At 72.0% G+C, this 57,671-nt stretch carries 50 protein-coding genes, 1 pseudogene and 1 riboswitch (2 of these 52 only partly in view); of the genes and pseudogenes, 28 read left to right on the forward strand and 23 right to left on the reverse strand.

From position 1 onward, the window contains the following. From Q5425_RS24555 to Q5425_RS24570, 4 genes are all read right to left on the reverse strand, one after another. Nucleotides 1–1,274 carry the 5' portion of an FdhF/YdeP family oxidoreductase gene (locus Q5425_RS24555; protein WP_308674645.1) on the reverse strand. 1,051 nt of this gene lie to the left of the window's left edge, so 1,274 of the gene's 2,325 nt are visible here — the first part of the coding sequence; the start codon lies at nt 1,272–1,274; its stop codon lies off the left edge, out of view. Between the two features lie 43 nt (nt 1,275–1,317). After that, a complete protein-coding gene (locus tag Q5425_RS24560; RefSeq protein WP_308674646.1) occupies nt 1,318–2,619 on the reverse strand; it encodes an MFS transporter in 1,302 nt (433 codons plus the stop codon). Nucleotides 2,620–2,696: 77 nt separating this feature from the next. Next, the gene (locus Q5425_RS24565; RefSeq protein WP_308674647.1) at nt 2,697–3,134 is read right to left on the reverse strand and encodes a MarR family transcriptional regulator; all 438 of its coding nucleotides are present in this window, start codon (nt 3,132–3,134) and stop codon (nt 2,697–2,699) included. A 77-nt stretch (nt 3,135–3,211) separates the two neighbouring features. Continuing rightward, nucleotides 3,212–3,505, reverse strand: a complete 294-nt coding sequence (locus Q5425_RS24570) for a hypothetical protein (protein ID WP_308674648.1) — start codon at nt 3,503–3,505, stop codon at nt 3,212–3,214. Nucleotides 3,506–3,561: 56 nt separating this feature from the next. On the opposite strand from Q5425_RS24570, the gene Q5425_RS24575 reads away from it, so the two are divergent. Beyond that, on the forward strand, nt 3,562–6,183 hold the full coding sequence (locus tag Q5425_RS24575) for a valine--tRNA ligase (protein ID WP_308674649.1): 2,622 nt from the start codon (nt 3,562–3,564) through the stop codon (nt 6,181–6,183). Nucleotides 6,184–6,388: 205 nt separating this feature from the next. Here Q5425_RS24575 and Q5425_RS24580 read toward each other — a convergent pair whose 3' ends face one another. Then, complete coding sequence (locus Q5425_RS24580) at nt 6,389–7,258, reverse strand: SGNH/GDSL hydrolase family protein (RefSeq protein ID WP_308674650.1); 870 nt, start codon at nt 7,256–7,258, stop codon at nt 6,389–6,391. Between the two features lie 70 nt (nt 7,259–7,328). Further along, nucleotides 7,329–7,964: a class I SAM-dependent methyltransferase gene (locus Q5425_RS24585; protein WP_308674651.1), complete on the reverse strand. Its 636-nt coding sequence runs from the start codon at nt 7,962–7,964 to the stop codon at nt 7,329–7,331. 73 nt (nt 7,965–8,037) lie between these two features. On the opposite strand from Q5425_RS24585, the gene Q5425_RS24590 reads away from it, so the two are divergent. Then, complete coding sequence (locus Q5425_RS24590; protein WP_308674652.1) at nt 8,038–9,693, forward strand: folylpolyglutamate synthase/dihydrofolate synthase family protein; 1,656 nt, start codon at nt 8,038–8,040, stop codon at nt 9,691–9,693. Between the two features lie 29 nt (nt 9,694–9,722). Beyond that, nucleotides 9,723–10,079: a DUF4233 domain-containing protein gene (locus Q5425_RS24595; RefSeq protein ID WP_396135235.1), complete on the forward strand. Its 357-nt coding sequence runs from the start codon at nt 9,723–9,725 to the stop codon at nt 10,077–10,079. A gap of 42 nt (nt 10,080–10,121) precedes the next feature. Here the strand turns inward: Q5425_RS24595 and Q5425_RS24600 are convergent, their stop codons facing one another. Next, nucleotides 10,122–11,015, reverse strand: coding sequence for an SDR family oxidoreductase (locus tag Q5425_RS24600; RefSeq protein WP_308674654.1), 894 nt, complete (start codon nt 11,013–11,015; stop codon nt 10,122–10,124). Between the two features lie 86 nt (nt 11,016–11,101). On the opposite strand from Q5425_RS24600, the gene Q5425_RS24605 reads away from it, so the two are divergent. Beyond that, complete coding sequence (locus Q5425_RS24605) at nt 11,102–11,668, forward strand: TetR family transcriptional regulator (RefSeq protein WP_308674655.1); 567 nt, start codon at nt 11,102–11,104, stop codon at nt 11,666–11,668. Nucleotides 11,669–11,715: 47 nt separating this feature from the next. Here Q5425_RS24605 and Q5425_RS24610 read toward each other — a convergent pair whose 3' ends face one another. The 3 genes from Q5425_RS24610 to Q5425_RS24620 form a co-directional block, all read right to left on the reverse strand. Further along, nucleotides 11,716–12,411, reverse strand: a complete 696-nt coding sequence (locus Q5425_RS24610; protein ID WP_308674656.1) for an alpha/beta hydrolase — start codon at nt 12,409–12,411, stop codon at nt 11,716–11,718. A gap of 232 nt (nt 12,412–12,643) precedes the next feature. After that, nucleotides 12,644–13,645, reverse strand: a complete 1,002-nt coding sequence (locus Q5425_RS24615; protein ID WP_308674657.1) for an AsnC family transcriptional regulator — start codon at nt 13,643–13,645, stop codon at nt 12,644–12,646. A 92-nt stretch (nt 13,646–13,737) separates the two neighbouring features. After that, a complete protein-coding gene (locus Q5425_RS24620; protein ID WP_308674658.1) occupies nt 13,738–16,095 on the reverse strand; it encodes a penicillin acylase family protein in 2,358 nt (785 codons plus the stop codon). A 124-nt stretch (nt 16,096–16,219) separates the two neighbouring features. On the opposite strand from Q5425_RS24620, the gene Q5425_RS24625 reads away from it, so the two are divergent. The 7 genes and pseudogenes from Q5425_RS24625 (at nt 16,220) to Q5425_RS24655 (ending at nt 25,084) form a co-directional block, all read left to right on the forward strand. Beyond that, entirely contained in the window at nt 16,220–17,776 is a 1,557-nt protein-coding gene (locus Q5425_RS24625) for an alkaline phosphatase D family protein (RefSeq protein WP_308674659.1), read from the forward strand. Nucleotides 17,777–17,897: 121 nt separating this feature from the next. Beyond that, on the forward strand, nt 17,898–18,308 hold the full coding sequence (gene ndk, locus Q5425_RS24630; RefSeq protein WP_308674660.1) for a nucleoside-diphosphate kinase: 411 nt from the start codon (nt 17,898–17,900) through the stop codon (nt 18,306–18,308). Between the two features lie 49 nt (nt 18,309–18,357). Next, on the forward strand, nt 18,358–19,071 hold the full coding sequence (locus Q5425_RS24635) for a maleylpyruvate isomerase family mycothiol-dependent enzyme (RefSeq protein ID WP_308674661.1): 714 nt from the start codon (nt 18,358–18,360) through the stop codon (nt 19,069–19,071). A 123-nt stretch (nt 19,072–19,194) separates the two neighbouring features. After that, the gene (locus tag Q5425_RS24640) at nt 19,195–22,476 is read left to right on the forward strand and encodes a phosphodiester glycosidase family protein (protein ID WP_308674739.1); all 3,282 of its coding nucleotides are present in this window, start codon (nt 19,195–19,197) and stop codon (nt 22,474–22,476) included. A gap of 30 nt (nt 22,477–22,506) precedes the next feature. Continuing rightward, nucleotides 22,507–23,459, forward strand: a pseudogene (locus tag Q5425_RS24645) (ABC transporter ATP-binding protein). Beyond that, on the forward strand, nt 23,459–24,262 hold the full coding sequence (locus tag Q5425_RS24650; RefSeq protein WP_308674662.1) for an ABC transporter permease: 804 nt from the start codon (nt 23,459–23,461) through the stop codon (nt 24,260–24,262). The pseudogene Q5425_RS24645 and the gene Q5425_RS24650 overlap by 1 nt, the downstream one beginning before the upstream one ends. Continuing rightward, nucleotides 24,263–25,084, forward strand: coding sequence for an ABC transporter permease (locus Q5425_RS24655; RefSeq protein WP_308674663.1), 822 nt, complete (start codon nt 24,263–24,265; stop codon nt 25,082–25,084). Between the two features lie 173 nt (nt 25,085–25,257). Here the strand turns inward: Q5425_RS24655 and Q5425_RS24660 are convergent, their stop codons facing one another. Continuing rightward, a complete protein-coding gene (locus tag Q5425_RS24660) occupies nt 25,258–26,682 on the reverse strand; it encodes a S8 family serine peptidase (RefSeq protein ID WP_308674664.1) in 1,425 nt (474 codons plus the stop codon). 548 nt (nt 26,683–27,230) lie between these two features. Here Q5425_RS24660 and Q5425_RS24665 point away from each other — a divergent pair. The 5 genes from Q5425_RS24665 (at nt 27,231) to proB (ending at nt 33,686) form a co-directional block, all read left to right on the forward strand. After that, nucleotides 27,231–30,236, forward strand: a complete 3,006-nt coding sequence (locus Q5425_RS24665) for a translation initiation factor IF-2 N-terminal domain-containing protein (RefSeq protein WP_308674665.1) — start codon at nt 27,231–27,233, stop codon at nt 30,234–30,236. Nucleotides 30,237–30,400: 164 nt separating this feature from the next. Then, nucleotides 30,401–30,715 (forward strand): 50S ribosomal protein L21, encoded by a 315-nt coding sequence (gene rplU, locus Q5425_RS24670; protein WP_003067132.1) that lies wholly within the window; start codon nt 30,401–30,403, stop codon nt 30,713–30,715. A 39-nt stretch (nt 30,716–30,754) separates the two neighbouring features. Further along, nucleotides 30,755–31,015 carry a 50S ribosomal protein L27 gene (rpmA, locus tag Q5425_RS24675; protein WP_308674666.1) on the forward strand — a complete coding sequence of 87 codons (261 nt, stop codon included), beginning with the start codon at nt 30,755–30,757 and terminating at the stop codon, nt 31,013–31,015. Between the two features lie 107 nt (nt 31,016–31,122). After that, nucleotides 31,123–32,580 (forward strand): GTPase ObgE, encoded by a 1,458-nt coding sequence (obgE, locus tag Q5425_RS24680; protein ID WP_308674667.1) that lies wholly within the window; start codon nt 31,123–31,125, stop codon nt 32,578–32,580. After that, a complete protein-coding gene (gene proB / locus Q5425_RS24685; RefSeq protein WP_308674668.1) occupies nt 32,577–33,686 on the forward strand; it encodes a glutamate 5-kinase in 1,110 nt (369 codons plus the stop codon). Before obgE ends, proB begins: the two co-directional genes overlap by 4 nt. Nucleotides 33,687–33,790: 104 nt before the next feature. Here the strand turns inward: proB and Q5425_RS24690 are convergent, their stop codons facing one another. The 5 genes from Q5425_RS24690 to Q5425_RS24710 all read right to left on the reverse strand — a co-directional run bounded on the left by Q5425_RS24690 (nt 33,791) and on the right by Q5425_RS24710 (nt 39,761). Then, the gene (locus Q5425_RS24690) at nt 33,791–34,075 is read right to left on the reverse strand and encodes an antibiotic biosynthesis monooxygenase family protein (protein ID WP_308674669.1); all 285 of its coding nucleotides are present in this window, start codon (nt 34,073–34,075) and stop codon (nt 33,791–33,793) included. Beyond that, nucleotides 34,072–34,461, reverse strand: a complete 390-nt coding sequence (locus tag Q5425_RS24695) for a PPOX class F420-dependent oxidoreductase (protein WP_308674670.1) — start codon at nt 34,459–34,461, stop codon at nt 34,072–34,074. The genes Q5425_RS24690 and Q5425_RS24695 overlap by 4 nt, the downstream gene beginning before the upstream one ends. A 12-nt stretch (nt 34,462–34,473) precedes the next feature. Next, complete coding sequence (gene argS / locus Q5425_RS24700) at nt 34,474–36,195, reverse strand: arginine--tRNA ligase (protein WP_308674671.1); 1,722 nt, start codon at nt 36,193–36,195, stop codon at nt 34,474–34,476. Between the two features lie 70 nt (nt 36,196–36,265). Beyond that, entirely contained in the window at nt 36,266–37,552 is a 1,287-nt protein-coding gene (locus Q5425_RS24705) for an MFS transporter (RefSeq protein WP_308674672.1), read from the reverse strand. A gap of 97 nt (nt 37,553–37,649) precedes the next feature. Beyond that, entirely contained in the window at nt 37,650–39,761 is a 2,112-nt protein-coding gene (locus tag Q5425_RS24710; protein WP_308674673.1) for a RecQ family ATP-dependent DNA helicase, read from the reverse strand. A 197-nt stretch (nt 39,762–39,958) separates the two neighbouring features. Between Q5425_RS24710 and nadD the strand changes: the two genes are divergently transcribed. The 7 genes from nadD (at nt 39,959) to Q5425_RS24745 (ending at nt 46,413) form a co-directional block, all read left to right on the forward strand. Further along, the gene (gene nadD / locus Q5425_RS24715) at nt 39,959–40,528 is read left to right on the forward strand and encodes a nicotinate-nucleotide adenylyltransferase (RefSeq protein WP_013228469.1); all 570 of its coding nucleotides are present in this window, start codon (nt 39,959–39,961) and stop codon (nt 40,526–40,528) included. Between the two features lie 59 nt (nt 40,529–40,587). Next, nucleotides 40,588–40,983 (forward strand): ribosome silencing factor, encoded by a 396-nt coding sequence (gene rsfS / locus Q5425_RS24720; RefSeq protein ID WP_308674674.1) that lies wholly within the window; start codon nt 40,588–40,590, stop codon nt 40,981–40,983. Continuing rightward, a complete protein-coding gene (locus Q5425_RS24725; protein ID WP_308674675.1) occupies nt 40,980–41,594 on the forward strand; it encodes a histidine phosphatase family protein in 615 nt (204 codons plus the stop codon). The genes rsfS and Q5425_RS24725 overlap by 4 nt, the downstream gene beginning before the upstream one ends. Before the next feature lie 3 nt (nt 41,595–41,597). Continuing rightward, on the forward strand, nt 41,598–42,326 hold the full coding sequence (gene octT / locus Q5425_RS24730; RefSeq protein ID WP_308674676.1) for a diglucosylglycerate octanoyltransferase: 729 nt from the start codon (nt 41,598–41,600) through the stop codon (nt 42,324–42,326). Between the two features lie 5 nt (nt 42,327–42,331). Beyond that, entirely contained in the window at nt 42,332–43,189 is an 858-nt protein-coding gene (locus tag Q5425_RS24735; protein WP_308674677.1) for a DegV family protein, read from the forward strand. Nucleotides 43,190–43,330: 141 nt separating this feature from the next. Continuing rightward, nucleotides 43,331–44,044: a ComEA family DNA-binding protein gene (locus Q5425_RS24740; protein WP_308674678.1), complete on the forward strand. Its 714-nt coding sequence runs from the start codon at nt 43,331–43,333 to the stop codon at nt 44,042–44,044. Further along, nucleotides 44,041–46,413 (forward strand): ComEC/Rec2 family competence protein, encoded by a 2,373-nt coding sequence (locus Q5425_RS24745; protein ID WP_308674679.1) that lies wholly within the window; start codon nt 44,041–44,043, stop codon nt 46,411–46,413. Before Q5425_RS24740 ends, Q5425_RS24745 begins: the two co-directional genes overlap by 4 nt. 296 nt (nt 46,414–46,709) lie before the next feature. Here the strand turns inward: Q5425_RS24745 and thrC are convergent, their stop codons facing one another. Further along, nucleotides 46,710–47,975: a threonine synthase gene (gene thrC, locus Q5425_RS24750; RefSeq protein WP_308674680.1), complete on the reverse strand. Its 1,266-nt coding sequence runs from the start codon at nt 47,973–47,975 to the stop codon at nt 46,710–46,712. Nucleotides 47,976–47,987: 12 nt separating this feature from the next. Then, nucleotides 47,988–48,121, reverse strand: a riboswitch (SAM riboswitch). Nucleotides 48,122–48,266: 145 nt separating this feature from the next. On the opposite strand from thrC, the gene holA reads away from it, so the two are divergent. After that, a complete protein-coding gene (gene holA, locus Q5425_RS24755) occupies nt 48,267–49,247 on the forward strand; it encodes a DNA polymerase III subunit delta (RefSeq protein WP_308674681.1) in 981 nt (326 codons plus the stop codon). 437 nt (nt 49,248–49,684) lie between these two features. On the opposite strand, the gene rpsT is transcribed toward holA, so the two are convergent. Beyond that, complete coding sequence (rpsT, locus tag Q5425_RS24760; RefSeq protein ID WP_155545692.1) at nt 49,685–49,945, reverse strand: 30S ribosomal protein S20; 261 nt, start codon at nt 49,943–49,945, stop codon at nt 49,685–49,687. 358 nt (nt 49,946–50,303) lie between these two features. Between rpsT and Q5425_RS24765 the strand changes: the two genes are divergently transcribed. Together Q5425_RS24765 and Q5425_RS24770 are read left to right on the forward strand one after the other, a co-directional pair. After that, nucleotides 50,304–51,167 carry a DMT family transporter gene (locus Q5425_RS24765; RefSeq protein ID WP_308674682.1) on the forward strand — a complete coding sequence of 288 codons (864 nt, stop codon included), beginning with the start codon at nt 50,304–50,306 and terminating at the stop codon, nt 51,165–51,167. Between the two features lie 23 nt (nt 51,168–51,190). Beyond that, nucleotides 51,191–51,565, forward strand: a complete 375-nt coding sequence (locus Q5425_RS24770; protein ID WP_308674683.1) for a VOC family protein — start codon at nt 51,191–51,193, stop codon at nt 51,563–51,565. Here the strand turns inward: Q5425_RS24770 and Q5425_RS24775 are convergent. Next, nucleotides 51,562–52,182: a class I SAM-dependent methyltransferase gene (locus Q5425_RS24775; RefSeq protein ID WP_308674684.1), complete on the reverse strand. Its 621-nt coding sequence runs from the start codon at nt 52,180–52,182 to the stop codon at nt 51,562–51,564. The two genes, Q5425_RS24770 and Q5425_RS24775, sit on opposite strands and share 4 nt — an antisense overlap. 115 nt (nt 52,183–52,297) lie before the next feature. Here Q5425_RS24775 and lepA point away from each other — a divergent pair, with 115 nt between their 5' ends. Together lepA and Q5425_RS24785 are read left to right on the forward strand one after the other, a co-directional pair. Next, the gene (gene lepA / locus Q5425_RS24780; protein ID WP_308674685.1) at nt 52,298–54,148 is read left to right on the forward strand and encodes a translation elongation factor 4; all 1,851 of its coding nucleotides are present in this window, start codon (nt 52,298–52,300) and stop codon (nt 54,146–54,148) included. Between the two features lie 150 nt (nt 54,149–54,298). Beyond that, nucleotides 54,299–54,868, forward strand: coding sequence for a Uma2 family endonuclease (locus Q5425_RS24785; protein WP_308674686.1), 570 nt, complete (start codon nt 54,299–54,301; stop codon nt 54,866–54,868). 60 nt (nt 54,869–54,928) lie between these two features. Here the strand turns inward: Q5425_RS24785 and Q5425_RS24790 are convergent, their stop codons facing one another. The 4 genes from Q5425_RS24790 to Q5425_RS24805 form a co-directional block, all read right to left on the reverse strand. Further along, entirely contained in the window at nt 54,929–55,510 is a 582-nt protein-coding gene (locus tag Q5425_RS24790; RefSeq protein WP_308674687.1) for a hypothetical protein, read from the reverse strand. A 26-nt stretch (nt 55,511–55,536) separates the two neighbouring features. After that, nucleotides 55,537–55,983 carry a pyridoxamine 5'-phosphate oxidase family protein gene (locus tag Q5425_RS24795; RefSeq protein ID WP_308674688.1) on the reverse strand — a complete coding sequence of 149 codons (447 nt, stop codon included), beginning with the start codon at nt 55,981–55,983 and terminating at the stop codon, nt 55,537–55,539. A gap of 41 nt (nt 55,984–56,024) precedes the next feature. Next, entirely contained in the window at nt 56,025–56,441 is a 417-nt protein-coding gene (locus Q5425_RS24800; protein ID WP_308674689.1) for a histidine triad (HIT) protein, read from the reverse strand. Nucleotides 56,442–56,511: 70 nt separating this feature from the next. After that, nucleotides 56,512–57,671: the 3' portion of a family 20 glycosylhydrolase gene (locus tag Q5425_RS24805; protein WP_308674690.1), read on the reverse strand. Its footprint extends 604 nt past the window's final position; only the last 1,160 of its 1,764 coding nucleotides appear in the window; its start codon lies off the right edge, out of view; the stop codon is at nt 56,512–56,514.

Below are 57,671 nucleotides of genomic sequence, written 5' to 3' on the forward strand. Positions count from 1 at the left end.
GTCCGGTCGCCCTGGACGTTCGAGTGCCCGCGCACCGGGCACAGGCCGGCGCCCGGCTTGCCGATCATCCCGCGCATCAGCGCCAGGTTCGCGATCTCCGAGATCGTCGGCACCGCGTGCTTGTGCTGGGTGAGGCCCATCGCCCAGCAGTAGACGGTGCGCTCGGAGGAGGCGATCATCCGCGCGACGCGCTCGATCTGCTGCCGCGGGAGGCCGGTCGCGCGCTCGACCTCCGGCCAGTCGATCTCCTGCAGGTGCTTCGCGTAGTCGTCGAAGCCCTCGGTGACCCGCTCCACGAACTCGCGGTCGACGATCGCGCCGGGCGCTTCTTCGTCCCAGGCGAGCAGCAGGTGCCCGACGGCCTGGAACAGGGCCAGGTCGCCGCCGAGGCGGACCTGGGCGAACTCGTCGGCCAGCGGCGTGCCCTTGCCGACGACGCCGCGGACGTTCTGCGGGTTCTTGAACCGCATCAGCCCGGCCTCGGGCAGCGGGTTCACGGCGATGATCTTCGCGCCTCGGCCCTTGGCCTCTTCCAGCGCCGAGAGCATCCGCGGGTGGTTGGTGCCCGGGTTCTGCCCGACGACGACGATCAGGTCGGCCTGGTGGATGTCGGCGAGGCTGACCGAGCCCTTGCCGATGCCGGTGGTGGCCGAGAGCGCCGCGCCCGAAGACTCGTGGCACATGTTGGAGCAGTCCGGCAGGTTGTTGGTGCCGAAGGAGCGCACCAGCAGCTGATAGAGGAACGCGGCCTCGTTGCTGGTGCGGCCGGAGGTGTAGAAGATCGCCTCGTCCGGGTCGGTGAGCGCCCGGAGCTCGCCCGCGACCAGCTCGAACGCGTCGTCCCAGGAGATCGGCTCGTAGTGCGTGGCGCCTTCGCGCAGCACGAACGGCTCGGTGATCCGGCCCTGCTGGCCGAGCCAGTAGTCGGTCTTGGTGTTGAGGTCCTCGATCGGGTGGTTCGCGAAGAACTCGCGGTCCACCCGGCGTTTTGTGGCTTCTTCGGCGACGGCCTTCGCGCCGTTCTCGCAGAACTCGGCCAGCTTGCGCTTCTCGCCGTCGACCTCGCGGGGTTCCGGCCACGCGCAGCCGGGGCAGTCGAAGCCTTCGCGCTGGTTCAGCAGCCGCAGCGCCTTGATCGTCCGGCCGGTGCCCATCTGCTCGACGCTGCGGGCCAGCGACACGGCGACGCCCGGTATCCCGGCCGCCCAGCCCTTCGGCTTGCCCACCTCGAGGCGGGTTTCGTCCACGTCCTGCGCCGGCGCTTCACGGGTCATGTGTTCATCGTGCGCCTCGATGATCGCCGGGCGCCACGAGGGGTCAAGCCTTTTCGGTGCGCAGCCCCCGGTCGGCGGCGGTGACCACGAGCAGCAGCCCGCTGATGACGACCAGCGCGATGGCGAGCCGGTGCAGGCCGGCCGAGTCCGCGTGCGGGCCGTAACAAAGCGCGATGAGCGTCGAGGCGACGATCGCGCCGAGGTACTGGGCGGTGCGGAACAGGCCGCTCGCGGTGCCCATCTGCTCGGCGGGGGCTTCGCGGTAGAGGGTCGTCTGGTTGGCGACGCTGGTCAGGCCCTGGGCGAGGCCGAACAACGCGGCCAGTGCGAGCAGCGCGCCGATCCACGTCCCGTCGTGGACGAGCAGCAGCAGTGCCGAGCCGCCGGCCAGCGCCACCGCGACGGTGACCAGCCGCGCCTTGAGGCCCGACGCGCGCCCGGAGAACGCCGCGGCGCAGACGGCGGTGCCCGACATCGGCAGCAGCATCAGCCCGGCGGCTTCCTCGGACAGCTGCCGGGCGGTCTCCAGCCACTGGACGTACCCGAACATGATCGCGTAGATGGCCATGAAGCTCAGCGCCTGCCGCAGGTAGGTACGCAGGATCGCGCCGTTGGCGGCGAGCATCCGCAGGTCGAGGAAGGGCGTGTCGCGCCGGAGCTCGACCAGCGTGAACGCGGTCCCGAAGGCGGCGACGACGGCGAGCAGCCAGACCTCGGTGCCCGGGTCCATCAGGAAGAACAGGAGCGCGAGGAGGGTCGCGGAGAACAGCGCGATGCCGAGCACGTCGATCCGGGTGGCGGTGCGCTCGCCGCGGTCGTCCTTCGGCACCCACAGCAGCGCCAGCACCAGCGACAGCCCGGCAAGCGGGATGTTGACCGCGAAGATCGCGGGCCAGCCGAAGAGCCCGATCAGCAGCCCGCCCAGCGTCGGGCCGATCACCATCACGGTCTGGGCGGACATCGACAGCACCGACAGCACGCGCGCGGGCACGCCTTGGCCGCTCGCTTCGGCGTGGTGGCGCAGCACGGCCATCGCGGCCGGGAAGCCGGCGCAGGTACCGAGGCCGAGCACGACGCGCACGCCGGTCAGCCAGCCGACGGAGACGGGGATCATGCCCGCGACCCCGGCCACGATCACCAGGCTCGCGCCGCCGAGCAGGACGCGGCGGGCGCCGTGGCGGTCCACCAGCAGCCCGACCACCGGCTGCCCGACCGCGGTGGCCAGGTAGAGCGCGGAGATCAGCCAGGCGGTCTGGCCGGGGCCGGCGCCGAAGCTGTGCCCGATCGGCACGAGCGCGACGGCGATGAGCGTGGAGTTGATCGGGTTGAGCACGGCGCCGGCCACCAGCGGGGTGACCAGTCGGGCGCCGAACCCGGCGGGGGCGGTGACGGTGCTCGTGCGGACTCCTTCAGTGTTCGGCTTCAGTGTTCGGCGATGCGCTGCAGCAGCGGCAGCGCCCGGGTGACGGCGTCGAGCTCGGCGGGGGACAGCTCGTCCAGCAGTGCCTGGGCCAGCCACTCGTCCCGGTGCTGCTGGATCCCGCGCACGGTGTCCCGCCCGGCGCCGGACAGGCTGATCACGACGCGGCGCCGGTCGGCCGGATCGGGCGTGCGGGCGAGGTAGCCGAGCTCGTCGAGCACCCCGAGGGTGGCGGCCATCGACTGCTGCCGCACGTGCTCGGCGGCGGCGAGCTCACCCTGCGTGGCCGGGCCTTCCCGGTGGAGCCGGTGCAGCACGGCGGACTGCGAGGGCGTCAGGATCCCGGCGTTGTCGACCTGGCGCAGCCGCCGGTGCAGCTGCCCGACGACCCCGCGGACCCACCCGGCGCTCTCGGCCACGTGCGGAGGTACTTCGCCCATGTACACAGGTTAACTGTGCAGTCCAGCCTGTGCATCGGGGTGTGACGAAGCCTTCTCGGGCCTTCGGGCGAGCAGCGCTACCCGAAGTACGCGAACTCGTTGACGCCGATGCCCTGGATCTGGTGCACGATGATCGCCGCGGCGACCAGGCCGACCACGATGAGCAGCGCGAGCACGCCCGGCCAGCGGTTCTGCCCCGGTTGCTGGTGGCCGCCCACGCGGCGCTCGCGTTTGCGGCGCTTCTTGAGGTCCTTCTTCGCGCCCAGCCAGGCGTCCCGCTCGGCGAACTTCTGCCAATCCGGGTTCATCAGGTCCGGGTGCGTCTCGAGGCGCCGGTCGTCCGGATCCTGCGGCTGCTGAGGCTGTGCCATCCCGAGTGCCTTCCCCCTGGGTGACCCGCCGTGACGGGTTCGTAGACTTGTCCATTGTGACCGAGAACGCTCCGCAGCAGACCACCGACCTTCCGGGTGCCTGGGACCCGGCCGCCGAGGAAGCACCGATGTACGACCGCTGGGTAGCGGCCGGGTACTTCACGGCCGACGCCTCGTCGGGGAAGCCGCCGTTCTCGATCGTACTGCCGCCGCCGAACGTCACCGGCAGCCTGCACATGGGCCACGCGCTCAACCACACCCTGATGGACGCCATGAGCCGCCGCCGTCGCATGCAGGGCTACGAGGTGCTGTGGCTGCCGGGCATGGACCACGCGGGCATCGCGACGCAGAACGTCGTCGAGCGCCAGCTGGCCGGCGAGGGCCTTTCGCGCCACGACCTGGGCCGCGAGAAGTTCGTCGAGCGCGTCTGGGAGTGGAAGGCCGAGTACGGCGGCAAGATCCTCGGCCAGATGAAGCGCCTCGGCGACGGCGTCGACTGGTCGCGTGAGCGCTTCACCATGGACGAGAACCTGTCGAAGGCCGTCCAGACGGTGTTCAAGAACTTCTTCGACGAGGGCCTGATCTACCGGGCCGAGCGGATCATCAACTGGTGCCCGCGCTGCCAGACGGCCCTGTCGGACATCGAGGTCGACCACAACGACGACGACGGCGAGCTCGTGTCGATCCGCTACGGCGACGGTGACGGCGCGATCGTGGTCGCCACCACCCGCGCGGAGACGATGCTGGGCGACACCGCGGTCGCCGTCCACCCGGACGACGAGCGGTACGCGCACCTGGTCGGCACCGAGGTCGAGCTGCCGCTGACCGGCCGCCGCATCCCGATCGTGGCCGACAAGCACGTCGACCCGGAGTTCGGCACCGGTGCGGTGAAGGTCACCCCGGCGCACGACCCGAACGACTTCGAGATCGGCCGCCGCCACGACCTGCCGATGCTGACGATCATGAACGAGCGCGCCGAGATCACCGCGCCGGGACCGTTCCAGGGTCTCGACCGGTTCGAGGCGCGCCCGGCGGTCGTGGCCGCGCTGCGGGAGGCCGGCCGGATCGTCGCCGAGAAGCGGCCGTACGTGCACGCGGTCGGGCACTGCTCGCGCTGCGACACGGTGGTCGAGCCGCGGCTGTCGCTGCAGTGGTGGGTCAAGGTCGAGGAGCTGGCCAAGCTGGCCGGCGACGCGGTCCGCGACGGCCGCACCAAGATCCACCCGCCGGAGCTGGGCAAGCGCTACTTCGACTGGGTCGACAACATGCACGACTGGACGATCTCGCGCCAGCTGTGGTGGGGGCACCGCATCCCGGTGTACTACGGCCCGGACGGTGAAGTGGTGTGCGTCGGCCCGGACGAGCAGCCCCCGTCCGGTGAGGGCTGGACGCAGGACCCGGACGTGCTGGACACGTGGTTCTCGTCCGGTTTGTGGCCGATGTCGACGCTGGGCTGGCCTTCGTCGTCGGAAGACCTGGCCAAGTTCTATCCCACCAGCGTGTTGTCGACCGGCTACGACATCCTGTTCTTCTGGGTCGTCCGGATGATGATGTTCGGCGTGCACCAGATGGACGGCAAGCAGCCGTTCGACCACGTGTACCTGCACGGCCTGATCCGTGACGCGCAGGGCAAGAAGATGTCCAAGTCGCGCGGCAACGTGATCGACCCGCTGGAGTGGATGGACGCGTACGGCGCGGACGCGACCAGGTTCACCCTGGCCCGCGGCGCGAACCCGGGCGCGGACATGGCACTGGCCGACGAGTGGGCGGCGGGCTCCCGCAACTTCTGCACGAAGCTGTGGAACGCCACGAAGTTCGCGATGATGAACGGGGCTTCGGTCGCCGCGCCGCTGCCTGCTGCGTCGTCGTTGACCGAAGCCGACCGCTGGATCCTGGGCCGCCTCGGCGCCCTGGTGTCCGAAGTGGACGGCCTGTTCGAGGACTTCCAGTTCGCGAAGGTGGCGGGCGCGCTCTACCAGTTCACCTGGAACGAGCTGTGCGACTGGTACCTGGAGCTGGCGAAGGTCCAGCTGTACCAGGGTGATTCCTCGCGGGTCGCGGCGACGCGGTCGGTCCTGGGCCACGTGCTGGACACGGTGCTGAGGTTGCTGCACCCGTTCATCCCGTTCATCACGGAGAAGCTGTGGACGGCGTTGACGGGCGGCGCCTCGCTGGTGGTCGCGCCCTGGCCCGCGGCTCCCGAGGGATACGCGGACGCGGTGGCCGACGCCCGGATCGCGGACGTCCAGAAGCTGGTGACGGAGATCCGCCGCTTCCGCGCGGACCAGGGCCTGAAGCCGGGCCAGAAGGTGGCCTCCCGCTTGGCGGGTTACACGGGAGGGCACGAGGAAGCGGTCCGGTCGCTGGTGCGCCTGACCCCGCCTTCGGAGGACTTCGCGGCGAGCGCATCGCTGGAGGTGGCCCTGTCGGACGGCGTGGTGACGGTGGAGCTGGACCTGTCCGGAACGGTCGACGTGGCAGCAGAGCGCAAGAGGCTCCAGAAGGACCTCGCGGCAGCGGAGAAGGAGCTGTCGCAGACGGAGGCGAAGCTGGGCAACGAGGCATTCATCGCGAAGGCCCCGGAGCACGTGGTGGCGAAGATCAAGACCCGCAAGGAAGCAGCGGTGGCGGACATCGACCGCATCACGGCTCGGCTGGCGGCCCTGCCGGCTTCCTGAGGCTGTGGACAACGGCCCGGCACTCCTGCGCGGAGTGCCGGGCCGTTGTCCTTCCGCCCTGCTCCTGCCGCACGGCGCCGCCGCGTCCCGCGAACAGTGGGCAAAGGCGGCCCGGTTCACCGCCCTGGCCCCTCCTGCTCCGGCCTGACCACCGACGACAGCGGCCCGCTCACCGTCGAGAGAAGCCGTCTTGGACCGGACGTCGTCAGCGCAGCACCTTGAGGACCACCGCCGCCACCCCGGCCATCCCGGCCTGCAGCGGGTGGTAGGCGGCCGCGGCGAAGATGTTCTGGTTCCTGCCGTTGATCCACGCCGAGCCGCCGCGTGCGCAGGCGTCGTGGCCGGTTGACGGGCCGAACGTGTCGACGTACTCCGCTGCGCCGTCCGCGGCCGCGTCCGCGAGGGCCGCGTTGAGGTCGCTTTCGACGCGGTTCAGCCAGGCGTAGTCGGCCTCGGCGAACGGGAGGACGTCCGGGCAGTAGCCGTTCTCCGGCGCGATCCGCGGGTAACCCACGACGATCACCCGCGCTCCCGGCGAGCGCTGGTGGATCGTGGCCAGGACGGCCTCGATCCGCGGCTGGATGGCGGTGATGGCCATCTGCACGGTGTCGACGCCGTTGACCGTGAAGTGCTGTTCGCAGGGGTTGCCGGTCGGGGCGCCCGCGCGCAGCCCCGGGCACGTCTCGATCAGCCGGCCGAGGAGGTCGAAGTCGTTGCCGCCGATACCGAGGGTGACCAGGTCGGTGTCGAGGCGCAGGGCATCCAGCTGCGGCGCGTTCGTGCCGTTGAACGACACCTTCTGCGGCCCGGTCATCGAGCCCGTGTCGGCGCCGGCGCAGCTGACGTCGGTGAACACGGCCGGGTGCAGCGCGGCCGCCACCACCGACGGGTAGTTCGCCGTCGACCGCCCGCAGCCCAGCGGGTCGGACCGCTGGATCGGGATGAACGGCCCGGAGGTGTACGAGTCGCCGAGGGCGACGTAGTGGTGGACGCCTGCCGCCGACGCGGTGGCCGCGGTGCTCGTGAGCAGGATGGCTGCGGAGGCGACGGCGACGAGCAGCCGGGTGGTGCGCATGAAGACCCCGTTCTGTTCCGGAAACGCTGCTCCCACATCTAGCGAGCGCCGGACGGCGAGGGGACGGACTTCACCCGCCAGTCGGGTCACCGTCACCCAGCTCACGGTAAGTGATCAACGTGCGCCAGAAGAGCAACGGCCGGACCGTGCTCCCGGGCAGCAACCGGGCCGATTCGCGGCGCAGCTCGGCCAGCGTCGGGTAGTCGTCGACGACCGGCGCCTTGGGTCCGTCTTCGGGGCCGCCGTTCAGCCGATCGCCGGCGTAGACGACCAGCCGCGCGAGCGCGTCGACCGGGACCGCCGCGAGGGCGAGCGCCCAGTCCGCCGGCGTGCTCGGTTTCGCCAGGCCGAGCACCGCCAGCACCCCGCCCGGCACCAGCGCGCGGCGCAGCTTGACGACCGTCTCGAACGGCATGTGGTGCAGTGACGCCAGGCAGGAGATGTAGTCGTAGTGCGCCTCGGGCAGGGCGTCGGTGGTGACGTCGGCCTGCCGGTAGACGATCTTGCCGGGACCCGGCGACCCGAGCCCCGCGGCCGCCTCGATCATGGCCGCCGAGACGTCGACCGCCTCCACCTCCATCCCGGTCGCGGCCAGCCGCCGGGCGAACCGGCCGGTGCCGCACCCGACGTCCAGCGCGATCCCCGGACCCGGCGGCAGCAGGTCCAGCAGCAGCGGGTGGTAGTGGTCGTTGTGGTTGAACGGCATGCGTCGAGAGTGCCACCAAGCACGCACGTAGACTCGCTTGAGCAAGCCGAAACCCCAGGCCGGAGGAGATTCAGTGCCGCAGGATGAGACAGGTCGCAGGCCGGACCTGTCGGATCTGGACAGCTTCGCGGGCGTCGACGAACTGGGGACGTCGGGGTACGAGGAGTCCGACGACCACGACCCCGAACTGGACGTCCGCGACACCGCGTTCGAAGCCGGCGGCGGCTCGCGCGGCGGGATCGGCGGCGTCGGCCAGCTCGGGGACAACCTCGCCACCGGCCCGGTGCCCGACCTCACCGTGCCCGAGGACGCCGAGCTGCACGAGCTCGACGACCAGGGCGAGCCGGCGGAGTACGGCGACCCGGACGGCCCCCAGGCGCGGCGCGAGCTGATGGCCGTCGAGGCCGAGCTGAACCAGCGCTGGCCGGAGACGAAGATCGAGCCGTCGCTGACCCGGATTTCGGCGCTGACCCAGCTGCTGGGCGAGCCGAACCGCGGCTACCCGGTGCTGCACGTCGCCGGCACCAACGGCAAGGGCTCCACGGCCCGGATGATCGACGCGCTGCTGACCCGGATGGGCCTGCGCGTCGGCCGCTACACCAGCCCGCACCTGCAGCTGGTCACCGAGCGGATCGCGCTCGACGGCCGTCCGATCTCCGCCGCGCGCTACAGCGAGCTGTGGAACGACATCGCGCCGTACGTGTCCATGGTGGACGGCGCGTCCGCGGACGGCGTCGCGATGAGCAAGTTCGAGATCCTCACCGGGATGGCGTTCGCGGCGTTCGCCGACGCCCCGGTGGAGGCCGCGGTGCTCGAAGCGGGCCTGGGCGGCGCCTGGGACGCGACGAACGTCGCCGACGCCGACGTCGCCGTCATCACCCCGATCGGCCTCGACCACGTCGAGTACCTGGGCCCGGACATCCTCGGCGCGGCGCGCGAGAAGGCGGGCATCATCAAGCCCGGCTCGGTCGCGGTGATCGGCGAGCAGGACCCCGAGGTGCTGAAGGTGCTGCTGGAACGCGCCGTCGAGGTCGACGCCGCGGTGGCTCGCGCGGGCAGCGAGTTCGGCGTGCTCGAAAAGGAGATCGCCGTCGGCGGCCAGCTGCTGAAGCTGCAGGGCCTCGGCGGGGTCTACGACGATATCTTCCTGCCGCTGCACGGCGCCCACCAGGCCGCGAACGCGGCACTGGCGCTGGCGGCGGTCGAAGCGTTCTTCGGCGCGGGCAAGGACCGGCAGCTGGTGATCGAGGCGGTGCGCGAGGCGTTCGCCGAGGTCGAGACGCCCGGACGGCTCGAGCGCGTCCGCGCGGCGCCCACGGTGCTGCTCGACGCGGCGCACAACCCGCACGGCGCCCGCGCGCTCGCGACGACGGTGTCGGAGGAGTTCGCCTTCCGCCGCCTGGTCGCGGTGGTCGGCGTGATGGCCGAGAAGGACGCCCACGGCATTCTCGACGCCCTCGAGCCGGTGGTTTCGGACATCGTCGTGACGCGCAACTCCTCGCCCCGGTCGATGCCGCTGGAACAGCTCAACGAGCTGGCCATTTCGGTGTTCGGCGAAGACCGCGTCGTCGCCGAGACGGACCTGGAGACGGCGATCGAGACGGCGATCGCGCTGGTGGAGACCACCGACGACCCGGAGGAGCCCCTCGCCGGCGGCGGCGTGCTGGTCACCGGCTCGGTGGTCACGGCGGGCGAGGCGCGCACGCTGTTCGGGAAGGAGCCGGCGTGACGTCGCCGTCGCAGAAGCCGAAGGACCCGATGAAGGGCTTCCGCGGCGTGATGTCCGGGACGTTGATCATGGAGGCGATCACGGTCGCCTTGGCCCTCCCGGTGGTGAACAAGCTCGGCGGCGGGATCTCCACGGCCACGGGCTGGACGGTCATCGCGGTGGCCGTCCTGCTGGTCGTGACGTGCGGGTTCGTCAAGCGCCCGTGGGCGGTGCCGGTGATCCTGGTGTTGCAGGTGGTGCTCGTCGCGCTGGTGTTCTGGCTGCCCGCGATCGCCGTGCTGGGGGGCATCTTCCTGGCGGTGTGGCTGTGGTTGCTGTGGCTGCGCCGGGACGTCGCGCGCCGGCTGGCGGCCGGGACGCTGGCGAGCCAGCAGCCCCAGCCCTGATCTTTCGGGACGTTGAGGCGCCTGCAGGCGCACAGGTGCTCCTCAGAGGTAGTCGCCGTGCTCGATGTCGTCGAGCAGGGCGGGCTGGGTGGGTGACCAGCCGAGCAGCTCCTGCGTGAGGGCGCTGGAGACAGGCGCGTCGAAGCCGTAGACGGTGGCCATGAACGGGCTCGCGTAGTGCCCGGCGGCCTCGTCCGGAGTCAGGGACACCACGGGCAGGCCCAGGCCGCGCCCGATCGTCTCGGCGATGCCCCGGAACGGGACGTTCTCCGCTGTTCCGTGCAGCACGCTGCCGGCCGGCGCCTTTTCCAGCGCCAGGCGGAACAGCACCGCCGCGTCGAGCCGGTGGACCGCGGGCCACCGGTTGCCGCCGTTGCCGACGTAGGCGGACTTCCCGGTCTTGCGGGCGGTGTCGACGAGCATGCCGATGAAGCCGTGGTCCCCGGGGCCGTGGACGCTGGGCGCGAGCCGGACCACGCTCGCGCGCACGCCGCGATCGGCGAAGCCGAGGCAGGCCCGTTCGCCCGCGATCCGGAACGCGGCGAGCCCGGACCGGTCGGGTTCGTCCCGTTCGGTGCTCTCCTGGCCGGCGGGCATGACCAGCGTGCCGGAGGTGCTCACGAACGGCTTGCCCGTGTGTTCCAGCACGCCGCCGAGGGCTTCGATCGCGGCCCGGTCCCGCCGCATCATGTCGTCGGGATCGGCGAAATCACCGCCGAAGGCCATGTGCAGGACACCGTCGGCGGCTTCGGCGCCGCCGCGCAGGCTGTCGAGATCGTCGAGCGAGCCGCGGTGCGGGACGGCGCCCAGCGACTCCAGGCGGGCGGCCGCCGCGTCGGACCGCGCCAGGCCGGTAACGGTGTGGCCGGCGCGGATCAGCTCCGCGACGACGGCGGGGCCGGTCAGGCCGGAACCGCCGGTGACGAAGACGTGCATGGGACTCTCCCGGGTAGTGACAGTGACTGACGCTACGGACCCTACCTCGTAGTGTCAGTCACTGTCACCACGGGTAAGCTGACGGAGTGCCACGCAGCGGAGAAGAAGCGCGCCGCCGCCTCCAGCAGGCGGCCTTGGAGCTGTACGCGGAGCGTGGTTTCGACCGGACCACCACGGCCGAGATCGCCGCCAGGGCCGGCGTCACCGAGCGCACGTTCTTCCGGCACTTCCCGGACAAGCGCGAAGTGCTGTTCGACGGCGAAGCCGCCCTGCGCGCGGACTTGACCCGGTCGGTGGCCGACGCGCCCGAGGGCCTGCCGCCGCTGGAAGTCCTGATCCGCGCCTTCCGGACGGCGGCGAGGATCCTGGAGGGCAACCGGTCGTTCGCCGAACCGCGGCTGGCGGTCATCGCCGCCACCCCGGCGCTGCGGGAGCGTGATTCGGCCAAGGCCGCGGCGATGGCCGATGCCCTGGCGGCGGCCCTGCGCGAACGGCGAGTCGGCGACCGGGTCGCCGAACTCGCCGCCCAGGTCGGCTGGGTCACCTTCCACCACGCGGCCGGAGCTTGGATCCGGGAGTCCGCGCGAAGCCTGGACGAGCACCTCGACGAAGCCTTCGCGGATTTGCGGGCCCTGTCGGCGGAGGTGCGCTGAGCGGCTACCGGTGTCACCGAGATCAAGCCGGAACCATCGGCGACCCGTCAGATCGGCTCGGACGAGGTTCCGGCGGGCAGCATCCTGCCGATCGCGGCGGCCACGTCACCGGGATGCGAGATCGGGGAGAGATGGCTGGAACGCAGTTCGGTGACTGTTGCGTTCGTCCGTTCGGCGAACCAGTGCTGTAGTCCGGGGTCGAGGATCCGATCGTCCACGGACAGGACATAGGCACACGGCAGATCATGCCACGCACCACGCCCCGAGGGGCTTGAGAAGCACGCGCCGTGGGTCGGCTTCTGCACCGCCGCCAGAACTCGGGTCGTCGGCTCGGGGACATCCGCTGCGAGTGCCTCCCTGAACAGGTCCGGGTCCAGGTCCGACCAACCGTCCTCGGCGAATCGGATCGCACCGCGGCCGCGGGTGTTCGCGCCACGCTCGCTCAGCACCGCGATAGTTTCGGATTCGTCCGGGGCGTAGGCCGCGACGAGCACCAGCCCCGTGACCTGCGTGTTCTGCTGTGCGGCCCCGGATATCACCGCGCCTCCGTAGGAATGACCGACCAGTGTCACCGGCCCGTCGAACGCCGCGATCTCCCGTCGGGTCCAGGCGATGTCGTCCGCCAGCCCGGTCAACGGCAATTGGACGGCCACCACGCGATGTCCGTCATCCTGCAGGAGCGCGATCACCGCCTGCCACATCGACCCGTCACACCAGGCTCCGTGCACCAACACGACGTTCACCACTGCCGCCTCTCATCGCCCCACCGCCGACCGGCGATGTGTCCGATCTCGTCACGGAGGAACTTCCTGCGAGCGCAACGCAATCACGCAAGGGCGGCGGATCCTGCTGCACAGGGGTGATCCGGCAACGTTTCGACATCGGCCCGCCTTGGATGACGCATGTCGACAGCGCACCCGGCCAGGCAAGCTCGAAAGCCGGCCGCGCGGGGAGACCGCGCAGCGCGCCGCGACGTCAACGCCGGTGGAACACCGGCGTGTCCCGCGCTCGGCGGGCGCCGTAGTGGGTGGTGGCGGCCTTGACGTTACGCAGGGCTGACGCGGTCTCGACCGCGCCGACGAAGGGAAGGCCGGCGACCACCGTGGTGAGGTAGCGGTAGAGGGCTGCGGCATCGCGGGTCGACACGCTGGCGAAAATGTTGGCCGAGCCCGTGGTCGCCGCGGCGAACGCCACCTCGGCGTGTGCGGCCAGCGCTTGCCCGACCGTGTCGAAGTCACCGGCCCCGACGGTGAGCCACAGCATGGTGCGCACCGGGAGCTCGAATACCCCGAGGTCGACGTCTACGTCGAGGTGCAGCACGCCGCCGGCGCGCAGGTCGTGCAGCCGGCGGCGCACCGTGCTCGCCGCGACTTCCGTGGCGGCCATCAGCTCCTCGACCGTGGCGCGCCCGTCGCTGCGCAGTACCTCCAGGATGCGCCGGTCGGTGACGTCCACCCGTGAGGGTGGCCCGGTCGGGCCGGGGAGGGCCTCGGTGAGCTGGGCGACGTGGTGCGCCTGAAGCGGGCCGTGCTTGGTGAACGGCTTCCCGGCGCCACCGTCGAAGACGTGCAGGACCTGGTCGGCGCGGACGTCGAGGACAAGGCGGGTGCGCGGCAGGGCCTCCAGGAGCAGCGGTTCGATCCCGGTGCCGTAAACGGTGGTGACGATCTCGGTCCCGCCCGAGCACAGGCTGATCCAGCCGGTGTCGGAGCGCCGGGCCAGGGCATCTGCGATCTCCGAGGCGGTGCCGGGCGTCGCCCGGACACGCACCATCCATTGCTCCTGGGCGAGCGCCACCGGATCGCTGAGCCCCACCACCCGCAGTCCCCGGGTGCTGCGCAGCCGGGCGTAGCGGCGGGCGACGGTCTGATCGGAGACCCCGAGCACCTCACCGATGCGCCGGAACGGGGCCCGGCCGTCGATCTGCAGGGCGTGGAGCAGACCACGGTCGAGATCATCAAGACGGTCGAGAGCCACCAGCCGGACGGTACCCGGACTTCGAACATCGACAGCCGAGGCCTACGGTCCGGAGGCGGGCGGCCGGGCGCCCGCCTCCGCCGAGCCGTCCGTCAGCGCAGCACGACGACCCGCAGCGCGGGCGAGCGCAGGATGTCGGCTTCGCAGAACCGGCCCTTCACCCACTCACCACGGCTGTAGAGCTTCGTCTGGTCACTGAAGTACGGCGACCGTGGATTGGCCGACTGCGAATACGTCAGCAGCGTCGAGGAGTCCGGGCACCCGCGCCCGTTGAACCCGACCACCTGGATGTAACTGGACCCGTGCGCGACTTCGGTGTTCCCGCGCGCCGGGTCCCACTGCGGTGTCATCACGTTCAGCACGCCGAGGAAGCCCTGTGCGCCGTGGATCGGGATGCGGTCGCCGTTGCGGGTGACGGCTTGGCCGTCCCGCAGCCGCACGTCCGGCGCCAGTCCCGCTGCGCGGAGCTCCACGATCGCGTCGCCGAACGCCTTCCGGATCCCCGGGTCCGCCGTGTTCAGCGTGTTCGGGGTGGTCAGCGGGGCCTTCGGGTCGAACGGCACGGTGAACCGCGGAAGGTTGCCCAGCCGCGTGGCGAACCGCTGGAACAGCAGCGAACCACGGCTGTCGAGCGTGTACGTGTGGTCCCAGTTCGCCAGCGCGGTGCACGCCGGGCCGACCGGTACCGGACCGGAGGACGACGGCGCCTGCCCGTCCAGGAACGACGCGCACAGCTTCGCCAGGTCCGCCGCCGCCAAGTCGGCGAAGAGGCTGTGGTCGGCGAAGAGCATCTTCTTCATCGAGCCGGTGGTGAACCCGCCCTTCTCGGCGGTGAGCAGCGCCTCCCGGGTGCGCGGACTGCGCTCGGTGGCCTGGTCGCCGACGATCCGCGGGTAGCCGGTGATCGGGGCGCGGGCGTTCGCCAGCCAGGCGCTGTCGTTCGCGTTCAGCTCGTAGTCCCGGCGCTGCTGCTGTGGCAGCCGCGACGGCGCGAAGATCCCCGGCTCCAGCGCACCCGGGTCCGAACCCCACTGGCACGACGACCGCGAACCGTCCAAAACGGGCAGTCCGTCGACGGCGAACGTCTCCCGCCCCACCGGCGTGCTGCAGTCCCGCGCCAGCTGGTCGGTGACGTGCGGGACGACCTGGATGTCGGCGTAGAGCGCGTGGCCCGCCCGGTCGGTGGCGATGGTGTTGACCCACGGCACACCCTGCGTGCGGGTGAGCGCGCCGACGACGTCGGCCGTGCTGCGGGCCTGGTTGAGTTCGAACCACGTGTTCAACCCGCGCAGGTTGGTCGCGTTGGCGTCGCGCAGCGCGTACGCCGACTTCGCCGTCCACGGCACCGGGAACCCGCCGACGTCGTTCAGCACCGGGCCGTACCGCGTTGACCAGAAGGTCCGGCGGACCGGCTCCAGCGAGCCGTCGGGCCGGCGCACCTGGACCGTGACCTCGCGGGACGTCATCTTCTCGGCCTTGCCGTCGACCAGGTACGTCGTCGGGTCCCCGGGCGTCAGCGGCACCTCGAACAGGCCGAACGTGACCGGCGTGGACACCGTGTGCGTCCAGGCCGCGTCCGCGGTGTGCCCGATCATCACGAACGGCATGCCGAGCAGGCCGGCCCCGGCGACGTCGAACCGGCCCGGGATCGTCAGCTGGCTCTGCCAGAACCGCCGTCCGTCGTGCCACGGGTAGTGCGGGTTGCCGAGCAGCACGCTGCCGCGGCCCGCCGCGGTCCCGTCGGCGCCGACGGCGATGCCGTTGCTGCCGAGCCCGCCCTTGCCGAGCCCGTCGCGCAGGCTCGCGGACAGCTGCGCGGCCGTGCCCGCGGCCGGCGAAGGAGCGCCGGACGGCGGCGCCGCGAACAGGCCTTCGGTGACGAAGCCCAGCCCGCCGGTGACCGTGATGGCGTAGAAGTGCCGGTAGAAGTCCTGTTCGGTGATCGGCCGGACCCAGTCCGCGCCGCGGCAGGCCGGGTCGGTGATGCCGGGCCGGCCGGTGCGGGCGAGGAAAGCGTTGAACCCCTTGATGTAGCCCGAAACGATCTGGCGGACCTCCGGCCGCGGTCCCAGCGGCGCGGGCCGGGCGACCAGCCGGTCGATCACGCCGGAGTCGTTGATCTGCTGGAAGAACAGGTCGCTGTGCAGGTTGTCCTTCGCCTCGGACAGCGACGGGTAGCCTGCCCCGTCCGGCCCGAAGTACCGCGACCGCTGCGCGCTCACCGTGACGTAGATCTTCGCGAGCTCGCAGACGTTGTCGGTCGCCGCCGCGTAGCCGTACCCGTAACCGAGGCCCGCGAAGTCCTTGGCGACGATGTGCGGGATGCCGTGTTCGGTGTAGCGCAGGACGGCTTTCGCGCTGCTTTCCCCGGCCGTCGCGACGCCGGTACCCAGTGTGGTGACCGACAGCGCGGCGGCGAAAACGGCCAGCGCCTTCCGGATGTGCGTCATTCGTACCCCCTTGTCGTGAGCGCCACGCTACCGACGGCGACGGCCGCCGGGTATGGGGGAAAACCCCAATGTTCGTTCACCCGCGCGCAAGCCGGCGTTGGCCGCGGCGGGATAGAAACCGCGCATGACCGAACCGACCCACCACTCCCGCCGCTCCCTGCTCAAGGCCGGGCTCACCGGCGCCTCCGCGGTCGCCGCCGGCCTCGTCGTGCCGTCCACGGCCTTCGCCGCGGTCCCGCTCGTCCGCCGCGACCGGCCGGTGCTCACTCACGGCGTCCAGTCCGGCGACGTCACGTCGGGCTCGGCGATCGTCTGGTCGCGCGCGGACCGCCCGTCGCGCTTGGTCGTCGAGATCGCGCGGGACCCGTCGTTCCGCCACGCCCGCCGGGTCCCCGGCCCGCTAGTGGGCCCGGACAGCGGCGGCACCGGCCGCGTGCGCGTCGCGGCGCTGCAGCCGGGCACCGGGTACCACTACCGCGTCACCGCCGAAGCTCTCGACGGGCGCGCCACGAGCGAGCCGCTGACCGGCCGGTTCGCCACCGCGCCGGTGGGCCGCCGCGACACCCGGATCGTGTGGTCGGGCGACGTCGTCGGCCAGAACTGGGGGATCAACCCGGACCTGGGCGGGATGACGATCTTCTCCGCGATGGCCGCCCGCTGCCCGGACCTGTTCCTGCACAGCGGCGACACGGTGTACTCCGACGGCCCGCTGACCGAGACCGTCACGCTGCCCGGCGGCCGGACCTGGCGCAACGTCGTCACACCGGAGAAGTCGAAGGTCGCCGAGACGCTGGACGAGTTCCGCGGCCAGCACGCCTACAACCGCCTCGACGACAACTTCAAGCGCTTCGCCGCGCAGGTCCCCGCCTACGTCCAGTGGGATGATCACGAAGTCTCGAACAACTGGTACCCGGGCGAGATCCTCGACAACCCGGCCTACACGGAGAAGCGCGCCGACGTCCTCGCGCCGCGGGCGTACCAGGCGTTCCACGAGTGGCACCCGATCGACTCGCGCCGGGCCGTCGACGGCCGCGTCTACCGCAGCTTCACCTACGGTTCGCGCGTCGAAGTCTTCGTCCTGGACATGCGGACCTACCGCAACGCCAACACCGCGGACCGGACGAAGCCGGGCTACATCCTCGGCGACACCCAGGCCCGCTGGCTGGCCGACGCGCTCGGCCGCAGCACGGCGACCTGGAAGATCGTCCAGGCCGACATGCCGCTGGGCCTGGTCGTCCCGGACGGCGCCGACATCGAAGCCGTCGCGAACAACCTGCCGGGCGCGCCCGGTGGCCGCGAGACCGAGCTGGCCTGGGTGCTGCGGGAGATCCAGCGGCGCCGGGTCCGCAACGTCGTCTGGCTGACCGCGGACGTCCACTACACCGCCGCGCACCACTACTCACCCGACCGGGCGGCCTTCCAGGACTTCGACCCCTTCTGGGAGTTCGTGTCCGGGCCGCTGAACGCGGGCGCGTTCGGGCCGAACGCCCTCGACCCCACCTTCGGCCCCGAGGCGGTGTTCGTGCACGCCCCGCCGTCGGCGAACACGGCCCCGATCGACGGCTTCCAGCACTTCGGCGAGCTGAACGTCGACGGCGCGAGCGGCGACCTCACGGTGGACCTGCGGGACGCGACCGGGGCGTCGCTGTGGTCGAAGACACTGCACCCGGCGGGCCGCTGAGCAGGGTCGGCTAGGCTCGCGCGCACCGAAACCCACCGCACCAATGACATCCGGGGCTTCGCCCGAGCCGGGGGCTCCGCCACCCGGACCCCCGAAAACAGTATTGAGGAGAAACACCGTCGTGACTGAACGCACGCTGGTCCTGGTCAAGCCCGATGGCGTCGCGCGCGGCCTCGTCGGCGAAGTCATCTCGCGGATCGAGCGCAAGGGCCTCAAGCTCACCGCGGTCGAGCTGCGGACCGTTCCGCAGGCGCTGGCCGAGGAGCACTACGCCGAGCACAAGGAGCGTCCGTTCTTCGGCGACCTGCTGGAGTTCATCACCTCGGGCCCGCTGGTCGCGCTCGCCGTCGAGGGCCCGCGCGCCATCGCCGCGTTCCGCCAGCTGGCCGGCGGCACCGACCCGGTCGAGAAGGCCACCCCGGGCACCATCCGCGGTGACTTCGCGCTGGAGACCCAGTACAACCTGGTACACGGCTCGGACTCGCCGGAGTCGGCCGAGCGCGAGCTGAAGCTCTGGTTCCCCGACCTGTGATCGGCACCGGGGTCGCGCACCCGCGCGACCCCGGTCCCTTGGAGCGACTATGACCACGATGCCGTTCGCGCCGCGCGGCTACCTGCCGGTGCTGGCCGAGCTGACCGGCGCGTTCGCCGAAGCGCTGCGCACGGCCGATCCGGCCGCGGCGGTGCCCGACTGCGCCGGCTGGACCGTCGCCGACCTCGCGACGCACCTGGGCAACGTGCACCGCTGGGCCGCGACGGTCGTGCGCACCGGCGAGGTGCAGCCGCAGGACTTCGCCGTCGGCCCGGGAGCCGATCTCGTGGCCTGGTACACCGAAAGCGCGCGGCTCCTGCTCGCCGAACTCGAGGCCGCCGATCCCGAAGACCCGTGCTGGCACTTCGCGGGCACCGGGAAGACCAAGGCGTTCTGGTACCGCCGCCAGGTCCACGAAACCGCCATCCACCTCGCCGACGCGGGGAGCGCCCACGTGCTCGACGCGGACGTGGCCGCGGACGGCGTCGACGAGGTCTTCGGCGCGATGCTGCCGCGCGTGACGCGGTGGCACGCCGTGCCGCAGCTGCCCGGCCCCGTCACCGTGCGCGCCACCGACACCGGTGACGTCTGGACCGTGCACCCCGGTGAGCCGCCCGCGCTGGGCCCGGCCGACGACGGCGCCGCGACCGTGGCGGCACCCGCGCGCGATCTCCTGCTGCGGCTGTGGAAGCGCTCCGGACCGGATCCGCGCGTCACCGGCGAAGCCGCCGAGGCGCTCCTCGCCGCACCGCTCACCCCGTGAGGGTGTTCTAGACCATTCAGGCGGCGTTCACCGGGAAGTCTTCCCCCGGCTGCGCTGCTGCGCTGTGCTGGTCCGGCTCACTCTCACTCGATACTGGGGTACTTGGTGAAGAAGTCGCACATCGTGCTGCCGTTCGTCGCGCTCTTCGCGACGGCGTTCGTCGCCCCCGCCCACGCCGACCCCCTCGCCGCGCCGCTCGGCACGCCGCCGGTCGAGGCCGCGCCCGCCGCGTCGTCGGCCCACGAAGGCCCGGTCGCCTTCGCCGCCGCAGACCCCGGCGACGGGCTCGTCACCGGCAGCGCGACCACCGAGGTCGCGCCCGGGCTGAACCTGACCCAGTTCGACCGGTTCGACCCGGCGGGCTGGATCCGCGGCGACACCCTCGCCGTCGACCTGGGCAGCAAGGTGCTGAAGCCGGCCTACCTGAGCCCCGGCACGGTTTCCGGGCGCACGCCGCTGTCCCAGCAGCTCGCGCGGGCGGGCGCGGTGGCCGGCGTCAACGGCGACTTCTTCGACATCAACGCCACCGGCGCGCCGATCGGCGTCGGCATCGACCGCGGGCGGCTGCAGACCGCGCCCGCGGCCGGGCACAACCTCACCGCGTCGATCACCGAAGAGGGCAAGGCCCGGCTGGCTTCGGTCTTCCTCGAGGCCACCGTGACGCTGCCCGGTGGCACGGTGCGGGCGACCAACTTCAACAGTCCCGTCCTCGAGGCGGACGCGATCGGTGTCTACACGCCGTTGTGGGGCGCTTCCGGCCGCCGGACGTCGGTGGCGGGCGCTTCGCGCGTGCGCGAGGTCGAGCTGCGCGACGGCGTCGTCACGCAGGTCCGCAGCGCGCCCGCGGACGGCCCGATCGCGGCGGGCACGACGCTGCTGCTGGCCCGTGAAGCCGGGGCGGACGCCCTTGCCGCGCTGCAGCCGGGCGACCCGGTGGGTGTCACGTACGCGCCGCGCTCGGACGCCGGGAAGATCGCGGTCGCCGTCGGCGGCAACGAGGTCCTGCTCCGCGACGGCGTCGTGCAGCCGGTCGACAACGTGGCCATGCACCCGCGGACCGCGGTCGGCTTCTCCGCCGACGGCAAGCGGATGTGGCTGGCCACTGTGGACGGACGCCAGGCCGACAGCCGCGGGATGACCGAGCTGGAGCTGGCCCGGCACCTGAAGAGCCTCGGCGCCGACGACGCGATCAACCTCGACGGCGGTGGCTCGTCGACGCTCCTCGCGCGCAACGAGGGCGAAGCCGCGCCGAGTGTCCGCAACGCGCCGTCCGACGGCGGGGAACGCCTGGTGCCCAACGGGATCGGCTTCACGACCGTGCCGGGCAGCGGCCGGCTGACCGGATTCGCTCCGACCCCGGCCGTGGCCGCGGAGGGCGCGAACCGCGTGCTGTCCGGCCTGACCCGGCACCTGGTCGCCGACGGCCACGACGAGACCGGCGCCGCGGTGGCCGCCGACCCGCGCTGGAGCACGACGGACCTCCGGCGGGCGACCGTGACGCGCGGGGTCGTCACCGGTCACCGCGCGGGTGACGTCGACGTCGTCGCGCGCTCCGGCCGGGCGTCCGGGAAGACGGCGCTTTCGGTGCTCGGCGAGCCGGTCCGGCTCGGCACCAGCACCGAGCAGGTCGCGCTGTCGGCCGCAGGCGCGCGAAGCACCTTCAAGGTTTACGGCTACGACGCCGACGGCTACGGCACCTGGCTGGAGCCCGACGACGTCAAGCTCGGCTACGACCACTCGGTCGTGCGGATCGAGCCGTCCGGCGACGGGTACGCGGTCACCGCGCTGACGTCCTCCGGCGCGACGGCGATCACCGCGACGGCCGCGGGCCTGACCACGCACCTGGCCGCGTCGGTCGGCACCGTGGCGCAGGTGGCGGCGCCGCTGGACGGTCCGGCGGGCTGGACGGCCACGGTGTTCCCGGCGGTCGTCGGCGCCGCGCTTTCGGCGGCACCCGGCCACGACGGCGGCGCCGGGCTCGCGCTGGACTACCGGCTGACCGGCACCACCGCCACGCGCGCCGCCTACGTGACGCCGGCCGCCCCGCTCGCCGTCCCGGCCGGCACGCAGAAGATCGGGCTGTGGGTGGAGGGCGACGGCAAGGGCGCGTGGCTGCGGGCGGAACTGCGCGACGCCGCGAACGTGGCGTCCATTGTGGACGTTTCGCTGAGCGTCGACTGGACGGGCTGGCGGTACGTCACCGCCGCGATCCCGGCCGGGCTGCCCGCCGGACAGCGCCTGGCGCGCTTCTACGCCGTGGAAAACGTGCCGGACCAGCAGTACGAGGGCCGGCTGGGGTTCGACGACCTGACCTTCGAAGTGGCGCCGACGACGGCCGTGCCCGCCGACCCCGCCCCGCGCGACCCGGCGCTGGTCACGGACGGCGTCGTGGCCGGTGGCCTGCGGGTCGCGGTGGTCAGCGACGCCCAGTTCACCGCGGACGATCCGGCGGGCCCGCTGGTCGCCCAGGCGCGGCGGGCGCTGCGCGAAGCCGTCGCGGCGAAACCGGACCTCGTGCTGATCAACGGCGACTTCGTCGACCGCGGCACGGCGCCCGACTTCGTGCTGGCCCGGCAGGTGATCACCGAGGAGCTCGACGGCAGGGTGCCCTGGTACTACGTGCCGGGCAACCACGAGGCCGAAGGCGGCAACGGCCTCGCGAACTTCCAGGCCGCCTTCGGGGTGACGCACCAGGTCGTCGACGTCCGCGGCATCCGGCTGGTGCTCCTGGACTCCTCCCGCGGCTCGCTGCGGGCCGGCGGGTTCGACCAGGTCCGGATGCTGCGGTCGGCGCTCGACTCCGCGGCCGCCGACCGGTCCGTGCGCGGGGTCGTCGTCGCGATGCACCACCCGGTGCAGGACCCGAGCCCGACCGGGAACTCGCAGCTCGGCGACCGGAAGGAGGCGGCGCTGCTGACCCGGTGGCTCACCGGGTTCGAGCAGGCCTCCGGCAAGCCGGCCGCCGCCGTCGCCTCGCACGCCGGTGTGTTCTCGCTGTCGCGGGTCGACGGCGTGCCGTACCTGGTCAACGGCAACTCGGGCAAGGCACCCGCGGCCGCACCCGGTGACGGCGGGTTCGTCGGCTGGACGTTGCTGCGCGTGGACCCGGCCGACCGCGGCGAGCCGGTGCGGTTCGAGACGCGGCCGAACGTCGACTCGCTGTCGCTGTCCGGGCCTTCGTCGATGGCGCCCGGCGAGCGCGCGGACGTGCGCGCCTCCGTGCGGCAGGGGACCCGGGACGTGCCGGTGTCGTACCCGGTGAGCGCGGATTGGCGGGTCGGCTGGGGGGTTGTCGCGTTCGATCCTTCGACGGGTGTGCTGAGGGCCTTGCGGCCGGGTGTCGCGCGCTTGTCGGTGACGGTCAACGGGGTGACGCGCACGCTGGTCGTGACGGTCCGCGGCTAATCCGTTCGGTTTTTGTCGGTGGTGGGTCCTATGGTGCGGAGCGTGGACGAATCGGAGGACCGGGAACCGGCACTGGTGCAGGCCAAGGCACTGGTGAAGCGCTTCGGCGGGTTCGAAGCCGTGCGCGGGATCGACGTCGAGGTGCGGCGCGGGGAGGCGTTCGGCTTCCTCGGGCCGAACGGCGCCGGCAAGTCGTCGACCATGCGGATGATCGCGTGCGTGTCGCCCCGCACGGACGGTGACCTCCGCGTGCTGGGGCTGGATCCGGAGGTGGCCGGGCCGCGGATCCGCGCGCGCCTCGGTGTGGTGCCGCAGCAGGACAACCTGGACGTCGAGCTGACGGTCCGGGAGAACCTGCTGATCTACGGCCGCTACTTCGGGCTGTCACGGGCGGCCGCGCGGCGCAAGGCCGAGGAACTGCTGGAGTTCGCCCAGCTGGGTGACCGGGCCGACGACAAGGTCGACCCGCTGTCAGGCGGTATGAAGCGGCGCCTGACGATCGCCCGCTCGCTCGTGAACGACCCGGAACTGCTGCTGCTCGACGAGCCGACGACGGGGCTCGACCCGCAGGCCCGCCACCTGCTGTGGGACCGCCTGTTCCGGCTCAAGGCCCAGGGCACGACGCTGATCGTCACGACGCACTACATGGACGAAGCCGAGCAGCTGTGCGACAGGCTGGTGGTGATGGACCACGGCCGCATCGCGGGGGCTCGCCGGCCGAGCTGATCAGGCGGTATTCGACGCGCGAGGTGGTCGAGCTCCGGTTCGCGCCGGGCGAGCAGGTCTCGGCGGCCCAGCAGGTGGAGGGGCTCGCGGAACGCGTGGAGGTGCTGCCGGACCGGGTGCTGCTGTACAGCGACGACGGCGAGGACGCATTGGAGCACGCGCATTCCCGCGGTGTGCGGCCGTTGTCGAGCCTGGTGCGCCGGAGCTCGCTGGAGGACGTGTTCCTCCGGCTCACCGGCCGGACGCTGGTCGACTGATGGCGACGATCCCGACCGGCCGCGTGGTCGGCAAGTGGCACGGCGCCTGGCTGCGCGTGGAGGGGTACTGGACCTGGTACCGCCGCCACTGGCTGTCCACTTTGTACTCCACGGGTCTGCAGCCGGTGCTCTTCCTCGCCGCGATGGGCCTCGGCTTCGGCTCGCAGGTGCAGCCGGGCGCCGTCACCGGCGGGCTGTCCTACCTGCAGTACATCGCGCCCGCGCTGCTGGCCGCCGGTGCCGCGCAGCAGGCGGTCGGCGAGTCGAGCTACCCCGTCCTCTCCGGGTTCAAGTGGCAGAAGGACTACCTGGCGGTCACGGCCACCCCGGTGTCGCCGGGCCAGGTGTTCGGCGGGCACCTCATCTGGTCGGCCCTGCGGCTGACGCTGGCGGGCGCGATCTACGCGTTCGTCGCGCTGTTCTTCGGCGCCTGGACCGGGCCGGGCGTGCTGCTGGTGGTCCTGGCGGGCACCGTCACCGGGCTCGCCTGCACCACGCCGATGGCCGCGCTGGCCGCGCGGACCTTCGACGAGGGCCAGCGCTTCGGGCTGATCTTCCGCTTCGTCGTGATGCCGATGACGTTGTTCTCCGGCACTTTCTTCCCGATCTCCCAGCTGCCGGGCGCGATCCGCTGGCTGGCCTGGCTCTCGCCGCTGTGGCACGGCACGCAGCTGGCCCGCGGCGTGAGCGTCGGCGGGGTCGGCGGCTGGGCGCTGCTCGGTCACCTCGCCGTGCTGGTGGCGTTGTTCGCGGCCGGGTGGGTGCTCGCGCACCGGGCCTTCTACCGGAGGCTGGTGGTCTGAATGGCGACCGTCGAAGCCCGTGCCGGGCTGCTGCTGCGCATCCTGCCGCCGGGGTTGTACGCGGGCCGTGCCCGCATGCTCGTCGAGCGCTCGGCCATGGTGTACCGCGGCAGCTGGCTGATCTTCCTGTCCGGCGCCGTCGAGCCGTTCCTCTACCTGCTGGCGTTCCAGCTGGGGTTCGGCAAGCTGGTCACCGAGGTGGCCGGTCCCGACGGGCACCCGATGAGCTACGTCGCGTTCGTGGCGCCGGCGCTGCTGGCGACGTCGGCGATGAACGGCGCGGTGTTCGAATCGACGTACAACCTGTTCTTCAAGCTGCGCTACGCGAAGCTGTACGACGCGATGCTGGCGACCCCGATCGGCCCGCTGGACGTGGCGTTGGGCGAGATCGGCTGGGCGATCACCCGCGGCGGCATCTACGCGGTGGCGTTCCTCGGGATCGCGGCGGCGATGGGGCTGCTGGCGTCGTGGTGGGCGCTGCTGATGGTCCCGGCGGCGCTGCTGGTGGGCTTGGCGTTCTCCGCGATCGGCATGGCACTGGTGACGTTCCTGCGCTCGACGGCCCAGTTCGACTACATCCAGCTGGGCCTGACCCCGATGTTCCTCTTCGCGACGACGTTCTACCCGCTGTCGGTGTACCCGGAACCCCTGCAGTGGGTGGTCCGCTGCCTCCCGCTGTACCACGCGATCGAGCTGATGCGCGGCCTCGCGACGGGCCTCCTGTCCGGCAGCATGCTGGTCAACCTGGCCTACCTGCTGATCCTGGGAGCGGTGGGCCTGTGGGCATCAACGCGCCGAATCGCCAAGCTCCTCCTGACGTGATGCCCCGCCAGTCACGCGAGATGCCCCGCCAGTCACGCGAGATGCCCCGCCAGTCACGCGAGATGCCCGCCCAATCACGCGAGTTCCGTCCCCGATCACGTGAGTTCCGTCTCTGATCACGCGAGTTCCGCTTCCGATCACGCGACATCCGGCTTCACGCACCGCCCGGCGGGTCACCGAGCCGGATCGGGCCGCCCGCCCGGGGCCGCCACCGGCGGCACCGTCACCATGCCGTGCCCGTAGAACCCGTTGTAACCCTCGTACCCCGCGCAGTAAGCGTCCTGGAGCCCGTCCCCGGTCAGGTCGTAGTCGGCCGGGCACGGCATCGCCGTCGCCTGCGCCTCGAGCGTCCGCCGCAGCTGCCGCGGCCGGGCGTCCGGAGCCGCGGACGCCAGCAGCGCCAGCACCCCGGTGACGTGCGGCGCGGCCATCGACGTCCCGCACAGCGGCGCGTACCCGCCCGGCACCGTCGAGAGCACGCACTCGCCCGTCTCCCCGCCGGGCGCCGTGATGTCGATCACGCCGAGTCCGTACGAGCTGTAACCCGCCTTCATCCGGTCGGCGCCGACGGCGGACACCGCGACGACGTCCCGCAGGCCGGCCGGCAGGGCTTCGCAGCCGGAGCCCGCCCCGGCCGAGCCCGAACGCGCCGACGGCGTCAGGTCCACCGCTTCGTTGGTCGCCGCCGCGACGTTCAACGTCCCCGCCGACGTGCTGTGCTCGACCGCTCGGGCCAGTACCTCGTGCACCACCCCGCGGTCGTTGCCGCGGATGCACGACAGCGTCCACGGGTTGACGAAGAAACTGCTGTTCGTCAGCCGCAGGTGGCGTGAGGCAGCCCACATCAGGCCGCACACCGCGGCTTCGGGGTCGGCGTAGCCGCGGTCGTCGATCACCTTCACCGAGGCCACCCGGACCCCGGGCGCCACACCCGTCACGCCGCGGCCGTCAGCGGCGGCCGCGATGATCCCCGCCACGTGCGTTCCGTGCACCGACGTCGTCGGCGCCCAGGCCGCCGGCGACCGGTCGGGGGCGCCGGTCAGGCAGCCGGCGGAGTCGGCGCGGTCGAGGGCGTCGCTCAGGTCCGGGTGGTCCGGGTCGATGCCGGAGTCGAGCACGCCGACGACGACGTCGCGGCGCCCGTCCGAACCGCGGCGTGACCGGCTCGCGTTGATCATCCGCATGTCCCACTGCCGCGCGCTCAGGTCCGCAGCGGGCACCTTCGCGCGGTCGGTTGCGGGCAGCGTCGCCCGCGTGGGCTGCGGTTTGACCTCGGTCGCGCGCTGCGCGGCCAGCCGCTCGGCCTGGGCGCTGAACGCCCGGTCGAGCCCGATCCGCGCGCCGAAGCCCGGGTCGCCGGAGGTGGCGACGGCGACGGCGATCTGGGGGTAGTAGACGGTGGTGGCCCCGCAGGCGCCGCCGATCTCCGCGCGGGCCGCGGCCTCGGTGGTGCCGCGGTCGAACGTGACGACGTAGCGCAGGGCCCGGCCGTGGGCGCAGGCGGGCTCGCCCGCCGCCGCCGGACCGGCGGTGACGCATCCCGAAAGCACCAGGACGGTGCACACGGCCGCCCGCAGGGGCCGCGCCAGCAGGGACACCGGACCTCCCACCGGATGCAGGAACCGCGGGTGCCGGCGCGCGAGATCCCGGTCACCCCGAGCCGCACCGTAGCCACCCCGTGCCCGGCGGACAAGCGCTGCGGCGAAGTTCCCCCGGCCGTGGGGTGGTGGCGGCCGGTACGGCACGCCCGGGTGCCTGCGGGAGGTACCGAGTACACCGGAGTGGTCACCCGGTGTGGGATACTCGGGGTGGCCGCTGGGCCGTGGGGCGCATGTGAGAGGTGCTGCCTGCGGCGTTGTGGCCCGGTGGATGTGCATGAACTCCCGCGACGCGCGTCGCTGCCCGGGAACCGGGCGGCTGGACGACGTGGCGGGTGGTCCGGGGGCCGCGAGTGCCTTACGCACGCCGCCGAGCAGACCTTTGACCGGGTTGCGTCCCATCGGCAGCGGTGGTGCGGCGCCCGGTCGTCGGGCAAGGATTCCCGCCGCTGGTGACCACCACGGCGGAACGAACAGAAAGGGGCCCCTGCGCGGCCGCGTCCCTGCCGGTGCGAACCGGCAGACGCGCCCGGGGGCGGAGGAGACACATGTCGAACGCGGAAACACCCGCCGAGCACACCGGCGGGAATCCCGCCACACCCACGGGCGGCCCCCTGGCCGACCTGCCGCCCCGGATCCGGGTGCACGCGCTGGCCAAGCTGCTCGAGTCGCACAGCCGGGACGTCCTCGCGAAGCTGGTCGAGCTGGGTGAAAGCGTGCGCAGCGCGCAGTCGAGCGTGACCAGGGAAGTGGCGCTCAAGGTGGCCGAGGCCTTCGCGCCCGCCGACACCGGTGACGCGGATGACACCGCCGCCGGGCAGAGCGAGCCGGCTGCGGCCCCCGAAGCGCCGGAGGCCCCCGCGGCCGCTCGCCCGCCGGTGCCCGAAGTGCCCGAAACGCCCGAGGTGCCGGTCGCCGAGGCCGAGAAGCCGCGCCCGCGCCAGAAGACCCGCGCGCACCTGCCGGTGTTCGCCGCGCCGTCGCCCGTCTTCCTGCCGCCGGAGCCGCCGGAACCCGCGGCCAAGCCGGCCCGCAAGCCCGCCGACCCGTTCGCGGAGCCGCCGTCGCGCCCCGAGCCCGAGGTGGCCGAGGACGAGATCGAGGACACCGCGCCCGGCACCGACGCCGATGACGACGGCGAGGACGCCGGCAGCCGCCGTCGCCGCCGCCGTGGCCGTCGCGGCCGTGGCCGGGGCAAGGGCGCCGATGGTGGCGACGAGACCACCGAAAGCGAAGACGACCAGGTCGAGGAGCCGCAGCCCCAGCCGCGCCGCAAGGGCCGCAACGGGGACGAAAAGCCCGAAGCGGAGGTCGAGGAGCCCGAGGACGCCACCGCGGAGACCGACGACGCCGACGCCGATGCCGACGGCGAGGGGGGCACCAGGCGCCGTCGCCGCCGCCGTCGCCGCAAGGGCTCGGACGGCGAAGACGCCGAGGCCACCGTCACCGACGACCCGCCGAACACGGTCACGCACGTCCGCCAGGCCAAGGCCGAGGCCGTCGAGCGCCCGGCGCGCGACGAGGTGCGCAGCGTCCGCGGGTCGACCCGGCTCGAGGCCAAGCGCCAGCGCCGCCGTGACGGCCGCGAGGCGGGCCGCCGCCGCGCCCCGATCCTGTCCGAGGCCGAGTTCCTGGCCCGGCGCGAGTCGGTCGAGCGCACGATGGTCGTCGCCGAGCACGGCGACTCCACCCAGATCGCGGTGCTCGAGGACGGCGTCCTCGTCGAGCACTTCGTGACGCAGTCGGGCTCCGGCTCGATCGTCGGCAACGTCTACCTCGGCCGCGTCCAGAACGTGCTGCCCAGCATGGAAGCCGCGTTCATCGACATCGGCCGCGGCCGCAACGCCGTGCTGTACGCCGGCGAGGTCGACTGGGACTCCGCCGGCCTGGAGGGCAAGGCCCGCAAGATCGAGCAGGCGCTCTCGACCGGCGACTCGGTGCTGGTCCAGGTGACCAAGGACCCGGTCGGGCACAAGGGCGCCCGGCTGACCACGCAGATCTCGCTGCCCGGCCGCTTCCTCGTCTACGTGCCCGCGGGCGGCGCCACCGGCATCTCCCGCAAGCTGCCGGAGAACGAGCGCCGCCGGCTCAAGGACATCCTCAAGCGGATCGTCCCGGAGGACGCGGGTGTCATCATCCGCACCGCCTCCGAGGGCATCGGCGAGGAGGAGCTGGGCCGCGACGTCGACCGCCTGAAGGCGCAGTGGGACGTCATCAAGGAGAAGGCCGCCGCCGGTTCCGGCAAGAAGGGCGGCGCGCCGACCATGCTCTACGAAGAGCCCGACCTGCTGGTCAAGGTCGTGCGTGACCTCTTCACCGAGGACTTCACCAAGCTGGAGATCCAGGGCAACCGGTCCTGGGAGACGATCAACGGCTACGTCAGCCACGTCGCGCCGGAGCTCACCGAGCGCCTCCGGCGCTACACCGGCACCGGCGACGCGTTCGCCGACCACCGGATCGACGAGCAGATCACCAAGGCCCTCGACCGGAAGGTCTGGCTGCCCAGCGGCGGTTACCTGGTCATAGACCGCACCGAGGCGATGACGGTGATCGACGTCAACACCGGCAAGTTCACCGGATCGGGTGGCAACCTCGAGGAGACGGTGACCCGCAACAACCTGGAGTCGGCGGAGGAGATCGTCCGCCAGCTCCGGCTGCGGGACATCGGCGGCATCATCGTGATCGACTTCATCGACATGGTGCTCGAGTCCAACCGCGAGCTGGTGCTGCGCCGCCTCACCGAGTGCCTCGGCCGCGACCGCACGCGCCACCAGGTGGCCGAGGTCACCTCGCTCGGCCTGGTGCAGATGACCCGCAAGAAGATCGGCACCGGCCTGCTGGAGGCGTTCTCGGCGCCGTGCGAGCACTGCAAGGGCCGGGGCGTGGTCGTCTCGACCGAGCTGCAGCGCACGGCGAACAACTCGTCCTCGCACGGTGGCGGGAACGGCGGCGGTGGCAACGGCGGCGGTGGCAACGGCGGCGGTGGCAACGGCGGCGGTGGCGGCGGGGAGAAGAGCTCCCGCCGGTCGCGGGGCCGCGGCAAGAGCGAGGAAGCCGCCAAGGAGCAGCCCGAAGCCGCGAAGGCCGAGGTGCACGCGGTGCCGCCGCCGGAGCGGCGCGAGTCGATCGCGTCCGCGGTGGCGGCGGTGGCCAACGCCGCGAAGGCGGCCAAGGAGCACGACCACGGTGCCCTGAACGGCAACGGGCCCGTCCCGGAGCCGGCCAGGGAGGTCGCGGACGTCCCGGCGACCACGGAGGCGGACGAGATGCCGGTGGCGGCCGAACCGCCCGCCGAGCCCGCCCAGGAGGTCGCCGGCACCCCGGTGACCACCGAGGCGGACGAGGTGCCGGTGCCGCTGAACGAGGAGCCCGAGGTCGAGCAGTCCCCGGCTCCGGAACCGGCGGAGGAGCCGGTCACCGGCTCGGCGGAGCCGGTCACCGAACCCGAGGTCAGCGTGCCCGAACCGGCCGTGCGCTCCACCCGGCGCCGTCCGCGCCGGGCGGCGTCGCGGCCGGCGGGCCCGCCGGTGCACGCCTCCGACCAGAGCAAGTGAACAACTAGGGGGACCCCGGTGGTAACGCACCGGGGCACCCCACGTAACCTGTAGTACGGCCTGCCACCAGAGCAGGTCGTCTGCGCGAGTCCAGGACCGCCTTCCCGGAGGTGGGCCGATCGCGCGGAGCCCCCACCCATTGTCGAGTAATGCAGGAGACTTCCGTGTCGGCGTACGCGATCGTCAAGACCGGCGGCAAGCAGTACAAGGTGGCCGTCGGCGACGTCGTCGAGGTCGAGAAGCTCGAGGGCGAGCCGGGCACCGAGCACATCCTCCCCGCCGTTTTGTACGTCGACGGTGGCGATGTCACCACGGACGCCGACGCGTTGGCGAAGGTCTCGGTCACCGGCAAGGTCGTCGAGCAGACCAAGGGCCCCAAGATCCGGATCCACAAGTTCAAGAACAAGACGGGCTACCACAAGCGTCAGGGTCACCGGCAGAAGCTGACCCGCGTCGAGGTCACCGCCATCTCCCTCTAAGGGCTTTTCCGGATCTTCGTTCAGAAAGAGGATTGAGCTATGGCTCACAAGAAGGGTGCGTCCAGCTCCCGCAACGGTCGTGACTCGAACGCGCAGCGCCTCGGCGTCAAGCGCTACGGCGGCCAGGAAGTCAGCGCCGGCGAGATCCTGATCCGCCAGCGCGGCACCAAGTTCCACCCCGGCGTGAACGTCGGCCGTGGCGGCGACGACACGCTGTTCGCCCTGGCCGCCGGTGCGGTCCAGTTCGGCGAGAAGCGCGGCCGCAAGACGGTCAACATCGTCGTGCCGGTCGAAGCCTGAGTTTCGGCTTCGAGCTAGACCTCTGACGAGGGGTGGGGCCGGAATATCCGGTGCCACCCCTCGTTTGTTTTGTTCGTACCTTTTCGTTGAGTGAAAGAGGCAAAGTCATGGCGTCCCGGTTCGTGGACCGCGCGGTCATCCACCTGACCGCCGGTGACGGGGGCAACGGCTGCGCCTCGGTGCACCGCGAGAAGTTCAAGCCCCTCGGCGGCCCCGACGGCGGCAACGGCGGCAACGGCGGCGACGTCCTGCTGGTCGTCGACCCGAACGTGCACACGCTGCTCGACTTCCACTTCCGCCCGCACGCCAAGGCGGGCAGCGGCAAGATGGGCCAGGGCGGCAACCGCGCGGGCGCGGCGGGGGAGACCCTGATCATGAAGGTGCCGTCCGGCACCGTCGTGTTCACCGAAGACGGCGAGATGGTCGCCGACCTGATCGGTCCCGGCACCACGTTCGTCGCCGCCCAGGGTGGCCGCGGCGGGCTCGGCAACGCCGCCCTGTCGTCGAAGGCCCGCAAGGCGCCCGGGTTCGCGCTGCTGGGCGAGCCCGGCGAAACCCGCAACCTCGTCCTGGAGCTGCGCTCGGTCGCCGACGTCGGCCTGCTCGGGTTCCCGTCCGCCGGCAAGTCGTCGCTGATCTCGGTGCTGTCCGCGGCCAAGCCGAAGATCGCCGACTACCCGTTCACCACGCTGGTGCCGAACCTCGGTGTCATCACCGGCGGCGACACGGTGTTCACGATGGCCGACGTGCCCGGCCTCATCCCCGGCGCGTCCGAGGGCAAGGGCCTGGGCCTCGACTTCCTCCGCCACATCGAGCGCTGCGCGGTGCTGGTGCACGTCGTCGACTGCGCGACGCTGGAGCCGGGCCGCGACCCCGTGTCCGATGTGGACGCTCTGGAGGCGGAGCTCGCGAAGTACACGCCGAGTCTCGGTGGAAAGCTCGAAGAACGTCCCCGCGTTGTCGTCCTCAACAAGATCGACGTGCCGGAGGCCGCCGAACTCGCCGAGTTCGTCCGGTCCGACTTCGAAGCCCGCGGCCTGCAGGTGTTCGAGGTCTCGACGGCCTCCCGCAAGGGCCTGCGGGAGCTGACCTTCGCGCTCGCCGCAGTCGTCGACAAGTACCGCGAAGCGCAGCCGGTGCTGGAGCCGGAGAAGATCGTCCTGCGGCCGCTCGCCGTCGACGACTCCGGCTTCACCGTCGAGGTCGACCCGGAGGAAGAGGGCGCCTTCATCGTGCGCGGCCCCCGGCCGGAGCGGTGGATCCGCCAGACCGACTTCGGCAACGACGAGGCCGTCGGTTACCTCGCCGACCGGCTCGAGCGCCTCGGCGTCGAGGAGAAGCTGGCGAAGCTGGGCGCGAGGCCCGGCAGCCCCGTCACGATCGGCGACGTCCAGTTCGATTGGGAGCCGTCGACGCCGAGCGTCGCGATGCACCTGTCCGGGCGCGGCACCGATGTCCGGCTGGAGCGCAGCGACCGGATCGGCGCGTCCGAGCGCAAGGAGGCCCGCCGGGTCCGGCGGGCGGGCTCGGACGAGCTGGAGGACGACCTGGACGTCGAAGAGTGAGCGGCACCCGCGAAGCCATCGCGGCCGCGCGGCGGCTGGTCGTCAAGGTCGGGTCGTCGGCGCTGACCACGGCGGGCAGCGGGCTCGACGCGGCCCGGCTGGACGCACTGGTCGACGCGATCGCCGAGCGGGTCGCCCGGGATACCCAGATCGTGCTGGTGTCCTCCGGCGCGATCGGCGCCGGGCTGGCCCCGCTCTCGCTGGGCAAGCGCCCGCACGACCTCGCGACGCAGCAGGCGGCGGCGAGCGTCGGCCAGCTGGCGCTGGCGCACGCGTACGCCGAGTCGTTCGGGCGGTACTCGCTGACGGTCGGGCAGGTGCTGCTCACCTCCGACGACGTCGTCCGCCGTTCGCACTACCGCAACGCGCAGCGGACGTTTTCGCGCCTGCTGGCGCTCGGCGCAGTCCCGGTGGTCAACGAGAACGACACGGTGGCGACCGAAGAAATCCGCTTCGGCGACAACGACCGCCTGGCGGCCCTGGTGGCCCACCTGATCGGCGCGGACGCGCTGGTCCTGCTGTCCGATGTGGACGGACTGTACGACGGCGACCCCCGCGGCGGCGCGACGCGCAAGCTGACGGAAGTCCTGTCGGAGTCCGATGTGGACGGAATCTCGGTCGGCATGTCCAGCTCGGGCCTGGGCACGGGTGGCATGGTGTCCAAGCTCGCGGCGGCCCGGACGGCCGCGGGGGCCGGCATCCCCGTGCTGCTGGCGGCGGCTTCGGAAGCCTCGGCGGCGTTGACGTCCGCTTCACCGGGCACAGCGTTCGCCCCGGCGGACACGCGCTTGTCGGCCCGCAGGTTCTGGCTGGGCTACGCGGCAGGCACAACGGGCAAGCTCCGCCTCGACGACGGCGCGGTCTCGGCCGTGGTCCGCCGCCGCAGATCCCTCCTGGCGGCGGGCATAACGGGCGTGGACGGCGAATTCCAGGCCGGCGACGTGGTCGACCTGGTGGACGCGAAGGACCGCCCGGTGGCCCGCGGAGTGGTGGCGTTCGACGCAACGGAGCTCCCGGACCTGATCGGCCGATCAACGCACGAGCTCCCGGCCGAGCAACGCCGAGAGGTAGTCCACGCCGACGACCTCGTCCCCCTCCGCCGCTGACGCCCGCGCTTCATGCCCGCCCAATCACGCGAGATGCCCGCCCAATCACGCGTGATGCCCCTTCAGTCACGCGTGATGCCCTTTCGAGCCCATGATCTTGCCGGTTACGGTGCCTCGACCGCCGAGATCCGGTAGCGCGCCACCCTCGCGTCGAGGATCCGCGACGCCTGCTCGTCCGACGGCCCCGACCCGCGGAAGCCCTCGAGGTCTTCATCGGACTCCCAGCGTTCGTGCACGGTCACCCGGCCGGGGTCCAGCAGGTCGGCACCCAGCGCGTACTCCAGGCAGCCGGGTGCCTCCCGCGCGAGGCGGACGGCTTCGGCGCACCCGGCCAAGTAGGCGTCGCGATCTTCGGGAGCGACCGCGAGCCAGCCGGCGACGATGATCATGTCGAGCTGATCCGATCCGGTTTGATCGTGAGCAGCAGCCGCGTCTGGTCCCGGCCGCCCCACCACGGGTACGGACCGCCGAGGTAGCGCTGCGCCAGCTTCTCGATGTGTTCGACGGCGCCGTCCTCGGTCATCTCGATGACCTGCCCGCGGATCGCGAAGTAGCGCGACGGCTGGTCGCGGTCGGCGACGTTGAGCGCCACCCGCGGGTCGCGGGCGATGTTGCGCTGCTTCTGGTGGCCCAGCACGGTGTTGACGAGGATGTGCGTTCCGTCGGTGTCCACCCAGGTCTGGGTGAGCTGCGGCGAGCCGTCGGGCATCAGCGTCGACATGAAGCAGAGGCTGGGCTCGCGCAACAGAGCGAGCAGATCGCCGGGCAGTTCCACAGTGGTCTCCCGCTAGAGCTGGTCGGGCGCTTCGATGCCGAGCAGGGAAAGCCCGAGCACGAGCGTGTGCGACGTCAGCGTAGTCAACCTCAGCCGCGACGCGCGCAGCGACGGCGAAGACGCTTTCAGGACCGGACATTCCTCGAAGAACCGCGAAAAAGCGACCGCGGTCTCGTACAGGTACGTACACAGCTTGTGCGGCGCGTACCCGCTCGTCGCCGCCTTCAGTGCTTCACCGAACCGAAGCAGCTTCAGCGCCAGCGCGCGTTCTGCCGGCGCTTCGAGCACCACCTGGCTGCCCTCGGGCGGGCCGCCCGCCTTCCGGAGGATCGACTGCGTCCGCGCGTGGGCGTACTGGAGGTACACCGAGGTGTTGCCCTCCTTGGCCAGCATGCGGTCCCAGGCGAAGACGTAGTCGCGCTCGCGGTCGCCGGACAGGTCCGCGTACTTGACCGCGCCGATGCCGACCGCGCGGGCGACTTCGGTCTGCCCCGCCGCGTCGAGCTCACTGCGTTCGGCGACGACCGCGGCGGCCTGCGTCACGGCTTCGGTGAGCAGGTCGGCCAGCTTGACCGTCTCGCCGGCCCGGGTCCGCATGGCCTTGCCGTCCGCGCCCAGCACCGTGCCGAAGCCGATGTGCTCGGCGTGCCCGGTCAGCCAGCCCGCCGCGCGGCAGGTGGCGAACAGCATCGCGAAGTGCTGCGCCTGCGGCGTCCCGACGACGTAGAGCAGGTCGGTGGCGCCGCGCTCGGCCGTCCAGTACCGGAGGGTCGCGAGATCCGTGGCGGCGTACCCGTAGCCGCCGTCACGCTTGCGGACGATCAGCGGCAGCCGGTCGCCCTCGCGGTTGCGGAACCCTTCGGGGAACACGCAGACCGCGCCGTCGCTGACTTCCGTCAGGCCGGCTTTCTCGAGGTCGTCGACCACGGTGGCGAGGTGGGGATTGTAGAAGCTTTCGCCGTAGATGTCCTTGTCCGTCAGGGAAATCCCGAGCAGGGCGTAGACCTCGTTGAAGTGCCGGGTCGACTCGTCGACGAGTTCCTGCCAGACGGCGAGGGTCTCTTCGTGGCCGCTCTGCAGCTTGACGACGCGGGTGCGCGCCCGCGTCGCGAACGCTTCGTCGCTGTCGAACTTCTGACGCGCTTCGCGGTAGAAGGCGTCGAGGTCGGCGATTGCCCGCTGCCCGGCGGAGACGTCGAGGAGGTGCTCGATGAGCATGCCGAACGGCGTGCCCCAGTCGCCGAGGTGGTTGTGCGGCAGCACTTCGTGGCCGGCGAACCGCAGCAGGCGGGCGAGCGCGTCGCCGATCACGGACGAGCGCAGGTGGCCGACGTGCATTTCCTTGGCCACGTTCGGGCTGCTGTAGTCGAGCGCGATCCGCCGGGGCGCCGTGGTTTCCGGCACGCCGAGACGCGGATCGCCGAGCAGTGCGGCGGTGCGCGCTTCGAGCCATTCCCCGCGCAGCACGAAGTTCAGGAACCCCGGTCCGGCGACTTCCGGCGGATCGGCGATCCCGTCGAGCTCCAGCGCCCCGGCGATCAGCCCGGCGACCTCGCGCGGCGGGCGGCCGAGCCGCTTGCCCAGGCTCATCGCGAGGTTGGCCTGGTAGTCGACGCCGTCGCGCGGCGACGCCTGGACCAGCGCCTGCTCCGGCGTCAGTTCGACGTCCAGTGCCCGGCCGGCGGCGGTCACCACGCGGCGCGCCAGCTCCTCGGTAACGTCGGCGGTCTGCACGGTGTCCCTCCTTCGGCTCGGGTGATGAAGCCCGCAGCGTAGCGAGCGTGACCGGCCGACCACGACGGGTTTACCGCAGTTCGCTGCCCTTGGTCTCCGGGAGCGTCAGGATCACCGCGAAGGCGATCGCGGCGCCCACGGCGACGTACCAGAAGTAGAGCGTCTGCGACACGGCCCCGAACAGCGTGATGAGCAGGGGAGCGGTGCCGCCGAAGATCGCGACGGTCAGGTTGTACCAGGCCCCGATGCCCAGCCCGCGCAGTTCGGTGGGGAACAGCTCGCTCATGACGGCCGGCGCGATCGACGTCATCGCCGTGTACAGCCCGAGCCCGACGCAGAACACCACGAGCAGCCCGCCGACGCCCGGGCCGATCAAAGTGGACAGCGGAACGACGACGACGGCGGTCGCCCCGGACCAGACGAGCAGCTGCGGCTTCCGCCCGAACCGGTCCGACAACGCGCCGAGCGGGTACTGCAGCGCGATGAACAACGCGGTGCCGACCGAAAGGGCCAGGAAGACGGCGCCGGCATCAGCGTGCCGGTTCTTCACCGCGAACGACGTCAGCGCGCTGAAGAAGGTGTAGTAGCAAAGGGTCGACAGCATCGTGAAGCCGACGAGCCTGCCGACGGCCTTCGGGTGGTGCGTCAGCGTCGTCAGCAGCGGCCGCTCGATCTTGCGCGCCTTCGTCTTCGTCTGCTCGAACAGTTCGGTTTCGGCGAGGCTGCGGCGCAGCCACAGCCCGATCAAGCCGAAGACGCCGCCCAGCAGGAACGGCAGCCGCCAACCCCACGACGTGAGCTGGGCCTTGTCCAGCGCACGGGCCAGGACGAAGCCGAGCACGGTCGCGACGAGCACCGCCGAGCCGGTCGAGATGTAGAAGAACGCCGAGTACCGGCCGCGACGCGCCGGCGGCGCGATCTCGCCCAGGTAGGCCGACGCGTTCGACACCTCGCCGCCGAGCGACAGGCCCTGGGCGATGCGCGCGAGCAGCAGCAGGATCGGCGCCAGCCAGCCCACCTGCGCGAACGTCGGCAGCAGGCCGATCGCCACCGAGCCGCCCGCCATGAGCAGGATGGTGAGGATCATGGCGGGTTTCCGGCCGCGCGTGTCGGCGAACCGCCCGAGCAGGACGCCGCCGAGCGGCCGGAAGAAGAACGCCAGCGCGTAGGTGGCGAAGGTGTTGATCAGCGCGAGCGTGTCGTTCCCGGCGGGGAAGAACGCACTGGCGAAGTAGATGCTGAACGTCGCGTAGATCGTCCAGTCGAACCACTCCAGCGCGTTGCCGGCGCTTGCCGCGAACAGCTTGCGCACCGGCAGCCGGTGCCGCTGGGATGCCTGCACGGTGGACTCGGTCATGGCGGCCTCCACGTCACCCGAAGGTGAAACGGGACTTTGCCACATTCATTCGCAGTGCGAAAGATCCTGACTGCCGCGGTTTCTCGTCCTCCTCTGCTCAGGCCGTGCTGGCCAACGCGAACGGCAGCACCGCGGGCGCCCCGGCTCGCCGCAGCAGCCGCGCGGCCAGCGTCATCGTCCAGCCGGTGTCGATGACGTCGTCCACCAGCAGCACCGGCCCGGACGGCAGCGTCGCCGCCAGGTCGGCCGGCATGCTCAGCCGCCGCCACAGGTCGGCCAGCCGTTGCGCGCTGTTCGCCTGGCGGGGTGGCGGGCCGTCCGCGTCGAGCGCGCCGAGGAACTCCAGCTTGCCGATGTCGGCCAGCTGGGTCGCCAAGCTGTACACGAGCTGTGGCCGCGTCGAGGACGGCACCGCCACCACCGCCACCGGCCGTTCCGCCCACTGCCACCCGGCGAGCACCTGGACGCAGGCCTTGAACACCGAGTCGGGCACGTCGGCGTCCTGGGCGCCGGGGCCGACGAGTTCCCGCAGCCGGTTGCCCCAGCCGACGTCGGTGAGCCGCCCCAGCACCTGCCCCGGCTCGGCCTGGTCGTCGGCGGAGATCCGGCCGGAAACCGGAACGTCCAAAGAGGACATCCCCGTCGGCCACTGCTTCCGCGGCGCGACCTCGACGCCGGGCCGCTGCAGGCGTTCCCGGGTCGCGTCGACGACCTCGTCCGCCACCGTCGTGTCCCAGTGCTGCCCGGTGCAGTTGTCGCACCGCCCGCACGGCGCCGCCTCGGGATCGTCGAGCTGGCGCCGCAGGTACTCCATCCGGCAGCCGCCGGTCGCGAGGTAGCCGAGCATCGCCTCCTGCTCGCGGTGGCGCGCCTCCGCGACCCGCTGGTACCGGCCGCGGTCGTACTGCCACTCCTCGCCCGTGCTCGTCCAGCCGCCCTTGACGCGCCGGACCGCGCCGTCGACGTCCAGCACCTTCAGCACCATCTCCAGCCGCGACCGGGAAAGCTCCACCGACGGCTCGAGCGCGGCCGTCGACAGTGGACGGTCGGCGTAGGCGAGGGTGTTCAGCACCTGCGTCACCCGCAGTTCGTCGGGGAAGGCCAGCGACCCGAAGTACGCCCAGATCGCCTTGTCCTCTTCGCCGGGCAGCAGCACGACCTCGGCGCGCTCCACGCCACGCCCGGCGCGGCCGACCTGCTGGTAGTAGGCGATCGGCGACGACGGCGCGCCGAGGTGCACGACGAACCCGAGGTCCGGCTTGTCGAACCCCATGCCCAGCGCGGACGTCGCGACCAGGGCCTTGACGCGGTTGCCGAGCAGGTCGTCCTCGGCCGCCTGCCGGTCGGCCGGGTCGGTCTTGCCGGTGTAGGCCGCCACCGGGTAACCGCGGTCCTTCAGCAGCGACGCGACGTCGTGCGCCGCCGCGACGGTCAGCGTGTAAATGATGCCGGAGCCCGGCAGCTCGGCCAGGTGCTCGGCGAGCCACGCCAGCCGCGCCTGCGACGTCGGCAGCCGGCACACCGACAGCCGCAGGCTTTCCCGGTCGAGGCTGCCCCGCAGCACCAGCGTGTCCGTGCCGGTGCCGAGGCCCAGCTGCTCGGCGACGTCGGTGACCACGCGGTCGTTCGCGGTCGCGGTGGTGGCCAGCACCGGCACCCCTTCGGGCAGGTCGCCCAGCAGGGTGCGCAGCCGCCGGTAGTCCGGCCGGAAGTCGTGTCCCCAGTCGGAGATGCAGTGCGCCTCGTCGACCACCAGCAGGCCGGTGCTCGCGGTCAGCTTCGGCAGCACGTTGTCGCGGAAGTCCGGGTTGTTCAGCCGTTCGGGGCTGACCAGCAGGACGTCCACCTCGCCGGCGGCGACCGACGCCTGGACCTGGTCCCACTCCTGCGGGTTCGCGGAGTTCATGGTCGCCGCGTGGATCCCGGCCCGCGCCGCGGCCGAGATCTGGTTGCGCATCAGCGCCAGCAACGGCGAGACGATGACCGTCGGCCCGCTGCCCTGTTCCCGCAGCAACGCCGTGGCCAGGAAGTACACCGCCGACTTGCCCCAGCCGGTGCGCTGCACGACCAGCGCGCGGCGCCGTTGCGCGACCAAGGCCTCGATGGCCGTCCATTGGTCTTCGCGCAGCTTCGCCGAGTCGCCGGCCAGTGCCCGGAGGAGGGTTTCGGCGCGGTCGCGCAGTGCTGGGGTGGTGCTGGTCGTGTCCACGTCCCCACGTCTACCCCATGGCACCGACAGACCGGGAATCGGCGGCGTCACGAACGGACCGTTCGCGACGAATACGGGCCGTAATGTGACCTGAATCACAAGTTCTGCCCGGTCGGGCGAGGTGGTGAAGAGCACCCGGTCCGCCGGCGCTCGGCCTTATAGGCTCTCCGGTCATGTCACCACGGCGGATCGGGGTCATGGGCGGCACCTTCGACCCCGTGCACCACGGCCACCTCGTCGCGGCCAGCGAGGTCCAGTCCCGGTTCGGGCTCGACGAAGTGATCTTCGTCCCCACCGGGCAGCCGTGGCAGAAGACCGACCGCGAAGTGACCAGGGCCGAGGACCGCTACCTCATGACGGTGATCGCGACCGCGTCCAACCCGGTCTTCTCCGTCAGCCGCGTGGACATCGACCGCGGCGGCCAGACCTACACCGTAGACACCCTGCGCGACCTGCACGCCGAGTACCCGGAAGACGAGCTCTTCTTCATCACCGGCGCCGACGCCCTCGAACAGATCCTGACCTGGCACAAGGCCGACGAGCTGTTCGACTTCGCGCACTTCATCGGCGTGACGCGGCCCGGCTACCGGCTGAACTCCCACCACCTGCCCAGCGGCAAGGTGAGCCTCGTCGAGGTCACCGCGATGGCCATTTCGTCCACCGGCTGCCGCGACCGGGTCGAGCGCGGGGAGCCGGTCTGGTACCTCGTGCCCGACGGCGTCGTCCGCTACATCGCCAAGAAGGATCTGTACCGGAAGAGCGACTGAAGGCCCGCTGGTCCCGGCGGGTACCCTTCTCGGGCGAACCCGATCTGTTAAGGAGCACTGTGACAGCCACGTCCGAGGCACGAGAGCTGGCCGTAGCGGCCGCCCACGCGGCGGCGGACAAGAAGGCCAGCGACGTCGTCGTGCTGGACGTGTCCGAGCAGCTCGTCATCACCGACGCCTTCGTCATCGCCTCCGCGTCCAACGAGCGCCTGGTCGGCGCCATCGTCGACAACGTCGAGGAGAAACTGCGGGAGAGCGGCCACAAGCCGGTCCGCCGCGAAGGCGCCCGCGAAGGGCGCTGGGTACTGCTCGACTACGTCGACGTCGTCGTGCACGTCCAGCACGTCGAAGAGCGCTCGTTCTACGGCCTCGAGCGGCTGTGGAAGGACTGCCCGCGCATCGAGGTGGCCGGACTCGAGGAGCCACCCGCCGACGAGGACCCGGACGTCCCGTGAGCCCGCGGCGGCTGGTGCTCTGGCGACACGGCGAGACGGACTACAACGCCGCCGGGCGGATGCAGGGTCACCTCGACTCGGCGCTGACCCCGCGCGGCTGGAACCAGGCCCGGTTCGCGGTGCCCGCGCTGGCCCGCTTCTCCCCGGACCTCGTCATCGCCTCCGACCTGCGCCGGGCCACCGACACCGCCACCGTGCTCACCGACGCCATCGGCGTCCCGCTGCGGATCGACAAGCGGCTGCGCGAGACGCACCTGGGCGAATGGCAGGGACTCACCGGCGAAGAGGTCGACCAGGCCTATCCCGGTGAACGCGACCGCTGGCGCACCGACGCGACGTGGGCCCCGCCCGGTGGCGAGAGCCGCGTCGACGTCGCCGACCGCGCGGGTGAAGTCGTCACCGACCTGCAGCAGGCCAACTCCCAGGCGGGCGAGACCGTGCTGCTGGCCGCGCACGGCGGGCTGATCATCGCGCTCACCGCGCGGCTGCTGAACCTGCCGGTCGAGAACTGGCCGTCGCTCGGCGGGATCTCGAACTGCCACTGGGTCGAGCTGGGCCGTCGCGACGGGAAGTGGCGGTTGAACGCCTACAACGCGGGGATGCACGGCTAGCCGATGGGGCCACGCCTGCTCGTGTTCGGCGACTCGCTGAGCTTTCACGGTCCGGAAGGACCCTGCGCCGCGGACGAGCCGCGGCTGTGGCCCAACGTGGCCGCTGCATCGTTGGGCGGCACCGCCGACCTGGTCGCCGGCATCGGCTGGAACGCCCGGGACGCCTGGTGGTCGCTGACCGGCGACCCGCGCGTCTGGGCCGACCTGCACCACGTCGACGCGGTCGTGTTCGCGATCGGCAGCATGGACACGCTGCCCTCGCCGCTGCCGACCTACCTGCGCACCGGGCTGCGGTACCTGCGGCCCGATCCGGTGCGGCGCGTGGTACGCAAGGCCTATCTCGCCGCGCAGCCGCGGCTGGCGGTGGCGCTGCGCGGCCGTCCCGCGGTGCTGCCGGCCAAGCTCACCGTGCAGTACCTCGACACCGCCGTGGGCGCGCTGCGCGTTCTGCGGCCCGAACTGCCGATCTTCGGCATGCTGCCGTCGGTGCACCGCGCGGCGGCCTACGGCGGCGTGCACACCGCGCGCCCGGCCGCGGCGGCGGCGATGGCGGCGTGGGGCTCGCGAGCGGGAATCCCGTTGCTGGACCTCGAAGCCGTCGTGGGGGAGCACGTCCTGAGCGGCGAAGGCAACCCGGACGGCATGCACTGGGGCTGGCAGGGACACGCCGCGGTGGGCGAAGCGATGTCCGTGTTGATGGCGCCGGCGCTGGCCCCCGGCCACGTAGGCTGACGGGCGTGTCGGTCGCCGTAGTCACGGATTCCACCGCCCACCTGCCGGAGGGCTTCGCCGAACGGCACGCGGTCCGGGTGGTCCCGCTGCACGTCCTGGTCGACGGCGTGGTCTCCCTCGACGGCGTCGAGACCGGACCGGCCGCGGTCGCCGAGGCGATGAAACAGCGGAAGATCGTCACCACGTCGCGGCCGACCCCCACCGAATTCGTGCAGGAGTACCAGGCGGCGTTCGCGGACGGCGCGGAGGCGATCGTGTCGGTGCACCTGTCGCGCGAGCTGTCGGGCACCTGGGAAGCGGCGGTGCTCGCGGCGCAGGAAGTCGGGCCGGACCGGGTCCGCGTCGTCGACTCGCGCACGACCGCGATGGGGCTCGGGTTCGCCGCCCTGCGCGCCGCTTCGGCCGCCTCCACCGGTGCTTCGGCTGCCGAAGTCGAGGCCGCGGCGGTGACCGCGGCCGGCTGTTCGTCGACGTTGTTCGTCGTGGAAACGCTGGAGCACCTGCGTCGCGGTGGCCGGATCGGCCCGGCGGCCGCGCTGCTCGGCACGGCGCTGGCGGTGAAGCCGGTGCTGCACATGTCCGACGGCCGGATCCTGCCGCTGGAAAAGGTCCGCACCATGAACCGGGCGATCGCGCGGCTGGTCGAGCTGGCCGCCAAGGCGGCGGCCGAGGACGACGTCGAGCTCGCCGTCCACCACCTCGCCTCGCCGGAACGGGCGGTCGAACTGGCCAACCGGCTCGAAGAGGCCGTGCCGCGCTCGGCGGGCTGCGTGGTTTCCGAGCTGGGCGCGGTGATCGGGGCGCACACCGGTCCCGGGGTGCTGGGCGTGGTCGTCCAGCGGACGGTCCCGCTCCGGAGCTAACCCTCCAGGATGCCACCCGGGTCCGACGGAAACGGCTGGTCCCGGGCCCGGCCCCGCGAATCCGTCCACAACACCCCGGTTGTCCACAGGACGCGGCGGCACCCCTGTCGGACGCTCCCCGCGGGCCCTAACGTCGATCGTGTGTTCGAGCAGTCCGCCCGGGATCCGGGCCCTCCCGTCAACGACCGGCTCTCCTGGCTGGCCGATCAGCTCTCGCCCGATGCGAGCACGGTCGGCCCCGGCGGCCGGCTGGTCCGGCGCTGGCTGCCGGGCGGACCGGCCGGTGCCGGCAGCCGCCGGTGGGCGCTGGCCGGTGCCTTCGCGGCGGTCGTGGTGATCGTCCTCGGCTCGGTCGCACTCCTCGGTGGCGCTCCGGCGCCCGAGTCACCGCCCGCGCTGCCCAGCGCGAAACCGGCGGCCGAGGCCCGTGCGGCACCCCAGGCCGCTCTCGTCGTCAGCGTGATCGGGCGCGTCCGGTCCCCGGGCCTGGTCACCGTGCCGCAGGGGGCGCGGGTGGCCGACGTGCTGCGGGCGGTCGGCGGGGCGGAGCCGGGCGCGGATCTCGGTGCGCTGAACCTCGCCCGCAAGGTGACCGACGGCGAGCAGCTCGCGGTCGGCATCCCGGCACCCGCCGCGGCCCCCGACGCCCCGGCGGGCGGAGGAAAGGTCGATCTCAACACGGCGACCGCGGACCAGCTGGACACGCTGCCCGGCGTCGGCGAAGTGATGGCCAAGCGGATCGTCCAATGGCGCACCGACCACGGCGGCTTCACGAAGGTCGAGCAGCTGCGGGACGTCGATGGCATCGGAGAAAGCAAGTTCGAACGGCTGCGGGAGAAGGTGACGGTCGGATGAGCGTCTTCCCCGTCACCGACACCCGGCAGGACATGCGGCTGGTCCCGGCGGCAGCGGCGTGCTGGCTGGCGGCGTTGGCCGGCCTGCTGCTCGGCTGGTGGACGGCCGTGGCCGTCGGCCTCGCCTCGGCAGTGCTGGCCGGGCTGGTGCTCTGGCGAGCCCGCGATCATCCCCGGGCCCGCGGCGCGGCCGCGGCCCTGCTGGTGCTGGGCCTGCTCGCCGCCGGTCCGGTCGCCTGGCGCATCCGCGATGCCCAGCGCGACGACCTTCGCACCTTCGCGGCGGAAGGGTTGCCCGCGGCGTTGCGGGTCGTCGTCGCCGAACGTCCGAAGCCCGTGCGCAGCGCGGGCTACGCCGACCGGCAGGCCGGCGCCCGGTCGGTGGTGCTGGCCGCCGACGTGCGCACGGCGTCGGTCGACGGACACCCGGTCCCGTCGTCCGGCCGCGTCCTGCTGCTGGCGCCGGTGGCGCAGTGGGCGTCGCTGCTGCCGGGCCAGGAGGTGACCGCGGCGGGGCTGCTGATGCCGCCGCGCGGCTCGGACCTGACCGTGGCCGTGCTTTCGGTACGCGGACCGCCGGGGGAGCCCGGCCCGGCACCGTGGTGGCAGCGGACGGCGGCCGGGCTGCGCAGCGGGCTCCACGACCTGTGCCAGGTCCTGCCGGACGAACCCGCGGGCCTGCTCCCCGGGCTGGTGCTGGGCGACACGAGCGCGTTGTCCCCGCGCGTCGAGCAGGAGTTCGTCACCGCGGGCCTCGCGCACCTCACCGCGGTCAGCGGCGGAAACCTCGCGGTGATCTGCGGGGCGGTGCTGCTGCTGTTGCGCCTGCTCCGGCTCGGGCCCCGGCTGTCGGCCGCGGCGGCGGGGACGTGCCTGGCCGGGTTCCTCGTCCTGGTCGGCCCGGAGCCGAGCGTGCTGCGCGCGGGGGTGATGGCGGCCGTGGCGTTGCTGGCGCTGGCGCTGGGACGGCGGGGTTCGGCGCTGCCCGCGCTGGCCTTCGCGGTGTGCCTGCTCGTGGTAGCGGATCCCGCGATGGCCACGGACTTCGGCTTCGCGCTGTCGGTGGGCGCCACCGGCGGGCTGGTCCTGCTCGCGCCCCGCTGGGCCGCGACGCTGGTCCGCCGCGGGATCCCGCCGGGATTCGCGGAAGGGCTGGCGATCCCGCTGGCGGCCTTCCTGGTGACGGCACCGGTGCTCGCGGGCATGGCGGGCTCGGTGAGCCTGGTTTCGGTCCTGACCAACGTGCTCGCCGCGCCCGTGGTGGCCCCGGCGACGGTGCTGGGCGTGCTGGCGACCGTCATCGGCCCGTGGTGGCCGGGCGCCGGGAAGGTCCTGGTGCACCTGGCCGACCCGGAGGCCCGGTGGCTGATCACGGTGGCCCGGCACGGCGCGCGGGCCCCGGGCGCGGTGATCACCTGGCCCGGCGGCTGGGTGGGCGGGATCCTCGCCGCCGCCGTCCTGGGCGTCCTGGTGGCGGTGGTCCGGCACCGGCGGGTGCGGGTGCTGCTGGCGGTGCTCGTCGCCGGCGCGTTGCTGGTGTTCGTGCCGGTCCGGGTGCTGGCACCGGCGTGGCCGCCGCGGAACTGGGCGATGGTCGGGTGCGACGTCGGCCAAGGCGACGCGGTCGTGCTGGCGACCGCCGACCCGGGGCGGGCGGTCGTCGTGGACGCCGGACCGGAGCCGGGCCCGGTCGACGAGTGCCTCCACCGGCTGGCGGTCGACCGGATCCCGCTGCTGGTGCTGAGCCACCTGCACGCCGACCACATCGGCGGCCTCGCCTCGGTCTTCGACGGCCGCGCGGTCGGCGCGATCGCCGTCGGCCCGGGGCGGTCGCCGGAGTGGGCGTGGCGCCAGGTCGCCGCGGAGGCCGCTCGGCAGGGGGTGCCGCTGGTGGAGCTGAACCCGGGCGAGCGGCTGGACTGGCCCGGGCTGGCGCTCGACGTCCTGGGCCCGCGGTACGTACCGGCCCGCTCGACCGGGCAGCAGGACGGCACCACGATCAACAACAGCTCGGTGGTGCTGCGAGCGGAAACCCCGGCGGGCCGGATCTTGCTGACCGGCGACGTCGAGTTGGCCGCGCAGGCGGACCTGCTGGCCGGCATCGGAGATCTGAAGGCGGAGGTGCTGAAGGTGCCCCACCACGGCTCGCGGTACTCGCTGCCGTCGTTCCTCGCGGCGGTGGCCCCGAGGGTGGCGGTGGTCAGCGTGGGTGCGGGAAACACGTACGGGCATCCGAGCAAGTCCACAATGGACACCTTGACCGCACTCGGCGCACGCATCACCCGCACCGACGTGGACGGCGACACGGCAGTGGTCACCGGAACGGCAATAGCCCGCCGCGGCGAGCCCCGCGGCCCGCCTCGCCGGTGACCGGAAGGCGCTCGGTGGCGCGGGCTTTCCGGCGGTGGGCGTGGGAAGGATGGCTGCCCTGCCGTGGCTGACCGCATGGCGGTCGACGGTCGTGGGCCTCTGCGGCGGCGTGGCAAGGGGCGCAGCTGCTCCGCCGCACCGCCGGCTCAGCCGCACGAGCCATCCGGTCCACCGCGGTGAGCCCGCGACCCGCCCGCCGGTGCCAGAGGTGGCAGGCGCGGCTTCCCGAGGGCCGAGCCACGGACCGCCCTGCGGCTGAGCGCCGGGGCGGGTCAAGCGCCCGCCCCGGCCGGAGCTCAGTAGCCGAGTGCCTTGTTCACCGCTGCGGCCGAGGGCGGCAGCGTCGCCTTGGGACCGACGTGGTTCTCGATGGCGTCGAGGGTCTTGAGGCCGTCACCGGTGATCAGCAGGACCGTTTCGGCGTCCGGGTCCAGCTTGCCCGTCTCGACCAGCTTCTTCGCCGTGGCGACGGTGACCCCGCCCGCCGTCTCGGTGAAGATGCCTTCGGTGCGGGCCAGCAGGCGGATGCCTTCGACGACCTCTTCGTCGGAGACGTCCTCGATCGCGCCGCCGGTGCGGTTGACGATGTCGAGCACGTACGGGCCGTCGGCCGGGTTGCCGATCGCCAGCGAGCGGGCGATCGTGTCCGGCTTCACCGGCTGGACGACGTCGTGGCCTTCGCGGAACGCGGCCGACACCGGCGAGCAGCCGGTGGCCTGCGCGCCGAACACCTTGTACGGGCTGGCGTCCACGAGACCGAGCTGACCCAGCTCGCGGAAACCCTTGTCCACCTTCGTCAACTGGGAACCGGAGGCGATCGGCACGACGATCTGCGGCGGGATGCGCCAGCCGAGCTGCTCGGCGACCTCGTAGGCCAGCGTCTTCGAGCCCTCCGAGTAGTACGGGCGGACGTTCACGTTCACGAACGCCCACTTCGGGTGCTCACCCGCCAGCTCGGTGGCGAGGCGGTTGACGTCGTCGTAGTTGCCGTCGATGGCGAGGAGGTCGCCGTCGTACACCGCGGTGGTGAGGATCTTGGCGCGCTCGAGGGACTTCGGGATCAGCACGACCGACCGCCAGCCGGCGCGGGCCGCGGCGGCGGCCGTCGCGTTGGCCAGGTTGCCGGTCGACGGACACGCCAGCACCTCGAACCCGAATTCGCGGGCCGCGGCCAGCGCGACGGCGACGACGCGGTCCTTGAACGAGTGCGTCGGGTTGCCGGTGTCGTCCTTGACCCACACGCGCTTGAGGCCGAGTTCCTTGGCGAGGCGGTCGGCGCGGACCAGCCGGGTGGCGCCCGGCTCGGTGTTCGGGATCTCTTCGACGTTGGACGGAACCGGGAGGAGCTTCTTGTAGCGCCAGATGTTGTTGGGGCCGGCCTCGATGTCTTCGCGGCGGACGCGGCCGAAGTCGTAGGCGACCTCGAGCGGCGAGAAGTCTTCGGCGGAGACGAATTCCGGGGCGAGCGGCTGCCGGTGGCCCTCTTCCTTCGACACCAGTTCGACGGCGGGACCCAGATCCGGGGTCTTCGTGGTGGAGGTCGTGCCGAGGGTGGCGGTCATCGCGAGGTTCCTTCCTCATCTGCCCCGCCGAAGCGGGCCGGAATTGGCACCGTGGTCGTCAGCTACCCCGCGATCGCGGGATGACAGGCTGTACGCCGGTTGCCGGGGCTTCGTCGGGCCGTTCCCTCTGCCCCTCTGGATGAGCGGTATTCAGTTGTCGGTGCGCGCACTCCGGATTCCCGGGGCGGCTGCCTCGGCTACACCGTACGACATCGCGCTCGGGCCGTGCCACGGTGGCCGCTCGACATCACCGGAGCGGGGGCACGGCAGCGCAAGTGAGAGGATTCCCGGGTGACCGCGCAAGCCACCGCCCCGGCCCCGCTGCAGCTGGTGCTGGGGGAGGAAGAACTGCTGATCGAGCGGGCCGTCCGCGAGACGCTCGCCGCCGCCCGCGCGATGGACTCGACCGCGGAGCTGACCCGGGTCCGGGTGTCCGATCTCACAGCCCCCGAGCTGGCCGAACTGGTCAGCCCGTCGCTGTTCAGCGAGGGCCGGGTGATCGTCCTCGAGTCGGCGCAGGACATCTCGCAGGAGCTCGCCGACGCCGTAGCGGCCTACCTGAAGGACCCGGCGGACGGGATCGTGCTGATCGTCGTGCACACCGGCGGCGGCCGCAGCAAGGCGGGCAAGTCGCTCCCGGCGGCGCTGAAGAAGGCCGGCGCCGAGATCACGGAGTGCCCGAAGCTGACCAAGCCGGCCGAGCGCGAGCAGTTCGTGCGCCACGAGGTGCGCCGGGTGAACGGCAAGATCGACCCGGCGGGGGTCGCCGCGCTCCTCGACGCGGTGGGCTCCGACCTGCGTGAACTCTCCTCGGCGGCGACGCAGCTGGTCGCGGACACGGGCGGCGCGGTCGACGAGGAGGCGGTCCGCCGCTACCACCGCGGCCGCGCCGACGTGACGGGGTTCGCGGTCGCGGAGAAGGCGGTCGGCGGCGACCGCGCGGCGGCGCTGGAGTCGCTGCGCTGGGCGATGCAGCTCGGCGTCCCGCACGTCCTGGTCGCCGACGCACTGGCCGACGCGGTCCGCACGATCGCCCGGGTCTCCGGCGCCGGCCGCGGCAACCCGAACCAGCTGGCGGGCGAGCTCGGCATGCCGCCGTGGAAGATCCGCAAGGCCCAGGGCCAGTCCCGCGGCTGGAACCCCGACGGCCTGGCCACGGCGATGCGCGTGGTCGCGCGCCTGAACGCCGAGGTCAAGGGCGTGGCGGCGGACCCGGGCTACGCACTGGAGCGAGCGGTCCTCGAGGTAGCGGCCGCCAAGGGCGACCGCTGACAGCAGGGCGGCGCAGACGGGCAGGCGACCCCGCGCGCAGGGCCGCCGCAGCCGGGCCCAGAGCCGCTGCAGCCCGCGCAGAGGCGCCGCAGCCCGCGCGCAGGGCCGCCGCAGCCGGGTCCAGAACCGCCGCGGCCCGCGCAAGGCGGCCGCAGTCCGCGCTCAGCGCCGCCGCAGTCCGCGCAGGGCCGCCGCAACCCGCGCTCGGCGCCGCCGCAGTCCGCGCAGGGCCGCCGCGGCCCGCGTAGAGGCGCCGCAGCCGGGCACCCAGAGCCGCCGCAGCCCGCACATGCCGCCACAGCTCGCGCGCTCAGAGCCGCCGCAACCCGGCCCACCCCGCGAGCCGCCCGCAACCTGCGCCCCCACTCACCGGCGCGCGCCCCCGGACATGAAAGAAGGCCCCGGCCGAAGCCGGGGCCTTCCAGAAATCAATCAGCTCAGAGCGCGTTGACGCGCTTTGCGAGCGCCGACTTCTTGTTGGCGGCCTGGTTGGCGTGGATGACGCCCTTCGAGACGGCCTTGTCCAGCTTCTGGGCGGCGTCGCGCTGCAGCTCGACGGCCTTGGCCTTGTCGCCGGACTCGGCGGCTTCGCGGACCTTGCGGATCGCGGTCTTCACCGAGGACCGGATCGCCTGGTTGCGCTGACGCGCCTTCTCGTTCGTGGTGATGCGCTTGATCTGCGACTTGATGTTGGCCATAGGGCAACTCCTGCTTCACTCGGTGAGATTCGCCGCCGCGCTGATGTGGCCCCGCTCGCGAGAGCGGGTTTCCTCCATGACGGAACGCCGCACGACAACGAGCGCCAACTCTAACAGCCCAGCTCGCAGCGGCCGCCGTCGGCACTCCTGGTGATGCCGATCACCAGGAGTACCGTGGACGGCGGTAGTGCCTAGGGTTCCGTCGCCGGTCCGCGCGCTCCCGCATGACACAACCAGGACCGGCGGGACTGGTCCGAGCGGCACCGTCGGCGGGCCTGGGCGGCCGGTCGTTCATCTGACGGGGGAAAAGCCTGGAGGACGGGGTTTCCCGCGCCCGCGGGAACCCGTAAGGGGTCCCATGAACGCCACGGCACTGTCCCTCGTCCTCGTCGCCGCCGTTGTGCACGCCGCCTGGAACCTGGCGGCCAAGCGGGTCTCCTCCGGCGGGACCCAGTTCGTCTGGCTCTACTACACCGCGGGCGCCGTCTTGCTGCTGCCCGTGACCGTCGTGGTGCTGGTCGTCGAGGACGACCGTCCACAGTGGAGCTGGTTGCTCGCCGCCGGGGTCACGGCGGTGCTGCACATCGCCTACGGCGTCGTGCTGCAGCGCGGGTACCGCGTCGGCGACCTTTCCGTCGTCTACCCGGTGGCGCGCGGCACCGGCCCGCTGCTGTCGGTGCTGGCCGCCGTCCTGGTGCTCGGGGAGCGGCCCGGCCCGCTGGGCCTGCTCGGCGCGTTCCTGGTCGTCGCCGGGGTGCTGGTGATCAGCACCGGCCACCGGGACGGCGACACGCGAGCGGTCAAAGCCGGCATCGGTTACGGCCTCCTGACCGGGGCCGTCATCGCCGGCTACACGCTCTGGGACGCGCACTCGGTGACCGGTCTCGGCGTGCCGCCGGTCGTCTACTTCGGCGTCGGCTCGGTCCTGCAGAGCGTGCTGCTCGTGCCCGGTGCGCTGGCCGACCGCGCCGAGGTGGCGCGGGTCTGGCGCGAGCAGCGCCGGGAGGTCCTCCTCGTGGCGGTCCTGTCGCCGATCGCCTACGTCCTCGTGCTGTACGCCCTCACCATGGCGCCGGTCAGCCTGGTCGCGCCCGCCCGGGAGCTGAGCATCGTGCTCGGCGGCCTCGCCGCGTGGCTGGTGCTGGGCGAACGCGACGCCGTGCGGCGGCTCGCCGGGTCGGTGATCGTGCTGTCCGGCATCGCGGCGATTGCGGCCGCCTGAGCCCGTCCGGTAGGGATGGTCGGATGGAAATCCTGAAGAGCCGGCTGCTGATCCGCCCGCGCGACGTCGCCGCTTCCACGGCGTTCTACCGCGACACCCTCGGCCTGGCCGTGGAGCGGGAGTTCCCCGGCGGCACCGTGTTCTTCCTCGGCCACGGCTCCCTGGAGGTCTCCGGCCGGGGCGAGACGGGCTCGTCACCCGATCTGGTGCTCTGGCTGCAGGTCCGGGACCTGGCCGGCGCCCTGGCCGACCTGAAGGGGAAGGGCCTGGCGCCGGTGCGCGACGCCCAGCGTGAGCCGTGGGGCCTCGACGAGGCCTGGATCGCCGATCCGGACGGGACGCGCATCGTGCTGGTCGAGGTGCCCGAGGGCCACCCGATCCGCACGGACAACCGCTAGGCGGGCTTGACGGCGCGCAGCTGCGCGGCGAGCGCGGCGAAGCCCGGGGGCTCCCAGGTCCAGGTCTGCAGGTCGGCGAAGCCCGCGGCGGCGGCTTCGTCGGCCAGGACGTGCCTGCTCACGGGCAGCCACTTCTCGTGCGCGGACAGCAGCAGCCGGCCGCCGGGGCGCAGCACCCGGAACAGCTCGGCGAACCCGGCGGCGCGGTCGTCCCACAGCATGACGTTGTTCACGGTCAGGACGACGTCGACGGACCCGGCGGGCTCGCCGGTGTGCGCCGCCGACCCCTCACGCAGTTCGGCCCGGTCGCCGCAGCGCTCGTGGCACAGCGACAGCATCTCGAGGGAGGGGTCGACGCCGACGGCGCGCCCGGCCAGGCGGGCGACGGCTTCCAGGCCGACGCCGGGGCCGGGCCCGACGACCAGGACGGTCTCGTCCGGTTCGATCTTCGCCAGGTCGACGACGCGGTGTTCGGTCGCGGCGTTGCCGCGGGCCATGACCCAGCCGCCGAGGCGGCCGAGCGCGCCGGAGGGGTGACCGAACGTACGGTCGAGGACGCGGGCGAACCCGCTGGTCTCCGGCCGGGGAGGGGGTGCAGGCTGGTGCGGAGTGCTCATACTTCGAGGGCACCACGGATCGCAAAACCCCGCATCGGGGATGACCCCCACCCGCACCCGGAGGGCCATGGGACCATAGAGGTGGCCATCCCCGACTTTCCGAGGACTCATTCGAGTGACAGCGCTCAACAAGTTCGCCGACACCACCTTCACGCCGCCGGAGCTCATCCGGAACTTCTGCATCATCGCGCACATCGACCACGGCAAGTCGACCCTGGCCGACCGCATGCTGCAGCTCACCGGCGTCGTGGAAGAGCGGGCCATGCGCGCTCAGTACCTCGACCGGATGGACATCGAGCGCGAGCGCGGCATCACGATCAAGGCGCAGAACGTCCGGCTGCCCTGGAAGGTCGACGGGCAGGACCACGTCCTGCACATGATCGACACCCCGGGTCACGTCGACTTCACCTACGAGGTTTCCCGGGCGCTGGAGGCGTGCGAAGGCGCCGTCCTGCTGGTCGACGCCGCGCAGGGGATCGAGGCCCAGACCCTGGCCAACCTCTACCTGGCGCTGGAGAACGACCTCCAGATCATCCCGGTGCTCAACAAGATCGACCTGCCCTCGGCCGACCCCGACAAGTACGCGGGTGAGCTGGCCCACATCATCGGCTGCGAGCCGGAAGACGTCCTGCGGGTCTCGGCCAAGACCGGCATGGGCGTCGGCGCGCTGCTCGACGAGGTCGTGAAGTCGGTTCCGGCGCCGCAGGGTGACGCGGACGCGCCGGCCCGCGCGATGATCTTCGACTCGGTGTACGACACCTACCGCGGCGTCGTCACCTACATCCGGGTCGTCGACGGCAAGATCACGCCGCGCGAGCGCATCAAGATGATGTCCACCGGCGCGACGCACGAGCTGCTGGAAGTCGGGATCATCTCGCCGGAGCCCAAGGCCAGCAAGGGGCTCGGCGTCGGCGAGGTCGGCTACCTGATCACCGGCGTGAAGGACGTCCGCCAGTCGAAGGTCGGCGACACGGTGACGTCCGAGCGCAACGGTGCGAAAGAGGCCTTGGCCGGGTACCGCGAGCCGAAGCCGATGGTCTACTCCGGGCTGTACCCGGTGGACGGCTCCGACTACCCCGAGCTGCGCGAGGCGCTGGACAAGCTCCAGCTCAACGACGCCGCGCTCGACTACGAGCCCGAGACGTCGGTGGCGCTGGGCTTCGGCTTCCGCTGCGGTTTCCTCGGCCTGCTGCACCTGGAGATCACGCGCGACCGGCTCGAGCGCGAGTTCGGCCTCGACCTGATCTCGACGGCGCCCAACGTCGTCTACGACGTGGTGCTGGACGACGGCAAGGAAATCCACGTGACCAACCCGTCGGACTGGCCGACCGGGAGCAAGATCGACAAGGTGCTCGAGCCGCTCAGCAAGGTGAGCGTCCTGGCGCCGTCGGAGTTCATCGGCACGATCATGGAGCTGTGCCAGAACAAGCGCGGCCAGCTGCTCGGCATGGATTACCTGTCCGAGGACCGGGTCGAGCTGCGGTACAACATGCCGCTGGGCGAGATCATCTTCGACTTCTTCGACACGCTGAAGTCGCGTACGCGCGGGTATGCGTCCCTGGACTACGAAGAGGCCGGTACGCAGGCGGCGGACCTGGTCAAGGTGGACATCCTGCTGCAGGGCGAGGGCGTGGACGCGTTCTCCGCGATCGTGCACAAGGACGACGCCTACAACTACGGCAACCGCATGGTGAACCGGCTCCGCGAGCTGATCCCGCGGCAGAACTTCGAGGTGCCCATCCAGGCCGCCATCGGCGCCCGGATCATCGCCCGTGAAACGATCCGCGCGATCCGCAAGGACGTGCTGGCGAAGTGCTACGGCGGTGACATCTCGCGGAAGCGGAAACTGCTGGAGAAGCAGAAGGAAGGCAAGAAGCGGATGAAGACCGTCGGCCGGGTCGAGGTCCCGCAGGAGGCTTTCGTCGCCGCACTGTCCACTGAGGACTCCGGCAAGAACAAGAAGTAGCTGTTTCCGTTGCGGTGACTGTTCCGTTGATGTGACAGTGGCGCCTATATTCACGCCTACGCGTGAATATGGGCGCCGAACCTGTGTTCGACGTGGTTTCTGTCGGTGCTCTCTGGTTTCCTCTGGTGCGAAGAGCGAAAGGAGAGCACCATGACGGTCATGGCAGACATCGAGCATCCCGCCGATTCGGGCCCGCTGACGGTGCACGATCTCGAGGGGATGCCGGACGATGGCCGACGCCGCGAACTCATCGACGGGGTGCTCATCGTGAGCCCCGCGCCGGGAAGAAGACATCAGAAGATCGCTTACCGGCTCTATGGCGTTCTGGAAGCCGCGTGTCCGCCTGAGTACGACGTACTCGCCGCGCCGTTCGCCGTGCACTCGGGCGACGACACGGAGCTGCAGCCGGACGTCCTGGTCGGCTTGGACGAAGACTTCACCGAAAAGGATCTTCCGGCGTCGCCGGTGCTGGCGGTCGAGGTGCTGTCGCCCAGCACGGCGATCCACGACCTCAACACCAAGAAGGCGGTCTACGAACGGCTCGGGACCGGCAGCTACTGGGTGATCGACCCGGCCGACCCCACGCTCACGGTTTTCGAGCTGGACGAGGACGGTCACTACCAGCAGGTGGCCAAGGCGGCGGGCGACGAGGCGGTCGAGCTCGAGCGGCCGTTCCCGGTGCGGATCGTGCCACGGGAGCTGCTGGGCCGGCTCGGCTGAGCCACGGCCGATTCCCGGGCCAGCCGGTAAGGGACGGCGTTCCCGGGTGATCGTCCGGGGTCAGTGGTGCCGGAGGCGGGGTGCGCCGCGGAGCTGGGCGTGCAGCTGCCGGTGGCGCAATTCCTTCCGGAGCCGGTCGAGCACCGCGTCGAACAGGGCCGGGGCGAGGATCGCCGTCTGCTCGAACTGCCTTCGCTGGGGCGGCGCCGGTTCGAGCTTGCTTCGCGGCGCGTAGCGCTGCACCGAACTCTCGACGCCTCCGCCGGTGACCAGGTCGACCCAGAGGGCGTCGCGCAGGTAGCCGTCGCCGAAGCGGGCCGAGCGGCGGACCGTGATCTCGGCGATTTCCGGCCAGGGGACCACCCGCGTGCTGAGCGTGCCCGCGGGCAGGCGGAGGCCCTCCTCGCCGACGGTGAGGTCGCGGAGAGCCTCGAACCCGCGCTTGAGGTCGCGAGCACGCGACACCCGGAAGGCCACGACCGCGGCGAGCACGGTCGCCGCGTAGGCGCCGCCGATCAGCCACGGCGAGAGGCCGCGCACCAGCCCGGAGAGGAGCGCCGCGCCGAACCCGGCGTCGGCGACGACGAGCAAGCCGACGAGGACCTTGACCGGCGTGGTGACGCGGGGCGGGGACTCGGACAACGGGACGACTCCTGGGGCCGGATGGGTCAGGGATTGCCGATTATCCGGTCCGCCCGGACGAACACCGCGACCCGCCGCTCTTCGGCCATCACGCGGTCGTACTCGGCCCAGTCGTCATGGGTGCCGGTGGCGGCGATGAAGACGTCGCGCAGCAGCTGCGGCAGGCCGGCCGGGTCGAAGGCGGGATCGGGATCGTCGGGGCCGATGAGGTGGGTGGCCCCGGTGACGGAGAGCCAGTTCCAGCCGCGCCGGAAGGTGACGGTGGCGTGCCCGGCCCGCCGCAGTAGGGTGAGCTTGTGCGCCTGGCCCACGGCCACGTAGGCGACACCCGGGGCGCCGGTCACGGGATCGCCGAAGACGCCGGCGTTGACGACCGAGGCGTGCACGGTGCCGTCCGCACGCGTCGTGGCCACGGTGGCGAGGCCGTGCTCCTGCAGCGACAGTGTGCGCACCTGCTCCAGATCAGCGCTCATGGCCCCAACCTAACCCGCCGGCCGCCCCGGGTGTCCGGTGTTCACCGCCCGAAGTGCGCCGATAACCGTCCGCACAGACCGGTGACGTCCTCCCGCGGCGCGCCGGCCCAGTCGACCGCCATCCACCCGGCCTCGGCCGGAGTGCCGCGATGCCGCACGAAGAGGTGCTGGTGGAAGTGAGCGCGCGCCAGTCCGCGCCCGGCGACGGCCGAGTGCACGGACTCGGGATCCAGCTCGGCCCGCAGGGCGCGGGCGCCCACCCAGACGGCCCGCGCGACGGCCAGGGCTTCGGCTTCGGTGAGCCCGTCGAGGTGCGCCACGTGCCGGCGGGTCTCGACGAAGAGGTAGCCGGGGAAGTCCCCGGGCCGATGGCTGACGACGACGAGCTCGTCGGCCCAGACGACCGGGCTGACGAGCGGCCCGGCGCCACGGTGCTTGGCGCAGACGGGACACGGCATGACCCCAGGTTAACGGCGATCTCGGACGAGCCCGGCGCCTTCGTGTGAAGGCGCCGGACCCGCCGTCACCTCAGCAAGCGCCGTTGTCCTTCCACACTCCCCACTGGCCCGTCGTCCCCGGTTCCTCGCCCTGGGTCCACCACTGCGCCATCCACTTGTGGCCGTTGTGGGACACCACGTTCCCGCCGTTGTACACCTGCGAAGCGCTCCACGCCGGGTCCGTGCACGTGCCCGGGTTCGTCGTTCCGCCGGTGTCCCACGCAACCTGCGACGACCGGTAGAAGTTGATCCCCTGCGCCACCCAGCGCGGGGCCTGGGCGCCCAAGCGCGTCCGGAAGGCCGTCCAGTCGTGGGTCGACCACGGGGACCAGCCCAGCTCCGCGTGCGCCGCCAGCCTCGGGAACGCCAGGTAGTCGATGTCGGACGGGGTCACCACCGTTTCCGTCCACAGCGGCGATTCGACCCCGCGGACCGCCGACTCGCCGACGCCCGACAAGTACGCTCCCGGGTTCCAGTTGTACGCGTCCTGGACCTCGATGTAGCCCGCCCACGACAGCCCGATGGGTGTCGAGCTGTTGTACTTCATGTCCAGGTACGCCTTGTTCGCCGGCGACAGGATCACCTTGCTGCCGCGGGAAACCGCCGTCGAGACGCCCGCGTCCGACGTCGAAGTGCCCCAGAACTGCGGCGACGCCGAAGCCGGCAGGGACGCCTTGGCGATGTCGTGCCAGCCCACCACCGATTTGCCCGTCGCCGCCACCAGGGGGAGCACCTTGTTCATGAACGCCACGTAGTCCGCCTGCGAAGTCGCCGAAGCTTCGTCGCCGCCGATGTGCAGGTACGGGCCCGGCGTCAAGGCCGCCAGCTCGCGCAGGACGTCCGCGACGAACGTGTACGTGATGTCCTTCGAGATGCACAGCGAGCTGTAGCCGACCGCCGTGTCCGTCCGCAACGCCGGGGCCACCCCGTTGCAGTTCAGCTCCGCGTACGAGGCCAGCGCCGCGTTCACGTGACCCGGCATGTCGATCTCCGGGATGATCGTGATGTGGCGGGCCGCCGCGTAGGTCACGATCTCCGTGTACTGCGCCTTCGTGTAGTAGCCGCCCGCGCCGCCGCCGACCTGGGTGCTGCCGCCGTACGTCGTCAGGCGGGGCCAGCTGTCGATCTGGATGCGCCAGCCCTGGTCGTCCGCCAGGTGCAGGTGCAGGTTGTTGATCTTGTACTGGGCCA

The sequence above is a fragment of the Amycolatopsis sp. A133 genome (assembly GCF_031082405.1).
Classification (GTDB): domain Bacteria; phylum Actinomycetota; class Actinomycetes; order Mycobacteriales; family Pseudonocardiaceae; genus Amycolatopsis.

What these genes read in the sequence shown, in the direction of transcription:
- Q5425_RS24570 (WP_308674648.1), bottom strand. Translation starts at nt 3,505, where the DNA reads ATGGCACAGCCTCAGCAGCCGCAGGATCCGGACGACCGGCGCCTCGAG.
- obgE (WP_308674667.1), top strand. Translation starts at nt 31,123, where the DNA reads ATGGCGTCCCGGTTCGTGGACCGCGCGGTCATCCACCTGACCGCCGGT.
- Q5425_RS24625 (WP_308674659.1), top strand. Translation starts at nt 16,220, where the DNA reads ATGACCGAACCGACCCACCACTCCCGCCGCTCCCTGCTCAAGGCCGGG.
- Q5425_RS24650 (WP_308674662.1), top strand. Translation starts at nt 23,459, where the DNA reads ATGGCGACGATCCCGACCGGCCGCGTGGTCGGCAAGTGGCACGGCGCC.
- Q5425_RS24775 (WP_308674684.1), bottom strand. Translation starts at nt 52,182, where the DNA reads ATGAGCACTCCGCACCAGCCTGCACCCCCTCCCCGGCCGGAGACCAGC.
- Q5425_RS24600 (WP_308674654.1), bottom strand. Translation starts at nt 11,015, where the DNA reads ATGCACGTCTTCGTCACCGGCGGTTCCGGCCTGACCGGCCCCGCCGTC.
- Q5425_RS24620 (WP_308674658.1), bottom strand. Translation starts at nt 16,095, where the DNA reads ATGACGCACATCCGGAAGGCGCTGGCCGTTTTCGCCGCCGCGCTGTCG.
- thrC (WP_308674680.1), bottom strand. Translation starts at nt 47,975, where the DNA reads ATGACCGCCACCCTCGGCACGACCTCCACCACGAAGACCCCGGATCTG.
- Q5425_RS24595 (WP_396135235.1), top strand. Translation starts at nt 9,723, where the DNA reads ATGAAGGGCTTCCGCGGCGTGATGTCCGGGACGTTGATCATGGAGGCG.
- Q5425_RS24795 (WP_308674688.1), bottom strand. Translation starts at nt 55,983, where the DNA reads ATGAGCGCTGATCTGGAGCAGGTGCGCACACTGTCGCTGCAGGAGCAC.
- octT (WP_308674676.1), top strand. Translation starts at nt 41,598, where the DNA reads ATGGGGCCACGCCTGCTCGTGTTCGGCGACTCGCTGAGCTTTCACGGT.
- Q5425_RS24785 (WP_308674686.1), top strand. Translation starts at nt 54,299, where the DNA reads ATGACGGTCATGGCAGACATCGAGCATCCCGCCGATTCGGGCCCGCTG.
- Q5425_RS24745 (WP_308674679.1), top strand. Translation starts at nt 44,041, where the DNA reads ATGAGCGTCTTCCCCGTCACCGACACCCGGCAGGACATGCGGCTGGTC.
- Q5425_RS24635 (WP_308674661.1), top strand. Translation starts at nt 18,358, where the DNA reads ATGACCACGATGCCGTTCGCGCCGCGCGGCTACCTGCCGGTGCTGGCC.
- Q5425_RS24705 (WP_308674672.1), bottom strand. Translation starts at nt 37,552, where the DNA reads ATGACCGAGTCCACCGTGCAGGCATCCCAGCGGCACCGGCTGCCGGTG.
- Q5425_RS24800 (WP_308674689.1), bottom strand. Translation starts at nt 56,441, where the DNA reads ATGCCGTGTCCCGTCTGCGCCAAGCACCGTGGCGCCGGGCCGCTCGTC.
- Q5425_RS24765 (WP_308674682.1), top strand. Translation starts at nt 50,304, where the DNA reads ATGAACGCCACGGCACTGTCCCTCGTCCTCGTCGCCGCCGTTGTGCAC.
- Q5425_RS24580 (WP_308674650.1), bottom strand. Translation starts at nt 7,258, where the DNA reads ATGCGCACCACCCGGCTGCTCGTCGCCGTCGCCTCCGCAGCCATCCTG.
- Q5425_RS24690 (WP_308674669.1), bottom strand. Translation starts at nt 34,075, where the DNA reads ATGATCATCGTCGCCGGCTGGCTCGCGGTCGCTCCCGAAGATCGCGAC.
- rpmA (WP_308674666.1), top strand. Translation starts at nt 30,755, where the DNA reads ATGGCTCACAAGAAGGGTGCGTCCAGCTCCCGCAACGGTCGTGACTCG.
- Q5425_RS24565 (WP_308674647.1), bottom strand. Translation starts at nt 3,134, where the DNA reads ATGGGCGAAGTACCTCCGCACGTGGCCGAGAGCGCCGGGTGGGTCCGC.
- nadD (WP_013228469.1), top strand. Translation starts at nt 39,959, where the DNA reads ATGGGCGGCACCTTCGACCCCGTGCACCACGGCCACCTCGTCGCGGCC.
- Q5425_RS24770 (WP_308674683.1), top strand. Translation starts at nt 51,191, where the DNA reads ATGGAAATCCTGAAGAGCCGGCTGCTGATCCGCCCGCGCGACGTCGCC.
- Q5425_RS24655 (WP_308674663.1), top strand. Translation starts at nt 24,263, where the DNA reads ATGGCGACCGTCGAAGCCCGTGCCGGGCTGCTGCTGCGCATCCTGCCG.
- Q5425_RS24585 (WP_308674651.1), bottom strand. Translation starts at nt 7,964, where the DNA reads ATGCCGTTCAACCACAACGACCACTACCACCCGCTGCTGCTGGACCTG.
- rpsT (WP_155545692.1), bottom strand. Translation starts at nt 49,945, where the DNA reads ATGGCCAACATCAAGTCGCAGATCAAGCGCATCACCACGAACGAGAAG.
- Q5425_RS24665 (WP_308674665.1), top strand. Translation starts at nt 27,231, where the DNA reads ATGTCGAACGCGGAAACACCCGCCGAGCACACCGGCGGGAATCCCGCC.